The sequence below is a fragment of the Micrococcus sp. HOU01 genome, assembly GCF_035609305.1.
Classification (GTDB): domain Bacteria; phylum Actinomycetota; class Actinomycetes; order Actinomycetales; family Micrococcaceae; genus Micrococcus; species Micrococcus luteus.
In genome coordinates this window covers 171,165-227,932 of sequence record NZ_CP141211.1, presented here as the reverse complement: position 1 = coordinate 227,932, position 56,768 = coordinate 171,165, and the positions used below count along the sequence as shown (strand labels likewise).

Genomic DNA, 56,768 nt, shown 5'->3' with positions numbered 1-56,768 from the left:
CGCCGAGGAGAAGGCCGTCGCGCTGCAGGTGCGCGGCTTCGTGGACGAGCACATCCGCCCGCACATCGCCCGCTGGTACGACGACGCCGTGTTCCCGCGCGAGATCGTCCCCGAGCTGGGCCGTCTCGGCGTGCTCGGCATGCCCTACGAGGGCCACGGCATGCCCGGCCGCTCGGCGGTGGAGTACGGCCTCGCCGCGCAGGAGCTCGAGGCCGGCGACTCCGGCCTGCGCACCTTCGTCTCCGTGCAGGGCTCGCTCGCGATGGGCGCGATCCACAAGCACGGCTCCGAGGAGCAGAAGGCGCAGTGGCTGCCGCGCATGACCGCCGGCGAGGCGGTCGGCTGCTTCGGCCTCACCGAGCCGGGCGCCGGCTCGGACCCGGCCTCCATGACGACGACGGCCCGCCAGGAGCCCGGCGGCGACTGGGTGCTCGACGGGGTCAAGCGGTGGATCGGGCTGGCCACGCTGGCCGACGTCGCGATCATCTGGGCGCAGACCGGCGAGCCCGGCGACGGGCGCGGGGTGCGCGGCTTCGTGGTCCCCACGGACACCCCCGGCTTCCGCGCCGAGGCGATCCCCCAGAAGCTGTCCATGCGGGCGTCGGTGCAGTGCGAGATCCACCTCGACGGCGTGCGCGTGCCCGCCTCCGCGATGCTGCCGGCCGACTCCGCCGTCGGGCTCAAGGGCCCCTTCCAGTGCCTCAACGAGGCCCGCTACGGGATCATCTGGGGTGCGATGGGCGCCGCCCGCGACTCCTTCGACGCCGTCCTCGACTACGCGATGCAGCGGCAGCAGTTCGGGGTGCCGCTGGCCTCCCACCAGCTGACGCAGGCCAAGCTCGCGGACATGGCCGTGGCCATCGGGAAGGGCTACCTGCTGGCGCACCAGATCGGCCGCGCCAAGGACGCCGGCCCGCTCACCCCCGCCATGATCTCCGCCGGCAAGCTGGACAACTGCCGCGTGGCCATCGGCATCGCCCGGGAGGCCCGCGAGATGCTCGGCGGCAACGGCATCACCCTGGAGCACTCGCCGCTGCGGCACGCGAACAACCTCGAGTCCGTGCGCACCTACGAGGGCACGGACGAGGTCCACCAGCTCGCGCTCGGCCGGCACCTCACGGGCATCGGCGCGTTCGCCCCGGCCCGCTGAGCCCCGCCCCCGGGCTCAGGCGTCGTCGGCGGGCGCCTCGGGCGCCGGGGCCTCCTCGGCGACGGAGGCGAGGATCGGGGTGGCCGGCAGCTTCCGCACGCGCTTGGGGCGGCGGGCGCGGGCGGGGATGAGGGCGCGCATGTTCTCGGTCTTGCCGAAGCAGAGCAGCCGGTCGCCCTCCTCGAGGACCTTGGTGTCCGCGGGGTTGGGGAACACGCAGGTGCCGCGGTGCAGGGTGAGCACCTGCAGGTCCTTCGCCAGCAGCCCGGAGTCCTCGATGGACTGGCCCACCCAGCCGGAGCCGGCGTGCACGGTGATCTCACCGACCCCGTACCCGGTGGACACGGCCAGGCGCTGGCGCACGTCGATGTCCGGGAAGCCGGCCTGGTCCGCCACGTAGTCGATGATCGCGCCGGCCACGTCCAGGTCCGTGGCGGCCTCGATGCCCTGCAGCCCCGGCGAGGAGTTCACCTCCATGACCAGCGGACCGTGCTCGCCCTCGAGCATGTCCACGCCGGCCACCCGCAGGCCTATGATGTGGGCCGCCCGCACGGCGGTCTCCGCGTACTCGGGCGAGAGCTCGACGCGCTCCACGGTGCCGCCGCGGTGCACGTTGGAGCGGAACTCGTCCCCCTGGGCCCGGCGGCGCATCGCGGCCACCACGCGGTCCCCCACCACGAGCGCGCGGATGTCCGTGCCCTTGGACTCCTCCACGAACCGCTGGATGAGCACCTGCTGGTTGGTGCCGTGCAGCGTCTCGATGATCGCCTCGGCCACCTTCTTGGTCGGCGCCAGGATCACGCCGATGCCCTGGGTGCCCTCGAGCAGCTTGATCACCACGGGTGCCCCGCCCACCATGTCGATCGCCGTGGAGACCTCGCCGCGGTTGCGCACGAACACGGTGGCGGGCATGTCGATCTCGTGGCGGGAGAGGATCTGGGTGGCCCGCAGCTTGTCCCGCGAGTTCATGATGCCGGCGGCCGTGTTGGGCGTGTAGACGTCCATCTGCTCGAACTGGCGCACCACGGCGGTGCCGAAGTAGGTCACCGAGTTGCCGATGCGCGGCAGGACGGCGTCGTAGCCGGAGAGGGGGCGGCCGCGGAACATCAGATCGGGCTCGTCCGAGCTGAGGTCGATGCCGAAGCGCAGGGTGTCCAGGACCTTCACCTGGTGGCCGCGCTCGAGCGCCGCGGTCTTGAGTCGCTGCGTCGAGTAGGCGCGCAGGGAACGGGAGAGGATGGCGAGCTTCATGACCTCTTTCCTGGGAGGATGAGGGGCGTGTCTGAATCTAAGCACACGGCCCCGGCCTCCCACGGCGTGCCCCCCACCGACGACGGCGCCGCTCGCCCGGGTCTGGTGGGCTGGCGCGAATGGGTCGGCCTGCCCGCCGCCCACACCCCCTGGATCAAGGCCAAGATCGACACCGGTGCCCGCACCTCGGCGCTCCACGCCTTCGGCATCGAGCGGTTCACCCGCGACGGCGCCGCGTGGGTCCGGTTCGAGGTGCACCCGTGGCAGACCTCGGCCGCGGACGCGCGGACGGCCGAGCTGCCGGTGGCCGACCTGCGCACGGTCCGCTCCTCGAACGGCGAGGCGCAGGAGCGCGTCGTCGTCGTGATGCCGCTGACCCTGGCCGGCCGCACGATCGAGGCGGAGGTGACCCTGACCCACCGGGACGAGATGGGCTTCCGCATGCTCGTGGGGCGCACCGCGCTGGCCGCCGGCGGCCTCCTCGTGGACCCGGCCGCCTCGTACGTGGGCGGGCAGCCGCCGCGCGGCGTGCGCCGCCGGAACCGGGGACGCGCGTGAGCCGTCGCCCCGCCCGCGCCCCCTTCGCGTTCGGCGGGGTCGAGGTGCCGGCCGGCCGCCGCCACGAGCTGTCCCTGCCGATCTCCCAGCTCGTCACCGGCGCGGACGTCACCCTGCCCGTGCACGTGCTGCACGGCCGCGAGGACGGGCCCACCGTGTGGGTCTCCGCCGCGATCCACGGGGACGAGGTGGCCGGCGTCGAGATCGTCCGCCGCGTCCTGGAGCGCCTGCAGCCCACGCACCTGCGCGGCACCCTGCTGGCCGTGCCCATCGTCAACGTGCTCGGCGTGATGGCCGGGGACCGCTACCTGCCGGACCGCCGCGACCTGAACCGCTCCTTCCCCGGCTCCGCCCGGGGCTCGCTGGCCTCGCGCATCGCGCACCTGATGATGACCGAGGTGATCGGCCGCTGCACCGTGGGCATCGACCTGCACACCGGCGCGGACCGCCGCTCCAACCTGCCGCAGATCCGCTGCGACCTGGAGGACCCCCAGACCCGTGCGCTCGCCGAGGCGTTCGGCGCGCCCGTGCTCTTCCACGCCCGCCTGCGGGACGGCTCCCTGCGCGCCGCGGCCCGCGAGACCGGCGCGCGCGTGCTGCTCTACGAGGCCGGTGAGGCCTGGCGGTTCGACGAGTACGCGATCGCCCCCGGCGTGGACGGGGTCCTGCGCGTGCTCGCCGCCCTGGACATGGTGGACCCCACGGACGTCGGGCTCACCGAGCCCGGGCCGGACGCCGTCGTCGACGCCCCCGGTCCGCTGCCCGGCGAGGTCCCCGAGGAGCGGACCACGGACGTGCCCGAGGCGACCGACGCCACCGGCGAGGACACCGCCGCCGTGCACCCCGACGTCGTCGACGGCGAGCAGGACGCCCCCTACCTGGTGTGGCAGTCCACGTGGGTGCGCGCCCGCGCGGACGGCCTCGTGCACCTGGACGTCTCCCTCGGCGAACGCGTGAGCGCCGGGGACCGGATCGGCGCGCTCTACAACTCGTTCGGCCGCCGCCTCGCGCACGTGAAGGCCGAGCTGACCGGCGTGGTCATCGGCCGCACCGAGGCACCCCTGGTGCACCGCGGCGACGCCCTCGTGCACATCGGGGGATGGGACGCATGAGCAGCCGCGGGGCGTTGGCCGCGCGCCGGAGCCGCCCCGCTCAGGCCGGGGACGGGCGCCGGGCGATGGCCCGGCCGCCGTGCACGAGCCGGTAGTAGAGCAGCAGCGCCAGCACCGCGTAGGAGACCGCCATCCCCGCGAGGATCGGGTAGACGACGGCGTTGTCCCCGTGCCGGTCGTGCAGCACGCCCACGACGGCACGGCCCACGATGGTGCCCGCGGCGAAGAGCAGGAAGAACAGGCTCGGCACCATCGCCGGGTAGCCCTGCTGCTGCGCGAACGTGGCCATGAACGCGAGGATGCCGCCGTACATGAACCCGGAGGCCAGGGCCACGCCCGCCGCCGGCGCCACCTCCGCGGAGAACACGTCCGCCCGGTGCAGCCGGAACCGGCCCGCCAGCGGCGGCTCGGGCACGCGCAGGAACAGGGCGATCAGCAGGGCCATGCCCGTGAAGCCGATGCACGCCCAGAACAGGGCGTCGTAGCCGACGGCCGTGCTCAGCTGCAGGGCCACCATCGGCCCGACGGCGCCCGCGAGCGTCATCGACGTGGAGAACCAGCCGGTGCCCTCGGAGCGGCGCACGGGCGGGACGATCCGCTGCACGGCCGTGGCCAGCACGGTGCCGGCCGCGCCGAAGCACATGCCGTTGAGCAGCCGTACCACGGTCAGTGCGGCCAGGGAGTCCGCCCAGAGGTACGCCGCCGTCGTGAGGACGTAGCAGGCCAAGGCGACGAGCAGGACCCGCCGCCGCCCCCACGCGAAGGTGGCGGGCGTCGTCGTCATGCGGGTGAGGACCGCGCCCAGCACGAACGCCCCCACCACGACGCCGGCCTCCGCGTCCGACGCGCCGAAGGACGTGACGGCGTAGAGCGCCATGGCGGTCATGAGCGTGTAGAAGATCATCGCCACGAACAGGTAGGTCGCGCTGACGAGGATGAACGGGCGCGTCCACAGCGGCGGGCGCGGGACCGCCGCCGAGCCGGCGAGGTCGGAGGGCGGTGGGGCGGAGGGCATGACCTCCATGTTCCCCCACGGCACGAGGCCCCGGCCCGCTCGTGAAGAGCGGACCGGGGCCTCGGGTGCGCGTCGCGTACGCGACGGGCTCAGAAGCGGATGATCACTTCTTGGCCTTGGCGGCCACGACCTGCAGCTGGACGGTCGCGATGACGTCCTCGTGCAGGCGGACCTGGGCCTCGTGGTTGCCCACGGACTTGATGTGCGCCGGCAGGGTGATCGAGCGCTTGTCCACGGAGCCGAGGCCGGCGGCCTCGATCGCCTCGGCGACGTCGGCGGTCTGGACGGCGCCGAACAGGCGACCCTCCGCACCGGCGGTGCGCTCGAGCTTCACGGTGGCGGACTGGAGCTGCGCGGCCTGGGCCTGCGCGTCCTCCAGGTTCGCCACGGCGCGGGCCGCGCGTGCCTTCTGCAGGGACTCGACCTGCTTCTCCCCGCCCTTGGTCCACACGGTGGCGAAACCGCGCGGGAGCAGGTAGTTGCGGGCGTACCCGTTCTTGACCTCGACCACGTCACCGGAGGTGCCGAGACCGGCCACTTCCTGGGTCAGGATGAGCTTTGCCATCTGGGTGTTCCTTCCTTCGCTCGCTCGATCAGCCGCGGCCGGCGCCGGCGTAGGGCAGCAGGGCCACCTCGCGGGCGTTCTTGACGGCCTGGGCGATCTTGCGCTGCTCCTGGACGGTCACGCCGGTCACGCGACGGGCACGGATCTTCCCGCGGTCGGAGATGAACTTGCGCAGCAGGGCCACGTCCTTGTAGTCGATCTCGGTGATCTTGGCGGCCTTGAGCGGGTTGGACTTCGGTTTGGGCTTGCGGAGTTCAGCCTTCGCCATCGTGGTGCTCCTTCAGAGTTCTCTGGAGCCCGCAGAACGGTTCTGCGGGATGGGATCACGCGGCGTCCCGTGCCGGGCACGGGGCCGTGTGCAGTGCGGCCCGGCGGTGCCGGGTCGCGGGTGGGATGGGCCACCGGGGGGGCGGCCCTCCGGGCGAGGTGCGCCCGGACGGAGAGGTCCGTGGTGTTCCGTGTCCGTCGCGGCCGTGGGGGCCGCGCCCGGTCAGCGCAGGATCAGAACGGGGGCTCGTTGGAGGACGGGGTGTCCCATCCGCCGCCACCGCCGCCGGACCAGGGGTCCTGCGGTGCGGCCTGGCCGCCGCCCTGCTGCTGGCCGCCCCAGCCGCCGCCCTGCTGGGCGCCGCCGAAGCCGCCGTCGTTGTTCCCCCCGAAGCCGCCGCCGGCCGGGGCTCCGCCGAAGCCGCCCCCCTGCTGGCCGCCGCCGAAGCCACCGCCGCCGCCACCGCCGCGCTGGGCGCGGGTGACCTTGGCCGTGGCGAACCGCAGCGCCGGGCCGACCTCGTCCACGTCCAGCTCCCAGCTGGTGCGACGGTTGCCGTCCCGGTTGTCGTAGGAGCGCGCCCTGAGGCGGCCCTGCACGATCACGCGCATGCCTTTGGTCAGCGACTCCGCCACGTTCTCCGCGGCCTCGCGCCAGACCGAGCAGCGCAGGAACAGCGCTTCGCCGTCCTTCCACTCGTTGGTCTGGCGGTCGAACGTGCGGGGCGTGGACGCGACGGTGAAGTTCGCGACGGCCGCGCCGTTCGGGGTGAAGCGCAGCTCCGGGTCGGCGGTGAGGTTGCCGACCACGGTGATGACGGTCTCGCCTGCCATGGTCACTCCTGTCTTCGGGGGTTCTGCCGGTCAGTGACCGGATCCGGGGATCCGGGACTGCTCAGCGGGGTTCCGGTGGGGCGTCGGGGACTGATCCGATGCTCTCAGACCCTCCGGACACGGTACGAGGATCACTCAGCGGTGATCTTCTGCTCCTCCGGACGGATGATCTTGGTGCGCAGGATCGTCTCGTTGAGGTTCAGCAGACGGTCCAGCTCCTGGGTGGCGGCCGGCTCCGACTGGAAGTTGACGACCACGTAGATGGCCTCGGACTTCTTCTGGATCTCGTAGGCGGTCTTGCGGCGACCCCACACGTCGATGTTGTCGACGGTGCCGCCGGCGTTCGTGACGACCTCGAGGTACTTCTTCAGGGTCGGCTCCACGGTGCGCTCGTCGACCTCAGGGTCGATCAGCACCATCAGCTCATAAGCACGCATGCGAACCCACCTCCTCTGGGCTTGCGGCCGCGGTCTCTCCGCGGCAGGAGGTTCTGTGCTCGTCGTCCGTGTGATGCTCCGCGCTCTTCGGCGGCACACAGACAACCTGACCCATCCTAGCAGTTCGAGGGAGGGGCACTGGCGCGGCGCCCACGTACGCGGGCGCCTCCCGCGCCGACGCCTCCCGCGCGTCGAGTCCGCGAGCCAGACGATTCGGTCGTTTTCCGGCCGCTTTTACGACCGAAATCTCTGGCTCGCGGCCATCCAAGAGCAGAAATCTCTGGCTCGCGCCGCCCCCACGCGCAGCCTCACACCCCGCGGAAGAACTCCCGCACGGCCGCCGTCAGGTGCTCCACGTCCCGCACGCCGCACATCTCGCGCGCCGAGTGCATGGACAGCAGGCCCAGGCCCACGTCCACGGTCCGGATGCCCAGGCGGGTCGCCGAGATCGGGCCGATGGTCGAGCCGCAGGGGACGTCGTTGTTCGAGACGAACTCCTGGAACGGCACCCCCGCCACACCGCACCAGCGGGCGAACGCGGCCTCGCCCCCGGCATCGGTGGCGTAGCGCTGGTTGGCGTTGATCTTCAGCAGCGGCCCGTGGTTCACGCGCGGGTGGTTCACGGGGTCGTGCCGCTCGGCGTAGTTCGGGTGCACCAGGTGGCCGGCGTCCGCGGACAGCAGCCAGGACCCCGCGATCGCCCGCGCCCGGCCCTGCCCGGCCACGCCGAGCGCCTCGAGCACGCGCCCCATGACGTCCTCGAGCAGCGGCCCGGCCGCCCCGGACCGCGACGCCGACCCCAGCTCCTCGTGGTCGAACGCGGCGAGCAGCGGGATCACCGGGGCGCCGGCCGCCTCACCGGCCACCCCGCCCGCGACGGTCCCCTCGTACGCGATCGCCCCCTCGGCGCCGCCGTGCTCGCGCGCCAGCTCCTCGAGCGCCACGAGGCCCGCGTGCACCGAGCTCAGGTTGTCCAGCCGACCCGACGCGAAGAACTCGCCCGCCAGCCCGAAGAGTCCCGGCTCCTGGGCGTCGGCCACCACGACGTCGTGCCCACGCACCGCGGCCGGGTCCACACCGGCGGCGGCCGCGAGCGCGGTCAGCACGTCACCGGGCACGCGGGCGGCCAGACCGTCGACCTCCGCCTCGCCGGCGTCCTCGCCGCGCGGGGCGAGCGCCCCCACGACGGGGTTCGTGTGCCGCTGCCGCTTCAGCCTCAGCCCCTCGTTGACCTCGCGGTCCAGATGGATGGCCAGCTGCGGGATGCGCCCCACGGGCCCGGTCGCGGCGAGCACCTGCGTGCCGTCGTCGAGGGCGAGACGCCCGGCGAAGCGCAGCTCGCGGTCCAGCCACGAGTTCAGCAGCGGGTCGCCGTACACCTCGACGCCGGCCTGCACCCAGCCGTCGGCCGTCACGGTGGCCGGGTTCGGCTTGAGCTTGAACCCCGGCGAGTCCGTGTGTGCGCCGAGCACGCGGAACACCGGCACGACGCCGGCGCTCTGCCCCGCCTCGTCCGGCCCGGCCGCGCGCGCCTCAGCACCCTCGTGGCGGCCCAGCGCCCCGGCGCCCGTCGGCACGATCCAGGCCACCGCCGCGCCGTCGCGCACCACCACGTAGCCGCCCGGTGCCGCCGGGAAGTCGGCCGTCTCGTCGAGGCGGGTGAAGCCGACGGCCTCCAGGCGGCGTGCGACCTCCTCCGCGGCGTGGTAGCTGGAGGGCGAGGCGGTCACGAACTCGGCCAGGTCCCGCAGGTGGGCGGGCAGCTCGGCGGCGGTGTCACGGGTCACGGGGGTCATGCCCCGACCGTACCGCCCCCACCACCCCGTCCGACTACCCTGGCCCGCAAGCGGGCCCGCCGCATCGCCCGCCCCGTCAGCGCAGGAGGAGCCCGCCGTGGACATCATGATCGCCGTCGCCGTGGGGGTCTTCCTCCTGGTGGCGTGGACCGTGGGCGGCTGGGCCATCGTGCGGATGGGCTTCACCCGGGACGGGGACGCGGCCCGCGCCCCCGCCCACGACGACGGCGCCGCGCGTCCGGCGCACCCCGGCGCGGCCGCGGACCCGGCCACCGACCCCCACGTGATGTGGCGCGAACAGATGAAGGCGGCCACGGCCGCCTCCGGGGCGCAGTGCGTCTGCCCGCCACCCCGCGAGGGCGGCGCCGCCGAGGCGGGGACGAGCACGCCGCCGTCGTCCCCGGACTGCCCGATCCACCGCTGGGACTACGCCTGAACCGCGGCCGGTCGGCCTGAGCGCCCCCGGGCCGGTCCGGCGTACGCGCCGGCGAGCGGGTCGGTGTCCGGGTGGCCGCCGTGGTCGCGCTTCACGAGGTCCTCGGCCGGGTGCAGCATCTCCCACACGACGCGCCCGCACAGCCACAGCACCGCGAGCATGTGCGCGAGGATCGCGGCCACGTAGACGGAGTCGTCCATGGAGTGCTGCGGCGGGGTCTCGGCCACCCCCTTGGCCAAGTACATCCACACGGCGAAGAAGTGCAGCGCCTCCACCGTCTGCCACACCCAGAAGTCCCGCCACCGCGGCAGGGCGAGCGCCAGGAGCGGGATCAGCCAGACCACGAACTGCGGTGAGTACACCTTGTTGGTGAGCACGAACGCCGCCACCACCAGGAACGTCAGCTGGGCCAGCCGCGGGGTGTGCCGCACCCGCACGCCGAGCACGAAGATCCCGAGGCAGCACACCGCGAAGGTGCCGTAGGCCAGCAGGGTGAGGGAGTCCTCCGGCACGAACGCCCACCCGGCCTGCGCGGCGGTCACGTCCCACGCGTGCCACACGCTGGACAGGCCCGGCCCGCGCTCGCCGGAGAAGGTGAAGAACACGGACCACGCCTGGAAGTTCACCGCCATGAGCGGCACGTTGACCGCCGCCCACGCCGCCACCGTGCCCCCGGCCGCGAGCAGGAACGGCCGCCACCGCCGCGAGCGCACCGCCAGGATCAGCAGCGGCCCCAGGATCAGCAGCGGATACAGCTTCATGGCCGCGCCGAGGCCGAACAGCACCCCCGCCGTCAGGGACCGGCCGCGCGACCACGCGTACATGCCGCACGCCAGCAGGGCCACGGCCCACAGGTCCCAGTTGATGGTGCCGGCCAGCACGATCCCCGGGGCCACGGCCACCATGAGCCCGTCCGTCCACCGGCGCCCCGCCATCCGGACGGTCAGCACCGCGACGACGGCCCACAGCACCACCACGAACCCGAAGTTCACGAGCCAGAACACCACCGTGCCCTGCTCCGGCGAGAACGGCAGCGCCTGCGTGATCCAGGCCGCCACCGAGCCCACGACGGACATCAGCACGGGGTACTCGAACGTGGAGCCCGCCCGGAACGGCGCCCACGGGTCCGCCGCGAACCCGCGCCCGCCGTAGAGCGCGGCCCAGTCCGAATAGCAGCCCGCGTAGTAGACGTCCGGGGCGCCCCAGCCGTGCAGCAGGCACGGCGACTTCTGCAGCACGGTCACGACGGCGGCCAGAGCCACCAGCAGCCCCGTCAGCGCCACGGGCCCGGCCCAGGAGCCGGTCCCCCGTCCGGGGCCGTTCGCCGCGAGGCCGCCGGCGAGCTGGAAGCGTCCGCCGCGCTCGCCGGGGGCGGGCAGGGTCCCGGACGGTGCGCTGTCAGCGGAACGCCCGGCGGGGACACCCGGGGCGGTCACGGCGTCGCTCGGGGCGCCGTCCGCGGCGTGAGTGGGCGGCTCGCTGGGGGTCGCGGCGTGCGCGGGGGCCGGTCTCATGCCCCCATCCTAGGAAGCCGCCCGGACACCGGACGGGCGGGGCCGCCGTCGTCGGTCGTAGACTGGCGTGGTTGATCCCCGGGTGAGCGCTCCGCCGAACGGTGTGGGCCCCCTGTGCGCGCGCCGCGTGCCCGCACCCGTTCCGGACAGTCGAGGAGAGAACCAGACCGTGGCCACCAATCCCATCCGCGTCGCCATCGCCGGCGTGGGCAACTGCGCAACATCCCTCATCCAGGGTGTGGAGTACTACCGCGAGGCGAAGGCCACGGACACGGTCCCAGGCCTGATGCACGTGCAGTTCGGCGACTACCACGTGTCCGACCTCGAGTTCGTGGCCGCGTTCGACGTGGACGCGAAGAAGGTCGGCCTCGACCTGTCCGAGGCCATCACCGCCTCCGAGAACAACACCATCAAGATCGCGGACGTGCCCCACGCGGACGTCACCGTCCAGCGCGGCCCCACCCTGGACGGCCTCGGCAAGTACTACGCCGAGACCATCGAGGAGTCGGAGGCCGAGCCCGTGGACGTGGCCCAGGCCCTCCGCGACGCGGAGGTGGACGTGCTGGTCTGCTACCTGCCCGTCGGCTCGCAGCTGGCCACAGAGCACTACGCCCAGGCCGCGATCGACGCCGGCGTCGCGTTCGTGAACGCCCTGCCCGTGTTCATCGCCGGCACCCCGGAGTGGGCCGAGAAGTTCACCGCCGCGGGCGTGCCGATCGTGGGCGACGACATCAAGTCCCAGATCGGCGCCACCATCACCCACCGCGTGATGGCCAAGCTGTTCGAGGACCGCGGCGTCACCCTGGACCGCACCTACCAGCTCAACGTGGGCGGCAACATGGACTTCAAGAACATGCTCGAGCGCGAGCGCCTGGAGTCCAAGAAGATCTCCAAGACGCAGGCCGTCACCTCCAACACCTCCGCGCAGCTGGGCGAGAAGGACGTGCACATCGGCCCGTCCGACTACGTGGCCTGGCTCGACGACCGCAAGTGGGCGTTCGTGCGCCTCGAGGGCCGCAACTTCGGCGACGCCCCCGTCTCGCTCGAGTACAAGCTCGAGGTGTGGGACTCCCCCAACTCGGCCGGCGTGATCATCGACGCCGTGCGCGCCGCGAAGATCGCCCTGGACCGCGGCATCGGCGGGCCGATCCTCTCGGCCTCGTCCTACTTCATGAAGTCCCCGCCCGTGCAGCACAACGACGACGCGGCGCACGAGCTTGTGGAGGCCTTCATCCGCGGCGACATCGAGCGCTGACGAGCCCGGTCCCCGCGGACCGTGCACGACGCCGGCCCGTCACCTTCCCCGTGGAGGTGACGGGCCGGCGTTGTCGTGGGGGCGCGTGCCGCCCCGGCCACCGCGCTCAGCGCCGCGCGCCGAGCCGGTCCTCGATGGTGAGCCGGACGAGCTGGGCGTACATGGCCTGGCCGTCGGCGCGGGGGTGCACGCCGTCGGCGGAGAAGTCCGTGACGTGCTGCTTCGCCGCGGCGTCCCAGTCCGCCAGGACGATCCGGTCCGGGTGGGCCTTGGCCTGCGCCGCCATCTGCACCTGCACGTCCGCGATCCAGTCCATCGGGCCGTGCGGCACCACGAGCACGAGCAGCCGGTCCTCGCCGACGGCCGCCAGGATCTTCTCCCAGTCGCCCCGATGGGTGGTGCCGTTGGCGCCCAGGGCCACCACGACGACGTCGCTCAGCTGGCCGTCCGCCTTGAGCTTCTCGAGCTCGTCCGCGGCGTCCCAGATCTGGTAGCCCACCTCCGCCTCGAGCAGCATCCCCGGCAGCTCCTCCATGAGCGTGGGCGCGGCCGAGAGCGAGACGGAGTCGCCGATCAGGGTGACGTCCGTGCCGAGCTCGGACGGCGGCAGGGCCGCGGTGAGCTGCTCCTTGGAGTACGTGGGGCGCGTGACGGCCGGGTCGCCGAGCCCGAGCCCGGACGGCTCGGCGGACGACCCGGGCGAGGACGTCGCGCCGGCGGAGCCCTCCGCGTCCCCGGGGGCGGCCGAGCCGGGTGCCCCCGAGGCCGATGCCTCGGCCCGCTTCGACTGCTCCGCAGCCCGGGACTCGCGGGCCGCCTGCTGGGCCGCCTCGGCGGCCTTGAGGGACTCCTCCGCCTGGGCGATGTCCTGCTCGAGCTGGGTCTGCGCGGGCGAGTGCACCACGGCGGCCACGGCCGCCGCGGGGACGGCCACGAGCCCCAGCGCCGTGGCGGCGGCCGCGAGCCGGCCGATCGGCCCGGCCCCGCCCGTGAACGCCCGCCGAGCGGCTGCGCCCCAGCGACCGAAGGCACCCCTGAACCCCTCGTGGAGGATGGGCTCCTCGATCAGCCGGGTGCTCAGGTCGGCGATCAGGGCGGTCAGCAGCAGGATCGCGCCGGCGGCCACGGGCTCGACCCACCCGGGGGCGTCCACGGGCACCATCACGCGCATGATCACGAGCAGCGGCCAGTGCCACAGGTACGCGGCGTAGGAGCGGCGCCCCCACCAGCGCAGGAACCCGTTGCCCAGCGCGCGAGAGAGCGAGTCGCGCCGGTCGCCCTGCACCACGTGCCAGACGATGAACGCGACGACGGCGGACAGGCCCGCCAGCACTCCGCGGTACGTGCTCGCGTGGCCGCCGTCGACCAGGGCGAAGCCCGCCGCGAGCACCGCGACGGCGCCCCACGCGACGGCCACCCGCGTGGCCGAGGTCCGCGGCTCGGGGCCGCCGTGCTCGGGCCGGGGCACATGGGCCAGGCCGATCGCCACGCACGCGCCGAACAGCAGGCCGAAGGCGTGGGTGTCCGTGCCGAAGTAGAGGCGGGCCTGCTCGAACCCGTGCCACGAGCCCCAGGCCATCCACGCCGCGGAGGCCACGGCCGCGACCGCGACCGCGAGGATACGACGTCGGTCCGCCACCCGCCCCGAGTTCACCGTGCTGCGCGGCGGCCAGGTGAGCAGGAGCAGCCCCCAGAGGAGCAGGGGCCAGAGGATGTAGAACTGCTCCTCGATCGCCAGGGACCACAGGTGCTCGAACAGAGGTGGCGAGGCGCGGTTGAAGTAGTCCCCGCCCTCGAGGATCATCACCCAGTTGCTGGTGTAGGTCAGGGCGCCGAACCATTGGCGACCCAGGCCCGCGGGGAACTCGTCCACCGCCAGCCACGCGAGCGCGGTGGTGCCCACGAGCGCCATCAGCATGGCCGGGATGAGTCGTCGGACGCGCTTCATCCAGAAGGTGCCCAGCGCCACGCCCCGGCCCGCGTCCACACCACGGACCAGGCCGGTGGTGATGAGGAAGCCGGAGAGCACGAAGAACATGTCCACGCCCACGAACCCGCCGCGCAGGAAGGTGGGCCAGGCGTGGAAGACGAGCACGGCGAGCACCGCGATCCCCCGCAGCCCGTCGAGGGCGGTCACCCGGCCGGGGCCGCGACTGACCCGCGTGCCGACCTTGACGGCGGGCACGCCGTCCTGGGGCGACAGGGCATGGCGGGGCGCGGACGCGGTGCGCTGGTCGGAACTCACAGCGGTCGATCATCCCATCCGGACCTGGATGGGCCAAAGCCTCCGGCTATCCCCGCCCACCCACCGCGTTGGGGGCGGTTTCCGGCGGTATTCCAATCCCAAAGCACCGGATTCCGCCCCCGGAAGCGGGGGTGCGGGCGCCGGTCAGTGGTTGCGCAGCGCCTCGATGAGCTCGTCCTTGGTCATGGTGGAGCGGCCCTCGATGTCGAGTTCGCGGGCCCGCTTCGCGAGCTCGTCCTTGGTCCAGTCCTCGTAGGAGCCGGCCTCGCCCCCGCGCTCGGCGACCTCGTCCCGGCCGTCCCGGGCGGAGGCGTTGGCGATCCGCGCGGCCTTCTCCTCGCTCGCGCCCTCGCGGCGCAGCGCCTCGTAGACCTCGGGGTCCTTGATGGTGGAGGTGCCGGGGCCCATGGGGGCGCCGTTCTTCTCGGTCTTCTTCTCAGCCATGCGGCCAGTGTGGTCCCGGCCCGACGACGGGTGGAAGGCCCGCCGCGCCGCCTCAGTCCTGCTGGGCCTCCGGCTGCTCGGCCCACCAGCGACGCAGCTCGGCCTCGGCCTCCGCCTGCTCGTGCGGGCCCTCGTCCAGCCGCCATTCGAGCAGGTGCCGGTAGGCCCGGCCCACCACCGGGCCCGGGCGGATCCCCAGCAGCGCCATGATCTGCTGCCCGTCCAGGTCCGGCCGCACGGCGGCGAGCTCCTCGGCCTCGGCGATCTCGGCGATGCGCCGCTCGAGGTCGTCGTACGCGTGGGCCAGCCGCTCGGCCTTGCGCCGGTTGCGGGTGGTCACGTCCGAGCGGGTCAGCGCGTGCAGGCGGGGCAGCAGGTCGCCGGCGTCGTGGGCGTACCGGCGGACGGCGGAGTCGGTCCAGCCGGCGTCGCCGTAGCCGTAGAACCGCATGTGCAGCTCCACCAGGCGGGCCACCGCCTTGATCGTGTCGTTGTCGAACTTCAGGGCACGCAGCCGCCTGCGGACGAGCTTGGCGCCCACGGTCTCGTGGTGCCGGAAGGTGACGGCCCCGCCCTTCTCGAAGCGACGCGTGGCCGGCTTGCCGACGTCGTGCAGCAGCGCCGCCAGGCGCAGCACGGGGTCGGGGGTCGACGGCGCGTACTCGCCCTCCAGCTCCATGGCCTGCTCCAGCACGGTCAGGGAGTGGGCGTAGACGTCCTTGTGGCGGTGGTGCTCGTCCGACTCGAGCTGCAGGGCGGGCAGCTCGGGCAGGACGTAGTCGGCCAGGCCGGTGCGCACGAGCAGGTCGAGGCCGGCGCGCGGGTGCGCACCGCACACGAGCTTGACGAGCTCCTCGCGGACGCGTTCGGCGGAGATGATCGTGATCCGCTCGGCCATCGCGGTCATGGCCTGCTCCACCTCGGGGGCCACGGCGAAGCCGAGCTGGGAGGCGAAGCGGGCGGCGCGCATCATGCGCAGCGGGTCGTCGGAGAAGGAGTCCTCAGGGGTGCCGGGGGTGCGCAGCACGCCGGCGTGCAGGTCCCGCATGCCGCCGAAGGGGTCCACGAGCTCGAGGGCGGGCAGGCGCAGGGCCATGGCGTTGACGGTGAAGTCGCGGCGCAGCAGGTCGTCCTCGAGGCTGTCGCCGAAGGCCACCTGCGGCTTGCGGCTGGCCGGGTCGTACTGCTCGGCCCGGTAGGTGGTGACCTCGAGCTGCCAGCCGGCCTTGCGGAAGCCGATGGTCCCGAACCGCCGTCCCACGTCCCACGTGGCGTCCGCCCAGCCGGCGCCGACGGCCTCGGACGCGTCCGGGTCGGCGTCCGTGGTGAAGTCCAGGTCCGGCGACAACCGTCCCAGGAAGAGGTCGCGGACCGGGCCGCCCACCAGGGAGAGCTCGTGGCCGGCGGCCTCGAACCTCCGCCCCAGCTCCACGACGACGGCGGGCAGGGTGGCGTCCGCGGGGAAGCCGGGGGGCAGCGCGTGGGTGGCGGTGGTCAGATCCATGATGCCTACAAGGGTGCCAGACGGTCCCGGCACGGGCCCGCGCGGGCCGGGCTAGAGTTGACGGCATGACCCGCCCCGATCCCTCCGCGCACCGGGGCGCCCCCCTGCCCTCCGCGCTGGGGGCGTGGCGTCGCCGGCCGCAGCCGCCTCTGCGCCCCGTCACCTCGGCCCCCGCGGGACCCCGTTCCGCCGCAGCCGCCTCCCTGCCCACGGTGGAGGAGGTCTCCGCCGGCGGCGTCATCGTCCGCGAGCACGACGGCGGCCTCGAGGTGGCCGTGATCGCCCGCTACAACCGCGGTGGCCGGCTCGAGTGGTGCCTGCCCAAGGGCCATCCCGAGGGCGAGGAGGACCACCGGCAGGCGGCCGTGCGCGAGGTGGAGGAGGAGACCGGGATCGCCGGCCACATCCTCGAGCCGCTCGGCGCGATCGACTACTGGTTCACAGTCGCCCGGCACCGCGTCCACAAGACCGTGCACCACTTCCTGCTGCGCGCCACGGGCGGCGAGCTGACCACGGAGAACGACCCGGACCACGAGGCCGTGGACGTCGCATGGGTGCGCCTCGAGGACGTCGCGCGCCGCCTCTCCTTCGCCAACGAGCGCCGGATCGTCGACCTGGCCCGCCAGGTGGTCGACCAGCACTTCCCCCCGGGCGGTGCCCGGGGTCCCCGCCCCTGATCCACCGCCCCCGGCACGGGGCCTTCCGACCACGATTGGGTGACCCTTGAGCAGTAGACCCGCCCCGCGCCGAGCGCAGGACCCCGCCCACGCCGGCGTCGCCGACGAGGAGCCGACGACGACGGACCCCGCTCCCGCCACGGATCCGGCCGCCGTGGACCCCGCGGACGAGACCCCCGAGGGCGAGCGCCGCGCCGGCCGGTCCACCGCGATCATGGCCTCCGGCACGCTCCTCTCCCGCGTGCTGGGCCTCGTCCGTGCGACGCTGGTGACGGTGGCGATCGGCCTGTCCGCGGACATGGCCGACATCTTCGAGATCGCCAACTCCCTGCCGAACGTGATCTACCTGCTCCTGGTGGGCGGCGTGTTCAACGTCGTGCTCGTGCCGCAGCTGATCAAGCACGCCCGCGACGCCGACCGGGGCGCGGACTACACCTCCCGCCTGATGACGCTCGGCACGCTCGTGATGCTCGCCGGCACGGTGGTGGTCATGCTGGCGGCGGCCCCGCTCATGACGGCCCTGACCCGCGGCTGGTCGCCGGAGAAGCTCGAGATGGCCACCGTGTTCGCCCTGTGGTGTCTGCCCCAGGTGTTCTTCTACGGCATGTACGCGTTGGTGGGGCAGGTGCTCAACGCCAACGGGCGCTTCGGCGCCTACATGTGGGCGCCGGTGCTGAACAACGTCGTCGCGATCGGCGCGATCGTGCTGTACCTGGGCATGTTCGGGGCGTACCGGGCCGGGGACGACCTCGCCGGGTGGACGAGCGCACAGACGGTCGTGCTGGCCGGCGGCCACACCCTGGGCGTCGTGCTGCAGGCCGTGATCCTCTTCCTGCCGCTGCGCGGGCTCGGCCTGGGTCTGCGCCCGAGGTTCGGCTGGAAGGGCATCGGCCTGCGGGACACCGGCCGGATCGCCGGGTACACCCTGATCACGATGGTCGCCACGAACGTGGTGCTCCTGCTGTGCCAGCGGTACGTCACCTCCGCCACGGAGGCCCGCGACCGCGGCGAGCTGCGCATCCCCGGCACGGAGACCTGGAGCGCCGAGATGGCGCAGGCGGCCATCCCCGGTGTGGCCGCGTACAACATGGCGATGCTGATGGCCGTGCTGCCCCATTCGGTGTTCGTGCTCTCCCTGGCCACCGTGCTCTTCAACCGGTTGGCCCGCGCCATGGGCCGCCAGGACATGTCCGCGGTGCGGCGCACGACGGCGCAGGGTCTGCGCGCGTTCACCGTGCCGCTGATGTTCTGCCTCGCCGGCGTGGTGGTCCTGGCGGGCCCCCTGGGCCGCGTCTTCGGCTCGACGGCCGAGACGGCGATGGTGGCCGGCATCGCGGTGGGCTCGGTCCTGCTCGCGCTGGCGCTGTCCATCCCGTTCCGCTCGGGCTCCTTCTACCTGCTGCGCGTGTTCTACGCCGCCGAGGACGCCAAGGTGCCGATGGTGGTCCAGGTCAGCGGCTCGCTCCTGATGCTGCTGCTCTCGTGGGCGGGCGCGATGCTGCTGCCGCTGTGGTCCATGGCCCTGTGGGTCGCGGTCGCCTCGTCCGTCTCGTACGTGTACCAGTTCGTCCTGACCCATGTGCTCACCGTGCGCCGGTTCGGGGACTACGGCCTCGCATCCGTGCTGCGTGCCCACGTCCAGACCGGCCTGGCCGCGCTGGCCGCGGCGGCCGCGGGCGTCGTCGTCGTGTGGCTGCTGGGCGGGTACACCGGCGGGTTCGCGTGGAACTCCATCGGGACGGCGCTGCTCACGTGCGCGGTGGCGGCCGTGGCGATGGGTCCGGTGTACCTGATGGTGCTGCGGGCCATGCGGTTCCCCGAGCTGGACGACGCCCTCCGGCCGCTCGTCGCCCGCGTGCCCGCGCTGGGTCGTCTGCTGCGCGTCGGCTGATCTCTGGCCGCGACGGCCACGCCACGTATCATCGGATTCCGACCCCGTCGTCAGGAGAAGAGCCCGTGCCCCAGCCCATCGCCGTCGGCGCCGTCCTGGGCGGCCGCTATCGCATCACCCAGCACGTGGTGACGTCCGCGGACCAGGACATGGTGTTCCTGGGCACGGACCAGGTGCTCAACCGCCGCGTCACCGTGCTCGTGGCCTCACGTGAGAACGCCACGCAGGTGGCCTCGTCCGCGCGGGAGCTGGCCACGGGCGAGCGCACCGACGACGTGCAGGTGCTCGACCTGGGGCTGTCCGAGGGCCGCACGTACCTGATCGCCGGCGGGGACCCCGACCCGGACGTCCTGCTGGGTCTGGCGTACCCGCAGGAGCTGTACGTGGAGCCGTTCCAGACGGACAGCCTCGGCTCCGAGCTGTTCGGCGAGTCGCGGACCGGAGACCCCCACGCCTACGACGACGACGAGACGTACTACACCGACCTCGACCGGCGGCTCCGCGCGGACGAGGACGAGGCCCAGCGTCGTCCCGGGTTCCTGAACCGCCTCTCCGAGCGCCTCGCCGAGCGGGTCCGTCCCTCCGACGGCACCGCGGCGAAGGCGGCCGCCGGGGCGTCGGCCCTGGCCGCGGCGGACGCCGCCACCCGGAAGCAGCAGGAGGAGCGCGAGCGGGCGGAGCGGGAGGACGCCGAGCGCGCAGAACGCGAGCGCAAGGAGGCCGAGGAGAAGGCCCGCGCCGAACGGGAGGCCGCGGAGCGGGCCGAGCGGGAGCGCAAGGAAACCGCCGAACGCGCAGAACGCGAACGTCGGGAGGCGGAGGAGCGTGCCGAGGAGGAGCGCCGCGCCGAGGCCGAGCGCGCCCGTCGCCAGGCGGAGCAGGAGGCTGAGGAGCGGGCCGCGCGCGAGCGGGAGGCCGAGCAGGCCCGGCTGGCCGCGGAGCGGGAGGAGGCCGAGCGCCGCGAGCTCGAGCGCCGGGCCGAGGCCCGCCGTCGTGCCGAGGAGGAGCGGGCCCGGGAGGCCGAGCAGCGCGAGGCTGAGAAGCGCGAGGCCCAGGAACGCGAGGCCGCGGAGCGCGAGGCTGAGAAGCGCGAGGCCCAGGCGGGCACCGCCGCACTCCCGGCTGTCGCGGCGGGGGCCGCCGCCGCGCAGGCCCCCGACGCCGGTGCCGACGGTGCGGACGGGGCCACGCCGCCCACCGAGCCCGTCGAGCCCGTGGCGGCCGAGAAGACCGACGCGCCGGAGCCGGTCGCCCCGGACACCGAGGCGATCCCGGTGCGGCGCCAGCGCCCCGTCCCCCGCCGAGCGATCGTGGCCGAGTCCGCGCCCACCGTCCGTGAGGAGTCCCGCGGCACGGCCGCTCCGGTGGCCGCCGGGACCGGGGTCACAACGGCGGCGGGTGCCGCGGCTGCCGGTTCAACGGCCACCGCCGCGGCTCCGGATGCCCAGGCCGCCCCGGCCACCACCGGGGGCGGCGACGGCGCCACGGTGGCCGACCCGGGCGAGGGCGACGGCCGTAAGCGCGGCGGCGCTCCGCTGGCTCTGGTCCTCGTGCTCGGCCTGCTCGCCGCACTCGTCGTGGGCGGGGTGCTGCTGGCCCAGAACCTGCGCGGCGGACCGGCCCCGCAGGCCGCGTCGTCCGAGCCTGCGTCGTCCGAGCCTGCGTCGTCCGGGTCCGCATCGGACACGTCGTCGCCGTCGGAGAGCACCAGCCCCTCCCCCACCCCGACCAGCGAGAGCACCGCGGCCGCCCCGAAGCCCGTCCAGGCCCTGCGCATGGTGCCGGACCTGCCGGAGCACGAGGTCGAGCACGACGCGGACCTGCCCAACCTCATCGACGGCGACCCCACCACCGTGTGGCGCACCTTCGCCTACGCACGGCCGAACTTCGGCGGCTATGTGGAGAGCATGAACCTCGTGGTCCAGCTCGAGGACCGCACCGAGGTGAACGAGGTGACCCTGGAGAGCACGGGGGCCACCGGTGGCGCCTGGTTCGCCTACATCGCCGACTCCCCCGAGGGCGCGAACGCCCAGGAGATCGGCAACGGCACCTTCGACCAGGACACCGTCTCCATCCCCGTGCCCTTCGAGGGCGCCGAGGCCGAGGCCGAGTACGTGATCGTCAGCCTCACCTCGCTGCCCCAGCTGGAGGGCACGACGTCGGACCTCCCGTTCGGCCTGCGCCTCGGCGAGATCGCCGTCCGCTGACCTCGCGCCCGGGCGACGGCGCGCCGGACCTTCCGGCCGCCGTCGCCTGACGTCGACTGCACCGCGACCCCAACACCGCGGAATACCCGCCCGTGGCTCCGCCGTTGTCCTGGAGGAGCGCCCACCACCCCGATCCACTGGAGGAACCCGTGGCCCCCACCGCCCAGGACCAGAGCGTCCACAACGTCGTGATCGTCGGATCCGGCCCCGCCGGATACACCGCGGCGATCTACACCGCCCGCGCCGACCTCTCCCCCGTCCTCGTGGCCGGGGCGGTGACCGCGGGCGGCGAGCTGATGAACACCACCGAGGTGGAGAACTTCCCGGGCTTCCCGGAGGGTGTGCAGGGGCCCGAGCTGATGGCGAACCTCGAGGCCCAGGCCCGCCGGTTCAACACGGAGGTGGTCTACGACGACGTCGTGCAGGCCGACCTGACGTCGAACCCCAAGGTGCTCACGCTCGGAGACGGCACCCAGCTGCGCACCCACGCGGTCATCCTCGCGACCGGCTCCGCCTACCGCAAGCTCGGCGTGCCCGGTGAGGAGCGCCTCTCCGGCCACGGCGTCAGCTGGTGCGCCACGTGCGACGGCTTCTTCTTCCGAGAGCAGGAGATCGCGGTCGTGGGCGGCGGCGACTCCGCCATGGAGGAGGCCCTGTTCCTCACGAAGTTCGCGTCCAAGGTGACCGTGCTGGTCCGCAAGGACGAGCTGCGCGCCTCCAAGGTGATGGCCCACCGGGCCATGGAGAACGAGAAGATCGAGTTCCGCTGGAACACCGAGGTCACGGAGGTGAGCGGTGACGACAAGGTCAACACCCTCCACCTGCGGGACACCCGCACCGGCGAGGCGTCCACGCTGGACGTGACCGGCCTGTTCGTGGCCATCGGCCAGGACCCGCGCACGGACCTGGTGCAGGGCCAGGTGGAGCTCACGGAGCACCGCACGATCCGCATCGACCATCCGTCCTCGCGGACCTCCCAGCCGGGCGTCTTCGCCGCCGGCGACGTCACGGACCACACCTACCGCCAGGCCATCACCGCCGCCGGCTCGGGCTGCGTGGCCGCCCAGGACGTGGAGCACTACCTCGCGACCGTGGCCGACGTGGAGGAGGCCGCGCCGGCCGGCCCGGAGTCGGACGCGGTTCCGGCATGAGCCACTGACCCATGACCCCTGACAGAGCGTCATGAGTCATGTGGATAACACCCCTGTCCATCCTCGTCAGACACAGAACAACCCCCAGGAGGCTGCCATGAGCACCATCACCGTCACCGACGCCGACTTCGACCAGAAGGTCCTCCAGTCCGAGCTGCCCGTCCTCGTGGACTTCTGGGCCGAGTGGTGCGGCCCGTGCCGCATGCTCGGGCCCGTCCTGGAGGACATGGCCGTGGAGCACGAGGGCAAGGCCGTGATCGCCAAGCTCAACGTGGACGAGAACCCGGCCATCGCCGCGCGCTACGGCGTCACCTCCATCCCGCTCGTCGTGGGCTTCCAGAACGGCGAGAAGGTCGCCGAGTCCGTGGGCGCCAAGCCCAAGGCCGCGCTGGAGAAGGAGTTCTCGGCCCTGCTCGGCTGAGCCCCTCCCCCACTCACCACGACGGCCCCGTCACCCGAGAGGGTGACGGGGCCGTCGTGCGTCGATCTTCAGGACCAGCGGCGGGTGCCCGTGGACGCCGTCCGCGGGAAGTCCGGATCAGGACTTCTTGCCCTTCCCCTCGCTGTCCTTGCCGTCCTGGCCGCCCTGGATGAGGTCCATGATGCGGTTCAGGTCCTCCACGGTGGTGAAGTCGATGGCGATGCGGCCCTTGCGCGCGCCGAGGGTGATCTTCACGGCGGTGTCCAGGCGGCTGGTGAGCGCGGTGGCGTAGTGGTCCAGGCGCTCGTGGCGGGCGTCGTCCGCGCTGCGCCGCGGGGTGCGGCCCGGCCGGAGGCCGCCCTGCAGCTGTGCGACCGCCTCCTCCGTGGCCCGGACGGACAAGCCCTCCGACTGGATCCGCTGCGCCAGACGCTCCATGTCCGACGGGTCCGTGAGACCGAGCAGCGCGCGAGCATGGCCGGCCGAGAGCGTGCCGGCGGCCACGCGGCGCTGCACGAGGGGCGGCAGCTTGAGCAGCCGCAGCGTGTTGGAGATCTGCGGACGGGAGCGACCGATGCGCTGGGACAGCTCCTCCTGCGTGCAGGCGAAGTCCTCCATGAGCTGCTGGTAGGCGGCGGCCTCTTCGAGCGGGTTCAGCTGGGAGCGGTGCAGGTTCTCCAGCAGAGCATCCCGCAGGAGGTCCTGGTCCGGGGTCTGGCGGACGATCGCCGGGATGGTGTCCAGGCCGGCCTTCTGGGTGGCGCGCCACCGGCGCTCGCCCATGATCAGCTCATAGGGGGTGGGGCCGTCCACCTCGCGCACGACGATCGGCTGCAGGATGCCGACCTCGCGGATCGAGGTGACCAGTTCCGCCATGTGGTCCTCGTCGAACACCTCACGCGGCTGCCGCGGGTTGGGGTGGATGTCCCCCACCGGGATCTCCCGCAGGACCGCGATGTCCGCGGACACGGTCCCCTCGGTCGCGACGGGGTCCGCGGTCGAGTCCGCCGGTTCCTTCCTCGACGACGTCGCGGAGGTGGCACTCTTGCTGGGCGCCTTCACCGTCGGCATGGCCGGACGCCCCTTGGTCGGCCGCGCCGCGGGTGCATCCTCGGAGTCTGCGGAGAAGAACACGTCGACGGGACGCTGCGCGGGTCGCGAGGCACGCTTCGACGAGGTGGGCCCTGCCTTCGTGGCGGACGTGGCGTTCCGGCCAGTCGCAGCCGTTGATTTCCTGGCCTGTGTCGTTCGGCCCGCGGTCTTCCGCTGGGAGGCCGGCGGGGCAGGCTCGCTGGACTTCCCTGACGTCTCGGTCGTCGCGGTGCTCCGCGTCGATGTCGTGGTGGCCTCCGCTGCCTCGGCAGCCTTCTGGCCGCTCCTCACCGACACCGCAGAGTCCTTCGGGGAGGAGGCCTCGGCGTTCTCTTCCGGGGCTTCTACAGTGCTCTGGATCAGGGCGCCGAGGCCTCGCCCCAGGCCTCCTCGACGGCTCGTCTTCAACGGGTCCTCCTGCAGTGAGTGGGTCTGCGATCAGTGTAGGTGAGCGGCCTGGTCTCGATGGTCCCGGGCGGCGGGAAGACTCTTCTCAAGGTGCTCTGGCCCTGACCGCCGGGGGGCGCGCGAGGGCCTGACACGTGCAAGGGGCGCGGCGAGGTTCGGGCCTCGGTTCTGGGGTGAGACGTCCGTATTGGGCCCGGACGGCTGGATGTGGGCGCGCGGACAGCATCCTGCCGCGAGCGTGAGTGTTTCACGTGGAACACTCCGAGTGGGGGCGCTTCGGAAGGGTCCCGCTGCAATCCTCAAGACCTCCTCGTGTTCCCTCTCGAGGTTCACTCGTTTCACATGAAACGTGAGCCCGCGTCGACGAGCGGGCGGTATCAGAATCACGGTTGTTCAGTTTGTTTTTCATGTGCTCCCCGGCCGACCAGCCCTCCGTGCGGACGGTACTCAGATCGCTGGCTACCCGCATGATGATGTGCTTCATCGGACGCGCAATGGCGGACCAGCATCGAAGCACTCGTCCCACTTCCCCGCGGTGTGATGTGAACACTCGAATCGCCGAACGGATGAGCTCGACCTACTCGTCGCTTCGCCGTCAGTGCTTCCTCACACCCGCGCAGCTCACGAATTGAACGCTGCTTCACCATCCGCGTTTCACGTGAAACACGGACGAGTCTGTCATCCAAGTACGACATGAGTTCGGGTGGGCCACGTGCTCGCTCACCCGCGAGTCAGTGCCACACTCCTGCGCCATTCTCGCTCAGCTCGCTCCCGACACGGATCGTGTGCTCCCTGGATCGCCTGGGATTGTGACCTCGCGGCACGGCGCTTCCACCCGAAGCTCGTTTCACGTGAAACGTATCGTTCGAAGATTCGACCGCGCGTTCATCCATGGAAGCTCGCCCACCAACGGGTCGCACCCCGAGGCCGGCGTGCGCAGGGTCCTCTATATCTTGAAAGGTTCAGACTTGCCGCGTCGCTGATGGTACTGGCTCGATCTAGTGAGCCCCGATCACCGGTCGTTCAGTTTCACGTGAAACGGCCGGGAGGGAATGTCGGGTCGCGGGTCCCATGTCGGGGCAGCGTGCATCCACTTTCGCCGTTGACAGAAACTGCTCGATGTGGTCGCCGATGTCACGGGCGGCAGTACAGTGACGCGGCGGGCGCTCCACCCGACCCACTGACTCCATCCGTCCTGTCAGCTGAGGCCGCCCATCAAAGTTTCAGGACCGCCTCGTGTGGAAACTGGGTCTTCAATGCCTCCATCCGCGGACAGCTGCGGTCAGGGATCGACGCTAGGTGAGCGCGGAACCACCGTGTTTCACGTGAAACCCCCGGCGACCGGCCGATTACTCGACGCCCTGGTTCCCACGTCGCTGCAAGCGACAGAACCACACGGCCCGCCCCATCCCGCACGGAGCCGCCGCGGGCTCCCCGGGGGGCCTCCACCGAAGTCACCATTCACACGCCGTCCCCGTGCCCAGCCGTCAGACGCTACAGGAGACTGAGCAGGGCTCATCAACACCGCAGAGGCATCTACGGCCGCACACCTTAGACGTCCCCTGTCCACAGATGTTGTCCACATATCAACATCGACGTTCGCTGGTGACCACGTCAAGACGCCTGTTGGCCAGTTCAACCACTTGTCTCTGTATACATTGGGGGCACACGACCGCTCTTCCTCACCGGAGGCTCTCTTTCTCCGCACACAGGAATGCACAGCAGAACTGTCCTGCAGGCGCCGCCAATCGGCCCCTCCAACTCAGACGAATCACAGCAGACCCCCTCGCCGCTGACGTCTCCTCTCGCACACGCTGACTGACAGACCGGCCGCGCACCCCCGCGACGGCAGTCTGACTCGTGCTCCGCTCTGGCCCCCGATTTCCTGCACGTCACCGACGGCGAGGAGGTCTGACATGGGGGAGGGGGCACCCAGCCACGGCACCCGGCCTGCTCGACGGCTGCATTCTCGGGGCTGCCACGAGCCCGCCTGGGGGGCAGGGACGGGCCATGCCCTGCACGTCCGCACCCGCAGGCCAGGACGTTCCCCACAAACCGCGCAGCTCCCGAGGCGCACCTCAACGCACGGTGCGCCGCCGGCCGGCCATCACAGCCGCGGTCCCGCCCCAGGGCGAAACCGTCCTCCCCGTGACTTCGTGCGTCGTCGCCCCCGGCTGCCCCCCCTGGCGACAGATGCGCCCCGCCCACAACGGAGCGGCAGAGGGCTCGGCCCAGGGGAGGAGAGGGCGGCATGTCTGTCGGAAGCGGTCGACCACGGGCACCCGCCCCGTCATCCCGCTGCGGCGGCACCACACTCGCACCACGGAGACCGTTGTTTCACGTGAAACCCGAACTTTCGACAGGCCCAGTGATTCCGCTTGTCTTCCCACCCCTCATCTGTCGGGCCGCAACTCACTCACGACGAAACCCGCCGGGGGACTGCTCCCTCCGGCGGGCTTACGTCGTCGTCAGCGGCACCACCCGGCGATCACCGCAGCGGACCGCCTGGGCGTCAGCCCTTCAGGGCCGTCGGCGCACCACGGCCGGCGATCTCTGCGGCCGCCTCCCGGTACGCCACGGCGCCGGCCGAGGCCGGGTCGTAGGTCAGCACCGTCTGCTGATAGCTGGGGGCCTCGGAGATGCGGACGTTGCGGGGGATCGCGGTGTTCAGCAGCTGCTCCGGGAAGTGCGTCCGGACCTCCTCCGCCACCTGCACGGCGAGGTTGGTCCGCGCGTCGAACATCGTCAGCAGGATGGTGCTCACCTGGAGACGCGGGTTCAGGTGCTTCTGGATCATCTGCACGTTCTTGAGCAGCTGGGAGAGGCCCTCGAGGGCGTAGTACTCGGCCTGGATCGGGATGAGCACCTCCTCGGCCGCCACGAACGCGTTGACCGTCAGCAGGCCCAGGGACGGCGGGCAGTCGATGAACACGTAGTCCAGCCGCTCCTGGCCGTCCTCCTCGCGCCAGGCGGTGTACGCCTCGAGCGCCCGCGACAGTCGCTGCTCGCGGGCCACCAGAGAGACCAGCTCGATCTCGGCACCGGCCAGGTCGATCGTCGCGGGCACCACCTGCAGGCCGTCCACGTCCGGGGCGTCCTGCACGACGTCCTGGATCTCCATCTCGCCCAGGAGCACGTCATACACGGAGGCGACGTCTCCGGTGTGGGGGATGTTCAGCGCGGTGGACGCATTGCCCTGCGGGTCGATGTCCACCACCATCACCCGCATGCCCGCGCGGGCGAGGGCCGCGGCCAGGTTGACCGTCGTCGTCGTCTTGCCGACGCCGCCCTTCTGGTTGGACGTCGTGAACACGCGGGTGCGGTCGGGGCGCGTCAGACGGCGACGCTGGAGCCGCGCGGGCTCCTCGGCGTCCGCGCCGCCCTTCTCGGCGGTCCGGCCGGTCCACTTCTGGCGCAGGGCCCTCCAGGCCCCACCCCGGCTCTCCTGCTCCTGCGCCATGCGGCTCTACCTCCTGGGTCGCGGGTGTGCGGATCTGCTGCCGCCCGGCCCGTCCCGTCCCGGTGGGGGAGGGGTCAGCGGGGACGCGCGCTGACGCGCACGACGGTGGTGGTCTCGGGCAGCAGGCCCTCGCCCACCGTGAGGATCTCGGGCTCGGCACCACCATACTTGCGCAGGACCTTGCGGGCGGCGGCGATCTCGTCGGCCGCGGAGCGGCCCTTGATGGCCAGCAGCTCCCCGGCGCCCTGCAGCATCGGCATGGTCAGCGGCACGAGGGTCTTCAGCGCGGACACGGCGCGGGCGGTCACGACGTCGACGTCGAGGTTCCCGGAGACCTGCTCGGCGCGGCCGCGGATCACGTCCACGTTCTCCAGGCCGAGGTCGGCGACCACCATGTCCAGCCACTCCACGCGCCGCTCGAGCGGCTCGATGAGCAGGAACTGGCAGTCGGGGCGCGCGAGCGCGAGGCACAGGCCGGGCAGGCCCGCACCGGAGCCGACGTCGGCCACGAGCGCACCCTGCGGGAGGAGCTCCTCGACCACGGCGCAGTTCAGGACGTGGCGCTCCCAGAGACGGGGCGCCTCGCGCGGACCGATCAGGCCCCACTCGATGCCGGTGTCCGCCAGGTGGGCCACGTACGCCTCGGCCCGGGGGAGGGCCTCGCCGAACAGCTCGACGGCGGCCGGCCGCAGCGCATTGGTCAGCGGCGGTGCCGGCTGTCCCACGGGTGCGGGACGGTCGCCCCGGTCCCGCGGATCCAGCCCGGGGCGCCGCTCGTAGGCCGAGCCCCGCTCAGTCATCGGCGGAGATGACCACGTGCCGGCGGGCGCCCTCGCCCTCCGACTCGGAGGTCAGGCCGGCGTCCGCGACGACGTCGTGGACGATCTTGCGCTCGTACGCGCCCATGGGCTCGAGGTGCACGGGACCCTCGCCGGCGCGGACGCGCTCGACGGCCGCCTGGGCGGCGGTGCGCAGGGCGACGTTGCGGCGCTCCCGGTGCCCGCAGACGTCCAGGATCAGCCGGGAGCGGTGCCCCGTGGCGGCGAGCACGGCCAGCCGGACGAGCTCCTGCAGGGCCTCCAGGGTGCGGCCGTCGGGGCCGACGAGGCCGTCCAGGCGCTCGTCGTGGTCCTCGGAGACGACGGACACGTACGTGCGCCCGTCGCGGACCTCGATGTCGATGTCCCCGTCCAGGTCCGCGATGTCGAGCAGCTCCTCGACGTAGTCCGCGGCGACGTCGCCCTCCTCCTCGAGGCGGCGTACCGTCTCCGAGACGGCGGCATCGTCCTGCTCCGCGACGCGAGAGCCCTGGCCCGCGGGGGTCTCGACGACGGCGTCCTCGGCCTCGGGGGCCGGGGTCACGTTCTCGGCGGACATGCTCACTTCCTCCTGCGGTTCTTGCGCTGGGGCTGGACGCGCTGACCCGACTGGCGGACGACCTCACCGTTCAGCACGGCACCGCCGCCGGCGGCCTGGGTGTGGGCGGAGGAGGGCTCCGCCTTGGAGTCGGTGACCTTCTGGCCGACCGGGGGCAGGCCCTTGGCGGCGCGGCGCTCGTTGAGCTCCTTCTCGGCGAGGGAGCCCGGGGTGGGGTTGTTGCGGATGATCCACCACTGCTGGCCGACGGCCCAGAAGTTGGAGTAGGTCCAGTACAGGAGCACGCCGATGGGGAAGTTGATGCCGCCGATGCCGAAGATCAGGGGCATGGCGTAGAGCATGATCTGCTGCGTCTGCATCATGGGCCCGGAGAGGGCCTGCTGCGTCATGTTCTTCGTCATGAGCATCTTCTGCATGTAGAACATCGAGCCCGACATCAGCACGATCAGCACGATCGCCGTGATGATCACGGGCGCGCTGCCCGGATCGCCGAAGGAGTTCAGGAAGGTGTCCGACATGCGGGCGCCGAAGATCGTGGAGCCCTCGAAGGAGCGGATCTGGTCCGCGGACAGGGCGTCCATGGCCTCGCCGCGCTCGGACGCGCCGCGCGCGCCGAGCAGCACCTGGTACAGGGCGAAGAAGAACGGCATCTGGATCAGCAGCGGCAGGCAGGCGGCGAACGGGTTCGCCTTGTGCTCCTTCATGAGCGCCTGCTGCTCCATGGCCATGGCCTGGCGGGAGAGCTGGTCCTTCTTGCCCTTGTACTTGGCCTGCAGCTTCTGCAGCTCCGGCTGGATGGCCTGCATGGCGCGCTGCGCCTTGATCTGCTTGACGAACAGCGGGATCAGCAGGGTGCGGATGAGCACCACCAGCAGGAGGATGGACAGGGCCCACGTCCAACCGGAGTCCGCGGGCAGGCCCGCGAAGTCCAGGACGCTGTGGAACGCCCCGAGCAGCCAGGACATCAGCCAGCGGAACGGGGCGAGGATGGCTTCGAACATGAGGGTCAGTCCTCCTGCGGAAGATCAGGTGGGATGGGAGGGTGGTTCAGGGCGAGGATCCGCGGCTGCCGGCCCGGCGGCCAGCGCCGGTGCCCGGGCGGGACCGGGTCCACGCCGCCGTCGTTCCAGGGGTGGCAGCGGCCGATGCGCCGCGCCGCGAGCCACGAGCCCTTCACCGCGCCGTGCACGTGCACGGCCTCCAGCCCGTAGGCGGAGCAGCTGGGGAAGAACCGGCAGACCTGCCCGTACAGCGGGGAGACGACCGCCCGGTAGACGGTCAGCAGCCCGGCCAGCAGGGCGGAGGGCAGCGCGCGCACCGGGCCCCACTCGCGGGAGGGCTCGAGCACGGTGAACGGCGAGGGCGTGACGGCCATCTAGGCCTCGTCCCGGGGGACGGCGGGCAGGTGCGGCCTGAGCGCCTTGGCCAGCGCGCCGACGGTCTCGCGGCGCAGCAGCGCGTAGTCCGCCTCGGCGGCGGCCGGCAGCGCGCGGACCTGCACCAAAACCGGCAGGTCGCGCAGCGGGGGCAGGCGCATCTGATCCGCGACGACGGCGCGCAGCCGCCGCCTCACCCGGTTGCGGGTCACCGCGTTCCCCACGGCCTTGGACACGACGAACCCGGCCCGCGGCCGAGGGGCGCTCGGCGGCGTGGACCGGGTCTGGTCGGGGTCCGTGGCGACGCTCACCACCACGGTGCGCCGACCCGCGCGGGTGCCGGTGCGACCGAGGTGACGGAACTCCGCGGGCGTGCGGACGCGACGGTCACGGGGCAGCACGGGGCGCGCCGTCCCTGGACCGACGTCCTCAGGCGGACAGCTCGGCGCGGTTCTTGCCGCGGCGAGCGGACAGGATGGCGCGGCCGGCGCGGGTGCGCATGCGGGCACGGAAGCCGTGCTTGCGGGCACGACGGCGGTTGTTGGGCTGGAACGTGCGCTTGGTCACTATGATCTCTCCACGACGTGTTGTGTGCCTTCGACCGTCGACCTGAGCAGGTGGACCAGGGAGAAGGACCGGTGAGGCTCTGACATGAAATCCCCGGCGGGCACGATCAACCGACACCCGGGGGACCAGACAACTCTAGTGGCCGGGGTGCGCGGGGGTCAAACGGGTGCGCGCGGAGCCCGGACGCACACGGGCGCCCGGGACGGTCGTCCACAGGATGATAGGGGTTGTCCACCGTCTGTGCACAACCCTGTGGACAACCGTTAGACTCCGAGCACCGTCGTCCGTCTCGCGCAGCCGCCCCCGTCCTCGGGGACGTCTGCCCCAGGAAAGGAAGCCTCCGTGGTGGCAGACCAGGCCGTGCTCAGCTCGTGGCGCTCCGTCGTGGGCTCCCTCGAGGACGACGCGCGGGTCAGCGCCCGCCTCATGGGCTTCGTCTACCTGGCCCAGCCGCAGGGCCTCATCGGCAACACGCTCCTGCTGGCCGTGCCGAACGAGACCACCCGCGAGACGCTCCAGGGCACCCAGGTGGCCGACGCCCTCACGGACGCCCTGACCAAGGAGTTCCGCGAGGAAATCCTGCTGGCCATCTCGATCGACGCGAACCTGCAGCCGCCGCGGACCCCCTCCTCGGAGGCCCGCCGCTCCTCCCTCGCCGGCGGGCCGTCCGCCGCCGCGGCGCCTGACGTCGAGCTGCCCCCGGCCGCGACCGCCGCCACCTCCCGCCGCGCCGTCGCCGAGGAGCTGCCGGGCTTCCGCATCGAGCCGCCGGCCGACGTCGCGCCTGCCGCGCCCGCGGCCCCGAACGGGAACGGCAAGCCGACCCCCGCGCCGCCGTCGACGTCCGCGGAGACCAGCCGCCTCAACGACCGCTACCACTTCGAGACGTTCGTGATCGGCTCGTCCAACCGGTTCGCGCACGCCGCCGCGAACGCGGTGGCCGAGGCGCCGGCGAAGGCGTACAACCCGCTGTTCATCTACGGCGAGTCCGGCCTGGGCAAGACGCACCTGCTGCACGCGATCGGGCACTACGCCCGTCGCCTCTACCCGGGCCTGCGGGTGCGGTACGTGAACTCGGAGGAGTTCACCAACGACTTCATCAACTCCATCCGCCACGACGAGGGCGCCTCGTTCAAGCAGGTCTACCGCAACGTGGACATCCTGCTGATCGACGACATCCAGTTCCTGGCGGACAAGGAGGCGACGGTCGAGGAGTTCTTTCACACCTTCAACACGCTCTACAACAACAACAAGCAGGTGGTCATCACCTCGGACCTGCCGCCCAAGCAGCTCTCCGGGTTCGAGGACCGGCTGCGCTCCCGCTTCGAGTGGGGCCTGATCACGGACATCCAGCCGCCGGACCTCGAGACGCGCATCGCGATCCTCCGGAAGAAGGCGGAGGCCGAGGGGCTCGTGGCCCCGCCGGAGGCGCTGGAGTACATCGCCTCGCGCATCTCCACGAACATCCGCGAGCTCGAGGGCGCGCTGATCCGCGTGACCGCGTTCGCCTCGCTCAACCGGCAGACCGTGGACATCGAGCTGGCCGAGCATGTGCTCAAGGACCTGATCACGGACGAGACGGCGCACGAGATCACGCCGGAGCTGATCCTGCACGCCACGGGGGAGTACTTCAATCTCACCCTCGAGGAGCTGACCAGCAAGTCCCGCACCCGCACGCTGGTGACGGCGCGGCAGATCGCCATGTACCTGCTGCGCGAGCTGACCGAGATGTCCCTGCCCAAGATCGGTCAGGTCCTGGGCGGCCGCGACCACACCACCGTCATCCACGCGGACCGCAAGATCCGCGAGCTGATGGCCGAGCGGCGAACGATCTACAACCAGGTCACCGAGCTCACCAACGAGATCAAGCGCAAGCAGCGCGGCGCCTGAGCCACCCGCCGTCCCACCCTCAAGTCCCGGTTCGAACCTTCGACCGGGACTCGAGCCTTCCTCCACATTGTCCACCGGTGTGGACAACTCTGTGGAGAACCCCCGCCGCTGTGGACAACCGCCGCCCCTGTGGATGGCGGAATCAGGCCGCTCACGCCGCGTCCACACCCCTGGGGACGACCACGGTGCACAGGCTGGTGAATCACACCGGCGTCATTCAGTAGTCCACGCGTCTCCACATATCTCCACAGCCGAAAACCGCATGATCTCGCGGTTTTCGACGGGTGTGGACGCGCCCTGTGGACAGGAATGTGGACAACTGGGGGGTGGATCCGGGGATGAGTCTGGACAACTCCGGACGAGCCTGTGCAGAGCGGGGGAGGGGCTCCGAGGATCGTCCACACCGGATGCACACCCCGAACGAGCGGGCGTCCACACGGTTCCCCCAACCGGATCCGCGTGGTGGCGCGGCAGAACCGCGTTCTCCACAGGATCCACACCCGCTACCACTCCTTCTGATCCCTCTGGAGAGATCCCGCCAAGCAACATCATCTCCACCGCCCCGCACCGAGCTGAGCGCCTCGACGGCCCAGGCTGCGCCCGGGCGCTCGAGATCCGTGGAATCACACCGCTGTCATTCGTCGGCGACCTGACACCCGCCGCGCGGACCGCCTATGCTGAGGCCCGCGTGTCGCCGTTCCCCCCTGGCCGGCAACCCCCGTCATCACCCCCCCCCAGAGAGGCAGTGCAGCTCGTGAAGTTCACCGTCGAACGCGACATCCTCACCGACGCCGTCTCCTGGGCCGCCCGCTCCCTGTCCCCGCGCCCGCCGGTGCCGGTGCTCTCGGGCCTGCTGATCACGGCCGAGGCCGGCGTCGTGTCCATCGCGAGCTTCGACTACGAGACCTCCGCGCGCCTGGAGATCGAGGCGGACGTCGAGACCGCGGGCCAGGTGCTCGTCTCCGGCCGTCTGCTGAACGACATCGTCCGCTCCCTGCCGCAGGCCCAGGTCACGGTGGAGCTCGACGGCGGCAAGGTGCTCGTCACCTGCCGCTCCTCTCGCTTCGCCCTGGCCACGATGCCCGTGGGCGACTACCCGGCGCTGCCCGAGCTGCCGGCCCCCGCGGGCACCGTGGACGGCGCCGCGTTCGCCCACGCCGTCGCCCAGGTCACCGTCGCCGCGTCCAAGGACGACACCCTGCCGATCCTCACCGCCGTGAAGGTGGAGATCGAGGGCGACACCATGACCTTCCTGGCCACGGACCGCTACCGGCTGGCCATGAAGGAGATCCGCTGGACCCCGGCGGACCCGTCCCTCTCAACGTCGCTGCTCATCAAGGCGCGCACGCTCACCGAGGTCGCCAAGTCCCTCGGCTCCGGCGGCGACCTGGAGATCCTGCTCGGTCAGACCGCCGACCTCGTGGGCTTCGCCTCCGGCGGCCGCCGCACCACCTCCGTGCTCGTGGACGGCGAGTACCCCAAGATCCGCTCGCTCTTCCCCGAGTCCAGCCCCATCCAGGCCGTGGTGGACACCGCCGCCCTGGTCGAGGCGTCCCGCCGCGTGGCCCTCGTGGCCGAGCGCAACACCGCACTGCGCATGGTGTTCACGGACGGCCAGGTCACCCTGGACGCCGGCAGCGGCGACGACGCGAGCGCCAACGAGTCCGTGCCGTGCACGCTCGAGGGCGAGGACATCACCGTGGCGTTCAACCCGTCCTACCTCTCCGAGGGCCTGGCCGTGGTGGACCAGCCGCAGGTGCGCTTCGCGTTCACGTCCGCGCCCAAGCCCGCCCTGCTCACCGGCGTGAACCAGGAGGACGGCGTCGTCTCCGACTACCGCTACCTCGTGATGCCGGTGCGCATCGCCTGACGCTGGGGGCTGGACGCTCCCGTGTACCTGTCCCACCTCACCGTCGCGGACTTCCGGTCCTACCGCTGGGCCGACCTGGAGCTGACGCCGGGGTCCACGGTGCTGCTCGGGGCCAACGGGGTGGGCAAGACCAACCTCGTGGAGGCGATCGGCTACCTCGGCGCCCAGCAGTCCCACCGGGTCAGCTCGGACGCTCAGCTCGTGCGCTTCGGCCGGGACCGGGCCCGGATCGCCGGACGCGTGCACCGCGGTTCCCGCACCGTCGCCCTCGAGCTGGAGATCCTGCCGGGCCGGTCCAACCGGGTGGCCATCAACCGTGGTGCCCCCGCGCGGGCGAAGGAGGGCCTCGGGATCCTGCGCACCGTGGTCTTCGCCCCGGAGGACCTGGGCCTCGTGACGGGGGAGCCGGGCGGCCGCCGTCGTCTCCTCGACCAGCTCATGGTGCAGCTGCGTCCGGCCCTCGGCGAGGCCGCCGCCGACTACGAACGCGTGCTGCGCCAGCGCAACGCCCTGCTCAAGTCGAGCCGCGGCTCTCGCCGCTGGGGCCCCGAGGAGGACGCGACCCTCGCCGTCTGGGACGAGCACCTCTGCGCCGCCGGCGCCCGCCTGCTCCACGGCCGCCTGCACGTGCTGCGCCTGCTGGCCCGCCCCCTCCAGGAGATGTATGCGGCGCTGACCAACGGCTCCAAGGCGGCGGCCTACGCCTACGAGTCCACCGTCCCGCTGGCCCGCGGCACCCACGCGGAGGTCCCGGCCGTGGCGGACCTGGCCGCGGACATGCGCCGGACGCTCGAGGCCCAGCGGGAGGAGGAGCGGGCGCGGGCGCTCACCCTGGTGGGCCCCCACCGGGACGAGCTCGCCCTCTTCCTGGGCCCGGCGCCCGCGCGCGGCTACGCCTCCCACGGGGAGACGTGGTCGCTGGCGCTGGCCCTGCGCATGGCGGCCTACGACGTGCTCGTGGCCGACGACCCGGACCCCGACGCCCGCCCCGTCCTGATCCTGGACGACGTGTTCGCGGAGCTCGACTCCGCCCGTCGTCGCCGCCTCGCCGCGCTCGTCCACCGGGCCGAGCAGGTGATCGTCACGGCCGCCGCGCTCGAGGACGTCCCCGAGGAGCTCACGGCCCACCGCGTGCTCATCCGCCAGGACGCGGAGGGCTCCGAGGCCGTGGCCGCCGCGGCCCCCGTGGAGGGCGACATCCGCGAGCCCCGGCGCGAGGGCGGCGCCGATGGCTGAGACTCCCGCCCCGTTCGAGCCGGACCGGCCGGACCTGGCGCTCGTGCAACTGCGTCGGGTCCGCGAGGCCGTCCGGGAGCGGGGCGAGGCACCGCTGCGGGCGCGGGGGACGGGCGCGGGCCTGGCCGGGGCCATGGCGGGCACTCCGTCGGCCGGCCGGGAGCGGCAGGACCGTCGGCGCCCGTTCGGGGGTGCGGACCGGGACCCGGCCACGGTGTCCACCGTGTTCGGCCGGCTCATCCGCGACCGCGGCTGGTCCACCCCCGTGGCGGTCGGCTCCGTGCTCACCCGCTGGGCCGAGCTGGTGGGGCCGGAGATCGCGCTGCACTGCCGCCCGGAGAGCTTCGAGGACTCCGTGGTGCGGGTCCGGACGAGCTCCACCGCGTGGGCCACGCAGCTGCGCCTGATGAGCCCCGTGCTCCTGCAGCGCTTCGACGAGGCGCTCGGGCCCGGCGTCGTGACCCGCATCGAGGTGACGGGCCCGCAGGCCCCGAGCTGGCGCAAGGGGCCGCGCACCGTGCGCGGCGGCCGCGGGCCGCGCGACACCTACGGCTGAGTCCGGGGCCGCCCCCCGCGCCGCCCGACGACGTCCCGGACGCGGCGAGGCCATGGGCGCCGCTCTAGCGCGCTCACAGGGTCGGTGACGGCCCGGGAGGCATGGGCGGTCTCCTGCGCACGTCCTGAGCCGTGTCCCTGGCCGCTGAGCGGGTGTTCTCCCGCGGCGGACCCCCGTCGATGCGGGCCCTCGGGGTGTCAGGCGGTACACTGGGACCAGTGAAAGGGGGCCGGTTGTCGTCCGTCCCCCGCCCCCGTGGATCTGCGGGAGCGTGTCGCGTGCCGGTTATGTCCGGGCGGCGTCGCGCGCCTGCGCGCGGGTCGACCCTGCCGCCGACGTCCGAGGAAGTGAGCCACCCGTGGTTGACGCCATGCCCGAGAACCCCGCGGAGGAGCCGACCGCCGCGTCGGCCGCGCCGAACCCGGAGGCCGTGCCGGACGCCGTCGGGCAGCCCGAGGCCCCGGTGAAGGACCGGAAGGTGCCCGGTGAGTACGGCGCCAGCGCCATCACCGTGCTCGAGGGCCTCGAGGCCGTCCGCAAGCGCCCCGGCATGTACATCGGCTCCACCGGGCCGCGGGGCCTGCATCACCTCGTGTACGAGGTCGTGGACAACTCCGTGGACGAGGCGCTGGCCGGCTACGCCACCGGCATCGACGTCACGCTGCAGGCCGACGGCGGCGTGCGCGTGGCGGACGACGGCCGCGGCATCCCCGTGGACCTGCACCCCACCGAGGGGAGGCCGACCGTCGAGGTCGTCATGACGATCCTGCACGCCGGCGGCAAGTTCGGCGGCGGCGGCTACGCCGTCTCGGGCGGCCTGCACGGCGTGGGCATCTCCGTGGTCAACGCGCTCTCCCGCCGCGTGGACACCGAGGTCCGCCGTCAGGGGCACGTGTGGCGCATGTCCTTCGCGGACGGCGGCGTGCCCCAGGGCGAGCTGGTGAAGGGTGAGGCCACGGACGCCACGGGCACCGTGCAGACGTTCTACCCGGACCCGGAGATCTTCGACTCGATCGAGTTCGACTACGAGACCCTGCGTGCCCGCTTCCAGCAGATGGCCTTCCTCAACAGGGGCCTGCGCATCACCCTCACGGACGAGCGCGTCCAGGAGTCCAACGAGGTCGTCGACGACGAGATCGTGGGCGAGGGCGCCGCCGGTGAGGACGTCGCGGGGAACGGCCTGGCGGAGGACGCGGAGCAGGAGCCCCAGCGCCGCTCCGTCACCTACCTGTACGAGAACGGCCTGCTCGACTACGTCCAGCACCTCAACTCCGCCAAGAAGGTCGAGTACGTCCACGACAACGTCATCGCCTTCGAGGCCGAGGACGTCTCGGACGGCCGCTCCATGGCCGTCGAGGTGGCCATGCAGTGGACCTCCGCCTACTCGGAGTCCGTGCACACCTACGCGAACACGATCAACACCCACGAGGGCGGCACCCACGAGGAGGGCTTCCGCGCCGCGCTGACCTCCCTGGTCAACCGGTACGCGCGGGAGAAGGAGATCCTCAAGCCCAAGGAGGACAACCTCACGGGCGAGGACATCCGCGAGGGCCTGACCGCCGTGATCTCCGTGAAGCTCTCCGAGCCGCAGTTCGAGGGCCAGACCAAGACCAAGCTCGGCAACTCCGAGGCCCGCGGGTTCGTGTCCAAGGCGGTCACGGACCACCTCGGCGACTGGTTCGAGCGCAATCCGGGCCCGGCCAAGGAGATCATCCGCAAGGCCATCATGGCCTCGCACGCCCGCCTGGCCGCCCGCAAGGCCCGGGACAACGCGCGCCGCAAGTCCCCGCTGGAGTCCTTCGGCATGCCCGGCAAGCTGGCCGACTGCTCCTCGAAGGACCCCGAACGCTGCGAGGTGTACATCGTGGAGGGCGACTCCGCCGGCGGCTCGGCCAAGCAGGGCCGCAACCCGGAGACGCAGGCCATCCTGCCGCTGCGCGGCAAGATCCTGAACGTGGAGCGCGCCCGCCTGGACAAGGCCCTCGGCAACGCCGAGATCCAGTCGATGATCACGGCGTTCGGCACCAACATCGGCGAGGAGTTCGACATCTCCAAGCTGCGGTACCACAAGATCGTGCTCATGGCGGACGCGGACGTGGACGGCCAGCACATCACCACGCTGCTGCTGACCGTGCTGTTCCGGTACATGCGCCCGCTCATCGAGGCCGGCCACGTGTTCCTCGCGCAGCCGCCGCTGTACCGCATCAAGTGGTCCAACGCCCCGCACGACTACGTGTTCTCCGACGAGGAGCGCGACGCCGCCGTCGAGGCCGGCCTGGCCAAGGGCTGGCGCTACCCCAAGGACAACGGCGTGCAGCGCTACAAGGGCCTGGGCGAGATGAACTACCAGGAGCTCTGGGACACCACCATGGACCCGGAGCACCGCACCCTGCTGCAGGTGACCATGGAGGACGCCGCCGCCGCGGACGCCGTCTTCTCCATGCTCATGGGCGAGGACGTGGAGTCCCGCCGCACCTTCATCCAGCAGAACGCCAAGGACATCCGCTTCCTGGACGTCTGAGCCGGACCCGCAGACCTGCCTGAGCCGACCCCCCTCCCCGCCGTCGCGGGGAGCACGAGAGGACCCGCGTGAGCGACGAGACCACCCCCCAGACCCCGGACGAGCCCGTCGAGGGCGCCCCGACCCCGCAGCCCCCGCAGACCGGCCTGGACATCGAGGTGGAGCACTACGTGCTCCCCGAGGGCGCCGCCGACAAGGTCGAGCCCGTCGACCTCGAGTCGGAGATGAAGCGCTCGTACCTGGACTACGCGATGGCCGTGATCGTCGGCCGCGCGCTGCCGGACGTGCGCGACGGCCTCAAGCCCGTGCACCGTCGCGTGCTCTACGCGATGTACGACGGCGGCTACCGCCCGGACCGTGCGTTCAACAAGTCCGCCCGCGTGGTGGGCGACGTGATGGGCAACTACCACCCGCACGGCGACACCGCGATCTACGACGCCCTCGTGCGCCTCATCCAGGACTGGGTCCAGCGCTACCCGCTGGCGCTCGGCCAGGGCAACTTCGGCTCCCCGGGCAACGACGGCGCGGCCGCCCAGCGCTACACCGAGACCAAGATGGCCCCGCTGGCCATGGAGATGGTCCGGGACATCGACGAGGACACCGTCGACATGCAGGACAACTACGACGGCAAGCAGCAGGAGCCCGTCGTCCTGCCCGCCCGGTACCCGAACCTGCTGGTCAACGGCTCCTCGGGCATCGCCGTCGGCATGGCCACGAACATCCCGCCGCACAACATGCGCGAGGTGGCCGCGGGCGTGCAGTGGTACCTCGAGCACCCCGAGGCCACCCGCGAGGAGCTGCTCGAGGCGCTCCTGGCCCGCGTGCACGGCCCCGACTTCCCCACGGGCGCCCAGATCCTGGGCCGCAAGGGCATCGAGGAGGTCTACCGGACCGGCCGCGGCCCCATCACCATGCGCGCCGTGGTCAACGTGGAGGAGATCCAGGGCCGCACGTGCCTTGTGGTCACCGAGCTGCCCTACATGACCAACCCGGACAACCTCGCCGCGAAGATCGCGGAGATGGTGCGGGACGGCAAGATCAGCGGCATCGCGGACATGCGCGACGAGACCTCCGGCCGCACCGGCCAGCGCCTGGTGATCGTGCTCAAGCGCGACGCCGTCGCCAAGGTGGTGCTGAACAACCTCTACAAGCACACCGAGCTGCAGTCGAACTTCTCGGCCAACATGCTCGCGCTCGTGGACGGCGTGCCGCGCACCCTGTCCCTGGACGGCTTCGTGCACCACTGGGTGAAGCACCAGATCGACGTGATCGTGCGCCGCACCGCGTTCCGCAAGCGCAAGGCCGAGGAGCGCGCGCACATCCTGCGCGGCCTGCTCAAGGCCCTGGACATGCTGGACGAGGTCATCGCGACCATCCGCCGTTCGGCCTCGGCGGACGTGGCCCGCGAGGCCCTCAAGGAGCTCCTGGACATCGACGACGTCCAGGCCCAGGCCATCCTGCAGATGCAGCTGCGCCAGCTCGCCGCCCTGGAGTCCCAGAAGATCCAGGACGAGTACGACGACCTCATGGCGAAGATCGCCGAGTACAACCGGATCCTGGAGTCCCCGCAGCGTCAGCGCGAGGTCATCTCCGAGGAGCTCGCCGAGATCGTGGCCAAGCACGGCGATGACCGCCGCACCGAGATCATGGCCGGCTTCGACGGCGACATGTCCATCGAGGACCTGATCCCCGAGGAGGAGATGGTCGTCTCCATCACCCGCGGCGGCTACGTCAAGCGCACCCGGATCGACCAGTACCGGTCCCAGGCGCGCGGTGGCAAGGGCGTGCGCGGGGCGATGCTGCGCGGCGACGACGTCGTCGAGCACTTCCTCACCGTGTCCACGCACCACTGGCTGCTGTTCTTCACGAACTTCGGCCGCGTGTACCGGATCAAGACGTACGAGCTGCTCAAGGCCGGCCGCGACGCGAAGGGCCAGCACGTGGCCAACCTGCTCGCGTTCCAGCCGGACGAGCGGATCGCCCAGATCCAGCCGCTCGTGGACTACGGCCGGGCCCCGTACCTCGTGCTCGCCACGCGCGGCGGCCTCGTGAAGAAGACGCCGCTGCTGGACTACGACACGAACCGCACCGCCGGCCTGATCGCCATCAAGCTGCGCGAGGGGGACGAGCTGGTCTCGGCCCGCGTGGTCTCGCCCGACGACGACCTCATCCTGATCTCGCACAAGGGCCAGTCCCTGCGGTTCACCGCCACGGACGAGGCGCTGCGTCCCATGGGCCGCGCGACCTCGGGCGTGACGGGCATGAAGTTCCGCGACGACGACTCCCTGCTGACGATGGACGTGGTGGAGGAGGACGGCTACGTCTTCACCGTCACGGACGGCGGCTTCGCCAAGCGCACCCACGTGGACGAGTACCGCCTGCAGAACCGCGGCGGCCTCGGTATCAAGGTCGCCAAGCTCGTGGACGACCGCGGCGAGCTCGCCGGCGGTCTCGTGGTGCGCGAGGACCAGGAGGTCCTCGTGGTGATGGCCTCGGGCAAGGTGGTGCGCTCCGCCGTCGCCGGTGTGCCGGCCAAGGGCCGCGACACGATGGGCGTGATCTTCGCCAAGCCGGACAAGCGGGACCGGATCGTCGCCGTCACCCTGAATAACGAGCAGGAGATGGAGGCGAAGGCGGACGCCGAGGCCGAGGCGGGGCCGGATGTACCCTTGGACGCAGACATCGACCCGACCGACCCCGTAGCCGCACCGGAGGACGCCCTGACGCAGGACGCCGGTGAGGGTGCAGACGGAGGAGAGCAGTGAGCACGTCCGCGTCGTCGCGTCCCGGCCAGGGGCGGAGCACCGGGAAGGCCGCCGAGCCGCGGTCCGGCCGCCCGGTGCGCAAGGCCAGCGGGTCCTCGCAGGAGGACCTGGTCCGCGCCGTCCCGAAGGCCAAGGTGCGCCGCGCCCGCCTGGTCCTGACCCGGGTGGACCCGTGGTCCGTGCTGAAGCTGGCGTTCCTGCTCTCGGTGGCGCTGGGCATCCTCACGGTGGTGGCGGCGGTGGCGCTGTACTCGCTGTCCGACGTCCTCGGGATCTTCGACAGGGTCAACGACGTGATCGGCACCGTGCTCGGCTCCGAGGCCGGGCGCTACACCGTGGCGTCCCTGGCCCCGCTGAGCACCGTGACCTCGCTGGCCACCGTGCTGGCCGTGGTCAACGTCATCCTGCTGACCGCCCTGGCCACCGTGGCCGCGCTGCTCTACAACCTCTGCGCGAGCCTCGTGGGCGGCCTCGGCGTCACGCTGACGGACGACTGAGCAGACCCTCGACGACGCCCCGCGCGGATTTGCGCGGGGCGTCGGCGTTCCTGTACAGTCATCTCCTGTTGTGAACGGCGTCAGCCGTGAGCGACGGTGAGGGCGTATAGCTCAGGCGGTTAGAGCGCTTCGCTGATAACGAAGAGGTCCCAAGTTCAAGTCTTGGTACGCCCACTCCCACCACACAGAGCCCCGGTCCGCTGGGGCTCCGTTCGTCTCCGGAGGTCTTCCCATGGGTCGACTGGCACGCGTGGCCCTCGTGGTCAGCGCCGCGGCAGCTGCCTATGGGGCGCGTCTCTGGCGGGAGAACAGTGCGGGGAAGGACGTCTGGGCCACGGCCACGGACGACCTGCCGGAGGACGCCGACGGCGTCGAGCCGGCACCGGAGGACTGACCGGTCCTCACGGGGGCATGGCGCAATTGGTAGCGCACCTGCTTTGCAAGCAGGGGGTTAGGGGTTCGAGTCCCCTTGCCTCCACCGAAGAAGGGCCCGGGAGTCGTGAGACTCCCGGGCCCTTTCGTATGCCCAGGGTGGCCGCCGGCGCCGGCACCGTGGGCAGAAACCGGCGACCCGGGGGCTCCTGGGGCACAAACCGCAGGACTTCGGGCCCCGTGGGCAGAAGAGAGGGCGTTTCTGCCCACGGAGGGACGGGGATAGCCTGCCCCGAACCCCCGCCGCCGGACCCGCCCACCGCTCCCGTCGCCGTCGTGCGTGGTGTTGGATGGTCCGGTGAACACCACCATCGACACCCCGTCCCCCGACCGACCCGCCCCTGGGCAGGGCACTCCGGCCTACGCCCGGGTGCCCGCGAGCTACTACGACATCTTCGTGGGCGTCTTCATCGCCCTCCTCATCCTCTCCGGCGTCACCGCGGCCAAGCTCTTCTACGGCCCCACCGTCCCGATCGTCTCCGACCTCTTCTACGACGGCGGCCCCCTCATCTTCGACGGCGGCGCCTTCCTGTTCCCGTTCGCGTACATCGTCGGCGACATCCTCGCCGAGGTGTACGGCTGGCGCCGGGCCCGCCGGGCCATCGTCCTGGGCTTCACGATGCTCGTGCTCGCCGCCCTCACCTACACGGTGGTCTCCTGGACCACGCCCGTCGAGGGCTTCGAGGTCTGGGACCAGGCCCTCGCGCCCATGCTGCGGATCACCGTGGCCGGCTTCGTCGCGTTCCTCGTGGGCTCCCTGCTCAACGCGTCCATCGTGGTCCGCCTCAAGGAGCGCATGAAGGAACGGCACGTGGCCTTCCGGCTCATCCTCTCCACCGTGGTCGGCCAGTTCTTCGACACCCTGATCTTCTGCACCATCGCCTACGCCGGCACCATCTCGCTGCTGGAACTGGCGAACTACACGGTGACCGGCTTCGGCTACAAGACGCTCGTGGAGATCCTCATCGTGCCGGTGACCCTGCTCGTCATCCGCGCCCTCAAGCGCCGGGAGCCCACCTACCGGGCACCCGGCTTCGAGATCCACCGCGACGAGAACCCCGCCGTCGCCCCGGCCGCGTCCCGCTGACCCGCACGGGCCCCGGCGTCGGCCGCGCCGGGGCCCGTCCGTCGCGCGCACCCCGCCCACCGACTACCGTCGGTGCCATGGGCAAGGACCTCTTCGAGCACGAGCAGCAGCAGACCCTCAGCCGCGAGCAGGCCGCCGCACGCCTGCGCGACCTCGCCGACCAGCTCTCCCGGCAGAACGAGGTGCGGATCGAGCACGGCGACCGCGACGTGGTCGTCACCGTCCCGGACCGCGTGGGCCTCGAGGTGGAGCTCGAGGTCGAGGATGGCGGCGGCGCCGAACTGGAGATCACCCTCAGCTGGTGACCGGCCCCGGGTCGGCCGCCGTCGCCTCCCCGTGCCTCAGAACGTCCAGGGCTCCCCGGGGGCCAGACGCCGGTAGTCGGTCACGCCCTCGGCGAGCCCCGAGAGCACCCCGTCCACCACGCCCTTGCCGTCCTCGCTGAGGATGCCGTCGTGGATGGGGCGGGTGTGCGTCGCCGCGATGGCCCGCATCTGGTCCACCACGTCCGCGATGCGCAGCCACGGCGCCGCGACGGGCAGCAGGAGCACCTCGACGTCGGCGTCCGGCACCGTGAACGAATCGCCGGGGTGCAGCACGGCCCCGTCCACGAGGTAGGACACGTTCACCGGGCGCGGCACCTCGGCGTGGATCACCGCGTGCTCCCCGCCGAGCACCTCCACCCGGAAGCCGGCGGCCTCGAACGTCTCCCCGGGCACGGCCGTATGCACGCGCCCGGCGTCGAGCCCCGCCTCCGCCAGCGGCCCCGTGAGGTCCCGTGGCGCCCACACGTGCGCCTCCGTGCCGGCCACGGCCCTGGCCAGCTGCTCGGGGACCACGTGGTCCGGGTGGCCGTGTGTCACGAGGACGGCATCCGCGCCGTCCAGGACCGCCGCGTCGCTGAACGCGCCGGGGTCGAACGCGAGGCGTCGGCCGGCCTTCTCGAGGCGGACGGCCGAGTGGCCGAAGAGGGTCAGGGTCGTGCTCATGCGGATCACTCCTCCGCCCGGCGTCGGGATCCCGGGCGCTTCCAGCCTCCCGCGTGCTCCCGGCGGCGGACAAGGCCCGCGCCCCGTTCGATGGCCGCCCACCGGGCCCCGCCCCGACCGGCGTCCGGACGCGCGACGGCCCGCGCCCCTCGGTCCTGCCGAGGATGCGCGGGCCGGGCGTCGTCCGCTGCGCGCTCAGGGCACGGGGGGGAGCGGGTCAGCGCTGCTGCCCGGGCTGGACGCCCAGCACCTTCGCGTTGGCGGCGGCCACCGGGTCCGGGGTGGCGGTGTCCACCCGCACGCCCTGGCCCGCCGCGGCCGAGCCGGCCTCGGCCACGACCTTCTGCTGCTGGGCGTAGGGGTTGTTCGCCTCCACCACCGGGATGTTCGCGGTGATCGGGCCCGGCACCGGGGCGGTCCACGGATCCTGCACCGGCTTGGTCAGGCGCCACAGGGCGAAGCCGGCGCTGGCGGCGGCGGCCGCCATGCCCGCGACGATCCAGGAGCGGCCGCCCGAGCGGGAGGCCCGGCGACCGGCGGCACGGTTCAGGTCCTTCTCGGCCGCGCCGGCGTACTGCTCGGCACCCTTGCGCAGGCGCTTCACGATCGCCTTGTCCCCGGTGAGCTTGATCAGGGCCTGCTCCAGGGCGTCCGGGACCTCGACGTCGTGGGCGGTCTTGCGGGCGTGCGCGGCGCCGTCGGCCAGGCGGGCGGCGGCCACGGGGAGGACCTCCTCCTTGCGGCGCTGGGCGTAGTCGCCGGCGTCGGCCAGGCGGGCCTGCACCTGCGGGGCTACCTTCCCGCCCTGCTCCTGCAGCGCGGACAGACCCGTGGCGAGGAGACCGGCGAGGGTCAGGCCGCCCGCCGCGGCGGCGTCCTTGGCCTGACCGGCACGGTCGCTGAACAGGGCGGCGGACCGCTGCGCGTCCTTACGGGCGCCCTTGGCGGCCTTCTTCGCGTCCTTGCGCAGGCCCTTGGCGGCCTGGCGGCCGTCCCGGCGCAGCTGCGTGGCCTTGCGGCCCCCACGACGGCGGCCCTTCTTCGCGGCCTTCTCAGCGTCCTTGCGCGCCGCGGCGAACTGCTGCTGCACCTCGTGGCCGGCGTCCTGCGCCTGGGCCTGCAGGTGCTCGAGGAAGTCCTGGACGGTGTCCACGCCCTTGGCGACGGCGGGGGCCAGCAGCCCGTACTGGTGCGCGACGGCCTCGCCGGCCTTCCGCGCCCCGCGCTCGACCACGGGGCCGTACTCCTTCTTGGCGTCCTGGGCCTTGCGGCGGCCCTCCTCGGCCGCGGCGGAGCCGCCGATCAGCCCGTAGGCCGCGGCCACCTCGCTCCAGGCGCGGGTGGACTCCACCTTCGGGGCGGCCCAGTGGCGCAGGTTCTCCGCCTGGCGTGCGACGAACGCGTTCGCGTCGCCGTCGTGCTGGATCTCGTCGTGCAGGGTCTTGCGAGCCATGTGATGCCTCCCGTGAGTTCTGGATGGTCGTTGAACGCGGTGGTCCTCGAGGCCCAGCCTAGTGGCCGACCCCCGCCGTGGCACGGGTCCCGGCACGCCGGGAGTGCGTACGCCGATCGCGGAAGACCCGCCCCCGGACGGCGGGATCCGGACGGCCCGCCGCCGCGGATGGAACAATGGGGCGCATGGCGAACAAGACGCACACCGCGACCATCCACACGAACCACGGCGACATCGTCGTCGAGCTGTTCGGCAACCACGCCCCGAAGACCGTGAAGAACTTCGTGGGTCTCGCCACCGGCGAGCAGGAGTGGACCCACCCGCAGACCGGTGAGAAGAACAACGGCGCCCCGCTGTACTCCGGCACCGTGTTCCACCGCATCATCAAGGACTTCATGATCCAGGGCGGCGACCCGCTCGGCATGGGCATCGGCGGCCCCGGCTACCAGTTCGGCGACGAGATCCACCCCGAGCTGCAGTTCGACCGTCCCTACCTGCTGGCCATGGCCAACGCCGGCCCCGGCACCAACGGCTCGCAGTTCTTCATCACCTCCGTGCCCACCGGCTGGCTCAACGGCAAGCACACCATCTTCGGCGAGGTGAAGGACGAGGCCTCCCAGAAGGTCGTGGACGAGCTCAACGCCGTCGCCACCGATCCCCGTGACCGCCCGCTCGAGGACGTCGTCATCGAGTCCATCGACATCGACGAGGCCTGAGCAGCCCCTCGGTGAGCACCACCCCCTCTGACCCGCACGGCCCGGACTCCGCGGACGGCACACCCCCGGTGTGCCCGCGGCATCCGGGCCGTGCCGCGTATGTGCGCTGCGCCGTGTGCCGGCGCCCCGCGTGCCTCGACTGCCAGCGTCCCGGCTCCGCGGCCGGGCCGGTCTGCGTGGACTGTGCGTCCGGCGTCGTGGCCGGCCCCGCTCCGACGGCGGCCCCCGCCGCCGGCGCCGCCGCGACGGTCCCGGTCCGACGGCGGACGGGCTTCGCCGCCTCGCCCGTCACCTGGATCCTGCTGGCGGTCACGGTGGTGGTCTACGCGGCGCAGTGGATGACCCGGGATCAGGCGTCCGGCGTGACCGAAGCGCTCTGGTACGCCGGGCTCTACACGTCCCCGTACGGCATGGAGCCGTGGCGGATGGCCTCCTACGCGCTCGTGCACGACGTCACCGGCCCCACGCACCTGCTGCTGAACATGCTCGCGCTGTGGGTGATCGGGCGCGTGCTCGAGCCCGCGCTGGGCTGGTGGCGGTTCCTCGCCCTCTACGTGCTCTCCGCCGTGGGCGGTGCGGTGTTCGCACTGTGGGTCTCGGACCCGCTGCAGCCCGTCGTCGGGGCGTCCGGTGCCGTGTACGGCATGTTCGCGACCCTGTTCCTGTTCACCCGGGTGCGGGGCGGGCAGGTGCGCTCGATCGCCGTGCTGATCGGCCTGAACCTCGTGTTCTCGTTCCTGCTGCCCGGGGTGGCCTGGCAGGTGCACGTGGGCGGGCTGCTGACGGGCGCCGTCGTCGCCGTCGTGTTCTCCCTGGCCGGCGGGCTGCGCCCCGGGCGGGCGCGTGTGCCGTCCGTGGGCGCCCAGGCGGCCGGCCTCGTGGTCGTGGCGGCGGCGCTGGCGGCGCTCACGGTGCTCGGCGCCGCCCGGGTCACGGTGGCCGGCCTGCTCGGCTAGGCCGTCGTCCCCGACCGTCCCCGGAGTTCTCCACAGCGGGGTGTGCACTTCTTCCCACAGGGGTGTCCACACCTGTGGACAACTCCGGGGACAACTCGTCTCCGGGCGGGATCGTGCGGATCGGCCATCCACAGGGTTGTCCACCGCTGTGGAGAACTACACGTGTGTCATTCGCTCCAGCGGGACATCATGAGGAACCCGACGAGCGCGATGCCGAAGCCCACGAGGATGTTCCAGCCGCCGATCTGCACGATCGGGAAGAGGCCCTGGGTCAGGTAGTAGACGATGATCCAGAGCAGGCCGAGGATCAGCAGGCCGAACATCACGGCCTTGTACACGGGGGAGAGGGGCTTCGGACCCGGGTCCACGTCCCCGAGGTCCGTCCGCACGGCGGAGCGGCTGCGGCGCGCGGCCTCGAGCTCCTCGCGCTTCCGACGGGCCGAGTCCTTGCGCTTGCCGGCGGGTGCTGCCACGGGTCTTCTCCTCGGGTGGGGGGGTGGTGGGCGCCCCCACCGGCGGGGACCGGGGCGGGGACGGTATCCTGCTGACCTGCCCAGGACCGGGGTCAGCGACGTGCCCGGCCAGTCTATGCACCCCGCTCCCACGCGGCGGGGAGGAAAGAGCGCCCCCGTGCAGAGCCCCGAGGTCTCCGTCCTCGTCGTCGACAACTACGACAGCTTCGTCTACACCCTGGTGGGCTACCTCGAGCAGCTCGGGGCCCGCACCACCGTGATCCGCAACGACGAGGTCACCCCCGGCCGCGCCCTCGAGCTCGCGGCCGAGCACACGGCGGTGCTCATCTCGCCCGGGCCGGGCGCGCCCGCCGACGCCGGTGTTTCCCTCGACCTCATCCGCTCCGCCGCCGACGGCGGCCGTCCGCTCTTCGGGGTGTGCCTGGGGCACCAGGCCATCGCGGAGGCGTTCGGCGCCACCGTGACGCACGCGGAGTCCCTCATGCACGGCAAGACGTCCCTGGTCCGCCACGGCGAGCACCCCATGTTCGAGGGCGTCCCCTCGCCGTTCACCGCCACCCGCTACCACTCGCTGGCCGCCGTGCGGCCCACCGTGGACGAGGCGGTCCTGGAGATCACCGCCGAGACCGAGGACGGCGTCGTGATGGGACTGGCCCACCGCACCGCGCCCCTGTGGGGCGTGCAGTTCCACCCCGAGTCCGTGCTCACCGAGGGCGGCTACCGGATGCTCGGCAACTGGCTCGAGTCCGTGGGGCTCTCCGGGGCCGCCGAGCGCGGCGGCCGGCTCTCGCCCCTCGTCCGCCAGGACTGACCGGTCCCGGGGCCCGGTTCGCGGGTCGGACGGCGCCCCGTCCGCTCAGGTGGACGGCGGCGGATCGATCGAGGGCTCGGGGTCCGGCGTCAGCGTCGGCAGCGGGTCCACCGGCGTCCCGGTGGGCGAGGTGCTCGGTGACTGCTCGGTCGGCCCCGGCGAGGTCGACGGGGCCGCCGACGTCGACGACGGGCTCTGCGTCGGCGACGGCGTCGCGGTCGCCGTCGGCTCGGGGGTGGGCGTGGCCGAGGCGGACGGCGAGGGCGACGGCTCCGCGCTCTCGGAGGGCTCCGCGCTCTCCGACGGCGGGGGGCTCGGTGACGCGGACGCCGACGGCGTGGGCTCGGGCGCCTCGCTGGACGGCGGCGCCGGCTCGGAGGGCTCGGCCGTGGGCGCGATCCACGAGGACGCCGTCAGGGTCAGGGAGGAACGGTTGTCCACGCGGACGCCGGCGGGCGGATCCTGGGCCACGACCGTGCCGGTGTCGGTGGTCGCGCCGTCCTCGTCCTGGATCCGCACGCGCAGCTCGGGGGCGCTCAGCGCCAGCTGACGCCGCGCGTCCGGAGCGCTCATCCCCACCACGTCCGGCACGGCGACCATGCCGCTGGACAGGTGCAGCACCACGGAGGAGCCGGGCGGCACGTGGGTGCCCATCGCGGGGTCGGTGCGGGCGAGCAGCCCGCGCTCGAGTCGGCCGTCGTCCTGGTACAGCACGGAGGAGACGCGCAGGCCCAGCCGTTCCAGCTCGCGGCGGGCCGCGTCCTCGGACAGCCCGTGCAGGGAGTCGGACAGCGCGATACCCTCCTCGCCGCGGGACACCCGGACCCGCACCTCGGCCCCGCGGGGCACCTCCGTGCCCGTCTGCGGGTCGCTCTGGGTAACGGTCCCGTCCGGGGCGTCGGCCATGTACGCGGACGAGACGACGGCCACCAGGCCCGCGTCCTCGAGCGCCGCGACCGCCTCGTCCTGCTGCAGCCCCACCACCGCGGGCACCTCCACGGTGTTGCGCAGGGCCGCCGCGAGCCACGGCGCCAGGACCAGGGCCAGCACGACCAGGACCACGCCGGCCGCCAGGAGCGTGCGCCGGCGGACGCGGCGTCGGACGCGACGGGGTGTGGCCGTCGCCGGTGCCGGCGTGTCTCGGGGCGGCGGTTCGGGCCGGGGCGTCGCGGCTGCACCGGGCGTCGCGGCTGCACCGGGCGTCACCGGCTGGCCGCCGGTCACCGGGCGGGGGCCGTCCATGGCGGCGGCGGCGGCCAGCTGCGCGGCGGAGGCGGCGCCGGGCAGTCCCGCACCCGCGACGGCGTGGTTCGCCGCCTGGGGTTGTGCGACGTCCGGCTCGGCCGGGGCGGAGGGCGTCGGCCGGGTCAGCGGGACCGTGGCCGTCGGCACGTCGGCGTCGTCGGCCCCGTGCTCCGCGGGCGTGGCGCGCGGCACCGCGCCGCCCGCGCCGACTGGGGCGGGATGGCCGGCACCGAGCGGCGGGGTGTGACGGCCGGGGGCGGCGTGCGGATCCGCCGCGGCCTCCTCGAGGGCCGCGAGGAACGCGGCGCCGGTGGGGAACCGGTCCTGCGGATCCTTGCGCAGGGCGCGCAGCACCACGGGGTCGAACGCGGGCGGCAGGTCGGGGTCGACGTCGGAGGGCGCCGGCGGCTCCTCGCGCACGTGCTGGTAGGCCACGGCCAGCGGCGTGTCGCCCGTGAAGGGGGGCCGGCCTGTGAGCAGCTCGAACAGCAGGCAGCCGGCCGCGTAGAGGTCGGCGCGGCCGTCCACGGTGCGGCCCGTCGCCTGCTCCGGGGCCAGGTACAGGGCGGTGCCCACCACGGCCTGGGTCTGCGACGTGGTGGCGGAGGTGTCTGCCAGCGCGTGGGCGATCCCGAAGTCCATCACCTTCACGGTGCCCGTGTCCGTGACCATGACGTTCGCGGGCTTCACGTCGCGGTGGACGATGCCCTCCTCGTGCGCGTGCTCGAGCGCTTCCAGCACGCCCCGGGTCCAGGCCACGGCGCGGTCCGGGCCCACGGCGCCCTCGGCGTGCAGGATCTCCCGCAGCGTCCGGCCGGAGACGAGCTCCATCACCAGGAACGGGCAGTCCACCGGATGGAGGCCGTCCTCGAGGGAGACCTCGCCCGTGTCGTACACGGAGACGATCGAGGGGTGGTTCAGGGAGGCCGCCGAGCGCGCCTCCTTGCGGAAGCGCGCCTGGAAGTGCGGGTCGCGCGCCAGATCCCGGCGCATCAGCTTCACCGCCACCGGGCGGTGCAGCCGCAGGTCCTCGCCGCGGAAGACGTCCGCCATGCCGCCGCGCCCGATCAGCTCACCGATCCGGTACCGCCCGTTCAGGGTCCTCTGCTCGTCCACAGACACGTCCGCGTGGTCGTCCCGCCCGCCGCTCAGGCGGAGGGCGTGGCGTCGGCGGACGAGGCCTGCGCGCCACGCGCGTCGGCGGAGGAGGCCTCCGCGCCGCGCGCGTCAGCGGACGGGTCGGTGGTGGGCTGGCCCGTCGGCGCCGTGGACTCCCCGGAGGACTCCGTCGTCGGATCCGCCGTGGGCGTCGTCGGCTCCTCGGACGGCTCCGGCGTGGGCTCCGGGTCGGCGGTGGCCGTCGGGGATTCGGCGGTGGGGGACGGGCTGGGCTCGTCCGAGGCCGACGGGCTCGGCCCGGTGCTCGGCTCCTCCGACGCGCTGGGCTCCGGCTCCGAGGCGGGCTGGGAGGCCTCGCGGGTCGGCGCGGCGTCGGACCCGCCGGTGGCCACGATCAGCTGCACGTGCGTGTCGTAGCGGTGACGCTCGCCCTCGCCGGGCACCACGCGCACCACCTCGCCGTCGGCGCCGTCGGCGGACGGGTCGTCCACCCGGTCCACGGTGAAGCCGCGGTCGCGCAGCGTCTGGATCGCGCTCTCCACGGGCTGGCCCACGAGTCCCTCCGGGATGACGCCCTCACCGGTGGAGACGGCCAGCGTGACGGTCTCACCGCGCCGCAGCGCCCCCACGGGGTTGATCTCCTCGACGGTGCCCTGCGGGCTCTGCGCGTCGCGGTCCTCCTCGCGCACCGCCAGGCCGAGTCCCTCGAGCTCGGTGCGCACCTCGCTCACGGGGCGACCCCTGTACGCCTCCGGGTCCACGTTCACGGACGACTCCTCCTGCGAGGTCGCCGGCGCCGAGCCGCCGTTGCCGCGGCCACCCGTGAGCAGCGGCCACAGCAGCGCCCCCAGGAGGGCGAACACCACGAGCCCGAGCAGTGCCCACAGCGGCCAGGGGTTGGCGCGTCGCCGGCGGGCGGGCGCGGAGCCGCCCCCGGCGGGCGGGCCAGGGTCCACGACGTCGCCCGGGCGGGTCTGCTGGTCGCGCACGGCGGCGATCTCGTGGTCGCGCGTGCTCGCGCTCGCGGCGGCGCCGGCCGCACCGGCCGCGCCCACGGCCGCCGCACCGGCGGCGCCGGGGCCGCGGGCGTCGTCGTCGGTGCGGGGCTGGGCCGCGGTCACCGGCAGCGCCGCGGTGGCGGGGGAGCCGTCTGTCCGGGTGCCCTCGGCGCGGGGATGGGTGGTGCGCATGCCGTCGTAGTCCAGGGGAGCGGTCTCGGCGCCCGAGGGGTCGGCCACGCCCTGCTCCTCGAGGAAGACGGCCAGGCCGGGCACGGCCTCCACGGCGCCGCGGGTGTCCTTGCGACGCAGCGCGTCGGCGGCCTCCGAGAGCGCGGTCGCGTCCGAGGGCCGCTCCTTGGGGTCCTTCGAGAGCATGCACATGATCAGGGCGCGCACCGGGGCCGGGACGGTGTCCGGCAGGGGCGGCGGGGTGTCGTTGACCTGGGCGAGGGCGATCGCGATCTGGGACTCGCCCGTGAACGGGCGATGCCCGGCGAGGGCCTCGTAGCCGATGATGCCCAGCGAGTAGAGGTCGGAGGAGCCGGTGGCCTGCTGCCCCGTGGCCTGTTCGGGCGCGAGGTACTGGGCGGTGCCCATCACCTGGCCGGTGGCCGTGAGCGGGACCTGGTCCGCCAGGCGCGCGATGCCGAAGTCCGTCACCTTCACCCGGCCGGTGGGCGTGATCATGAGGTTGCCGGGCTTGACGTCGCGGTGCACGAGCCCCTGGGCGTGGGCAGCCGAGAGCGCGGCCGCCGTCTGCGCGATGATCCGCAGGGTCCGCTCGGGGGAGAGCACCTTCTCCTTCTCGAGGATGGAGGACAGTGGCTGGCCCGGCACGAGCTCCATGACGAGGTAGGCGGAGCCCTTCTCCTCGCCGTAGTCGTAGACGTTGGCGACGCCGGGGTGGTTCAGCAGCGCCGTGTGCTGGGCCTCCGCCCGGAAGCGGCGCAGGAAGTTGGGGTCACCTGTGTACTCCTCCTTGAGGATCTTCACGGCGGTGATCCGGCCCAGGACCTTGTCCCGCGCCTTCCACACCTCGCCCATGCCGCCGATCGCGATGCGATCGGTCAACTGGTACCTGCCGCCGAGGGTGATGCCCGATGTCGGCCTCATTCCGTGACCACCGCTTCCATGATTGCCTTCATGCCACTGACGACTGTCTGATGTCCAACCCCCGGCGGCTCGTCCTCCACCACGATCGTCACGGCCGCCCGGGGGTTCTCGCTCGCGTCGAAGCCGGTGATCCAGGAGTGCACGTTGCCCGTGTCCCCGACCTCGGCCGTGCCCGACTTCGCCGCGATCCGCACCGTGTCCGACTGCACGGATCCCAGGATGCCGTCCTCCACCGCCGAGACCATCATGTCCGAGACCTGCCCGGCCACCTCGGGGGTCGTGGCCCGGCCGCGCTCACGGGGGCTGAACTCCTGCACCGTGGTGAGGTCCGAACGGCGGACCGCCTTGATCAGCTGCGGCTCCATGACCACGCCGTCGTTCGCGATGCCGGCGGCCACCATGGCCATCTGCAGCGCGGTGGCCTGCACGTCCCGCTGGCCGATCGAGGACTGCGCCAGCGCGGCGTCGTCCAGGTCGGAGGGGAACACGGAGCCGGTCACGGGCAGCGGGTAGTCGAAGGAGTCGTTGAAGCCGAACCGCTCGGCGACCTCCCGGATCCGGTCCTGGCCCAGCTCGACGGCGGCCATGGCGAACGGCGTGTTGCAGGACTGCGCCAGCGCCCACGTGAGGGTCTGACGCCCCACGGTGTTGCACGGTGAGCCGTCGTAATTGGGCAGCTCCGTGGTCGTGCCGGGCAGCGTCCACGCGGCGGGGATGTCCACCGTCCCGTCCGGGGTGTAGTCACCGGACTCGAGCATGGCCACCGCGTCGATCAGCTTGAACGTGGAGCCGGGGGACACGAGCTGCTCCGCGGCGCGGTTGCGGTACGCGCTGGCACCGGGGATCTGGTCGATCGCGGCCATGGCCGCCTGCGCCTCGGCCGGGCTGTGCGAGGAGAGCGCGTTGGAGTCGAAGCTCGGCTTCGACACCATGGCCAGGATCTCGCCTGTCGTCGGGTCCGTGACCACGGCGGAGGCGCGCACGCCGTCCGGGAGCGCGTCGTACGCCAGGCGCTGCAGCTCGGGGTCGATCGTCAGCTCCACCTGGTCGCCCTCAGGCGTGGCACCCGTGATGATCTCCATGGCGCGGTCCACGAACTGGGACGTGGGGGTGCCGGAGAGCTGCTCGTTCATGGCCGCCTCCAGCCCGTCGGTGCCGTAGGTGAGCGAATAGAAGCCTGTGAGCGGGGCGTACAGCTCGGGCTCGTGGTAGACGCGCTGGTAGTGGTACGCGTCGTCGGAGGGGACGGACTCGGCGATCGGCTCGCCGTCCACGAGGATCGGCCCGCGCGGGGCGCCGAACTCCAGGAACATCTGCCGCGAGTTCAGGGCGTGCGTCTTGAGCTGGTCCGCGGCCAGCACCTGGATGACGGACGCGGCCAGCGCGAGCACCAGGATCATGGCCGCCATGACGGTCCACGTGCGTCGGATCGCCTCGTTCACCGCTCCTCACCTCCTCCCGGGGGCACGGCCGCCGCCGGGAGCGCCGTGCCGGGGTCGAGGTGGCCGGCGCCGGGCCCGGACGCGTTGACCATCCCGTCCACGACCACGGGACGGCGGGCGGCGTTCGAGATGCGCAGCACGAGCCCCACGATGATCCAGTTGGCCAGCAGCGACGAGCCGCCGGCGGCGAGGAACGGCGTCGTGAGGCCGGTGAGCGGCAGCACGAGGGTCACGCCGCCCATCACCACGAACACCTGCCACGCCATGGTGAAGGCCAGGCCGGAGGCGAGCACCTTGCCGAACGCGTCGCGCACGCCGAGGGCGGCGCGCATCATGCGGGTGACGAGCAGGAGGTACAGGACGAGCACGGCGGCCAGGCCCACGAAGCCGAGCTCCTCGCCGATGGCCGTGAGGATCATGTCCGAGAAGGACAGCGGCACCTGGGTGGGGTTGCCCGCGCCCAGGCCGGTGCCCATCAGCCCGCCCGAGGCCATCGCGAACAGGCCCTGGACGACCTGGTAGGAGCCGCCGAAGTCGCGATGGTAGATCTCGGGGTCGAAGGCCCTCAGCCAGATCTCGAACCGGGCGGTCACGTGCGGCATGAACAGGAACGCCAGCGCCGCGCCGAAGGCGATCAGGCCCAGGCCGAGGAGGATCCAGGAGGCGCGGGACGTGGCGATGTAGAGCATCGCCATGAACATGCCGAAGAACAGCAGGGCCGAGCCCAGGTCGCGCTGGAACACGAGCACGCCGAGCGCCAGGAGCCAGCCGGCCAGCAACGGGCCGAGGTCCCGGGCGCGGGGGAAGGTCACCGGGCCCACGCGGCGGCCGGCCAGCAGGATCAGGTCGCGGTTCGCGGAGAGGTAGCCGGCGAAGAAGACGGCCAGCGTGATCTTGGCGATCTCACCGGGCTGGAAGGTGCCGAATCCGACGTCGATCCAGATCCGCGCCCCGTACATGCTCAGGCCCAGCCCGGGCACGAGCGGCAGGAGCAGCAGCACGCCGGACGCGGCGAGGAACAGGTACGGCCAGCGCCGCAGCACCCGGTGGTCGCGCACCAGGAACACCAGGGCGGAGGCCACCAGGACGGCCAGGACGGACCACACGAGCTGCGAGGTGGGGTTGGCCATCGCGGCGTCCTGGCTCAGCCGGTGGATCATGGCCAGGCCCAGCCCGTTGAGCAGGGCGGTGATCGGCAGCATGAACGGGTCCGCGTAGGGGGCCCGCAGCCGCAGGACCACGTGCAGCACGAGGGTGGCCGCGCCGAAGATGCCCAGCGGCACCCAGGCGGTGGAGTCCAGCGGGGCGTCCGTGCCGATCATGCCCAGCAGGTCCGCCCCCAGGGCGATGGCCAGGGCGGCCAGCAGTAGGACCAGTTCGATGTTCCGGCGCGGGCGTGCGGGGGAGATCACCTCGGTCACGGGGCCTCACCTCCCGTCGCGCTCGGGGACGATGCCGGGCTCGTCGGCGCGGCGGAGCCGGACGCGTCCGAGGGGCGGGCGGAGGACGACGACGGCGTCGCGCTCGGCCGGGCCCGCTCGGAGGGCTCACCGGCGGGGGCGGGGGCGTTCGGGTGCAGCGAGTCG

50 protein-coding genes and 2 tRNA genes (2 of these 52 cut by a window edge) are annotated in these 56,768 nt (G+C 72.6%); 25 read left to right on the top strand and 27 right to left on the bottom strand.

Annotated elements, in window-relative coordinates:
- Positions 1-1,150: the 3' portion of an acyl-CoA dehydrogenase family protein gene (locus SOY78_RS01065; RefSeq protein WP_141842961.1), read on the top strand. It extends 77 nt beyond the left edge of the window; 1,150 of the gene's 1,227 nt are visible here — the last part of the coding sequence; its start codon lies beyond the left edge, outside the window; it ends in the stop codon at positions 1,148-1,150.
- Between the two features lie 15 nt (positions 1,151-1,165).
- Here the strand turns inward: SOY78_RS01065 and rimK are convergent, their stop codons facing one another.
- Complete coding sequence (gene rimK / locus SOY78_RS01060; RefSeq protein WP_141842962.1) at positions 1,166-2,401, bottom strand: 30S ribosomal protein S6--L-glutamate ligase; 1,236 nt, start codon at positions 2,399-2,401, stop codon at positions 1,166-1,168.
- A 27-nt stretch (positions 2,402-2,428) separates the two neighbouring features.
- On the opposite strand from rimK, the gene SOY78_RS01055 reads away from it, so the two are divergent.
- Together SOY78_RS01055 and SOY78_RS01050 are read left to right on the top strand one after the other, a co-directional pair.
- Complete coding sequence (locus tag SOY78_RS01055) at positions 2,429-2,959, top strand: ATP-dependent zinc protease (RefSeq protein ID WP_141842964.1); 531 nt, start codon at positions 2,429-2,431, stop codon at positions 2,957-2,959.
- Positions 2,956-4,071 (top strand): succinylglutamate desuccinylase/aspartoacylase family protein, encoded by a 1,116-nt coding sequence (locus SOY78_RS01050; protein WP_095353504.1) that lies wholly within the window; start codon positions 2,956-2,958, stop codon positions 4,069-4,071. The genes SOY78_RS01055 and SOY78_RS01050 overlap by 4 nt, the downstream gene beginning before the upstream one ends.
- A gap of 40 nt (positions 4,072-4,111) precedes the next feature.
- Here the strand turns inward: SOY78_RS01050 and SOY78_RS01045 are convergent, their stop codons facing one another.
- The 6 genes from SOY78_RS01045 to SOY78_RS01020 all read right to left on the bottom strand — a co-directional run bounded on the left by SOY78_RS01045 (position 4,112) and on the right by SOY78_RS01020 (position 8,985).
- Complete coding sequence (locus SOY78_RS01045; RefSeq protein WP_237069393.1) at positions 4,112-5,086, bottom strand: MFS transporter; 975 nt, start codon at positions 5,084-5,086, stop codon at positions 4,112-4,114.
- A gap of 103 nt (positions 5,087-5,189) precedes the next feature.
- Complete coding sequence (rplI, locus tag SOY78_RS01040; protein WP_002857787.1) at positions 5,190-5,651, bottom strand: 50S ribosomal protein L9; 462 nt, start codon at positions 5,649-5,651, stop codon at positions 5,190-5,192.
- 28 nt (positions 5,652-5,679) lie between these two features.
- Positions 5,680-5,919, bottom strand: coding sequence for a 30S ribosomal protein S18 (gene rpsR, locus SOY78_RS01035; RefSeq protein WP_002857788.1), 240 nt, complete (start codon positions 5,917-5,919; stop codon positions 5,680-5,682).
- A gap of 233 nt (positions 5,920-6,152) precedes the next feature.
- Positions 6,153-6,752 carry a single-stranded DNA-binding protein gene (locus tag SOY78_RS01030; RefSeq protein ID WP_324701663.1) on the bottom strand — a complete coding sequence of 200 codons (600 nt, stop codon included), beginning with the start codon at positions 6,750-6,752 and terminating at the stop codon, positions 6,153-6,155.
- Positions 6,753-6,883: 131 nt separating this feature from the next.
- Positions 6,884-7,189 carry a 30S ribosomal protein S6 gene (gene rpsF, locus SOY78_RS01025; protein WP_002857790.1) on the bottom strand — a complete coding sequence of 102 codons (306 nt, stop codon included), beginning with the start codon at positions 7,187-7,189 and terminating at the stop codon, positions 6,884-6,886.
- A gap of 308 nt (positions 7,190-7,497) precedes the next feature.
- On the bottom strand, positions 7,498-8,985 hold the full coding sequence (locus tag SOY78_RS01020) for a M18 family aminopeptidase (protein WP_324701662.1): 1,488 nt from the start codon (positions 8,983-8,985) through the stop codon (positions 7,498-7,500).
- Between the two features lie 106 nt (positions 8,986-9,091).
- Between SOY78_RS01020 and SOY78_RS01015 the strand changes: the two genes are divergently transcribed.
- Positions 9,092-9,421, top strand: a complete 330-nt coding sequence (locus SOY78_RS01015) for a hypothetical protein (RefSeq protein ID WP_235186532.1) — start codon at positions 9,092-9,094, stop codon at positions 9,419-9,421.
- On the opposite strand, the gene SOY78_RS01010 is transcribed toward SOY78_RS01015, so the two are convergent.
- A complete protein-coding gene (locus tag SOY78_RS01010) occupies positions 9,412-10,935 on the bottom strand; it encodes a glycosyltransferase family 87 protein (RefSeq protein WP_141842974.1) in 1,524 nt (507 codons plus the stop codon). The genes SOY78_RS01015 and SOY78_RS01010 overlap by 10 nt on opposite strands.
- Before the next feature lie 169 nt (positions 10,936-11,104).
- On the opposite strand from SOY78_RS01010, the gene SOY78_RS01005 reads away from it, so the two are divergent.
- Complete coding sequence (locus SOY78_RS01005; RefSeq protein ID WP_002857798.1) at positions 11,105-12,190, top strand: inositol-3-phosphate synthase; 1,086 nt, start codon at positions 11,105-11,107, stop codon at positions 12,188-12,190.
- A gap of 106 nt (positions 12,191-12,296) precedes the next feature.
- Here the strand turns inward: SOY78_RS01005 and SOY78_RS01000 are convergent, their stop codons facing one another.
- The 3 genes from SOY78_RS01000 to SOY78_RS00990 form a co-directional block, all read right to left on the bottom strand.
- The gene (locus SOY78_RS01000; protein WP_324701661.1) at positions 12,297-14,435 is read right to left on the bottom strand and encodes an acyltransferase family protein; all 2,139 of its coding nucleotides are present in this window, start codon (positions 14,433-14,435) and stop codon (positions 12,297-12,299) included.
- Between the two features lie 144 nt (positions 14,436-14,579).
- The gene (locus SOY78_RS00995) at positions 14,580-14,879 is read right to left on the bottom strand and encodes a DUF7218 family protein (protein ID WP_036384463.1); all 300 of its coding nucleotides are present in this window, start codon (positions 14,877-14,879) and stop codon (positions 14,580-14,582) included.
- Positions 14,880-14,931: 52 nt separating this feature from the next.
- A complete protein-coding gene (locus tag SOY78_RS00990; protein ID WP_324701660.1) occupies positions 14,932-16,383 on the bottom strand; it encodes a CCA tRNA nucleotidyltransferase in 1,452 nt (483 codons plus the stop codon).
- Positions 16,384-16,448: 65 nt separating this feature from the next.
- On the opposite strand from SOY78_RS00990, the gene SOY78_RS00985 reads away from it, so the two are divergent.
- The 5 genes from SOY78_RS00985 to trxA all read left to right on the top strand — a co-directional run bounded on the left by SOY78_RS00985 (position 16,449) and on the right by trxA (position 22,730).
- Positions 16,449-17,060, top strand: a complete 612-nt coding sequence (locus tag SOY78_RS00985; RefSeq protein WP_010079786.1) for an NUDIX hydrolase — start codon at positions 16,449-16,451, stop codon at positions 17,058-17,060.
- Between the two features lie 46 nt (positions 17,061-17,106).
- Positions 17,107-18,951 carry a murein biosynthesis integral membrane protein MurJ gene (murJ, locus tag SOY78_RS00980; protein ID WP_036384459.1) on the top strand — a complete coding sequence of 615 codons (1,845 nt, stop codon included), beginning with the start codon at positions 17,107-17,109 and terminating at the stop codon, positions 18,949-18,951.
- A 65-nt stretch (positions 18,952-19,016) separates the two neighbouring features.
- The gene (locus tag SOY78_RS00975; protein ID WP_324701659.1) at positions 19,017-21,158 is read left to right on the top strand and encodes a hypothetical protein; all 2,142 of its coding nucleotides are present in this window, start codon (positions 19,017-19,019) and stop codon (positions 21,156-21,158) included.
- A gap of 149 nt (positions 21,159-21,307) precedes the next feature.
- Positions 21,308-22,309, top strand: a complete 1,002-nt coding sequence (trxB, locus tag SOY78_RS00970) for a thioredoxin-disulfide reductase (protein ID WP_324701658.1) — start codon at positions 21,308-21,310, stop codon at positions 22,307-22,309.
- A 97-nt stretch (positions 22,310-22,406) separates the two neighbouring features.
- On the top strand, positions 22,407-22,730 hold the full coding sequence (gene trxA, locus SOY78_RS00965) for a thioredoxin (protein ID WP_010079782.1): 324 nt from the start codon (positions 22,407-22,409) through the stop codon (positions 22,728-22,730).
- 117 nt (positions 22,731-22,847) lie between these two features.
- On the opposite strand, the gene SOY78_RS00960 is transcribed toward trxA, so the two are convergent.
- From SOY78_RS00960 to rpmH, 8 genes are all read right to left on the bottom strand, one after another.
- Positions 22,848-24,230 (bottom strand): ParB/RepB/Spo0J family partition protein, encoded by a 1,383-nt coding sequence (locus tag SOY78_RS00960; protein ID WP_324701657.1) that lies wholly within the window; start codon positions 24,228-24,230, stop codon positions 22,848-22,850.
- Positions 24,231-26,742: 2,512 nt separating this feature from the next.
- The gene (locus SOY78_RS00955) at positions 26,743-27,690 is read right to left on the bottom strand and encodes a ParA family protein (protein ID WP_002856435.1); all 948 of its coding nucleotides are present in this window, start codon (positions 27,688-27,690) and stop codon (positions 26,743-26,745) included.
- 74 nt (positions 27,691-27,764) lie between these two features.
- Positions 27,765-28,490: a 16S rRNA (guanine(527)-N(7))-methyltransferase RsmG gene (gene rsmG / locus SOY78_RS00950; protein ID WP_080696025.1), complete on the bottom strand. Its 726-nt coding sequence runs from the start codon at positions 28,488-28,490 to the stop codon at positions 27,765-27,767.
- Positions 28,483-29,067, bottom strand: a complete 585-nt coding sequence (locus tag SOY78_RS00945) for a protein jag (RefSeq protein ID WP_036384448.1) — start codon at positions 29,065-29,067, stop codon at positions 28,483-28,485. Before SOY78_RS00945 ends, rsmG begins: the two co-directional genes overlap by 8 nt.
- A gap of 2 nt (positions 29,068-29,069) precedes the next feature.
- Positions 29,070-30,068, bottom strand: coding sequence for a membrane protein insertase YidC (gene yidC, locus SOY78_RS00940; RefSeq protein WP_036384446.1), 999 nt, complete (start codon positions 30,066-30,068; stop codon positions 29,070-29,072).
- A 5-nt stretch (positions 30,069-30,073) separates the two neighbouring features.
- Positions 30,074-30,442, bottom strand: a complete 369-nt coding sequence (yidD, locus tag SOY78_RS00935; RefSeq protein WP_036384444.1) for a membrane protein insertion efficiency factor YidD — start codon at positions 30,440-30,442, stop codon at positions 30,074-30,076.
- Entirely contained in the window at positions 30,443-30,844 is a 402-nt protein-coding gene (rnpA, locus tag SOY78_RS00930) for a ribonuclease P protein component (protein WP_036384442.1), read from the bottom strand.
- Between the two features lie 28 nt (positions 30,845-30,872).
- A complete protein-coding gene (gene rpmH / locus SOY78_RS00925) occupies positions 30,873-31,010 on the bottom strand; it encodes a 50S ribosomal protein L34 (RefSeq protein WP_002856443.1) in 138 nt (45 codons plus the stop codon).
- Between the two features lie 342 nt (positions 31,011-31,352).
- On the opposite strand from rpmH, the gene dnaA reads away from it, so the two are divergent.
- The 12 genes from dnaA (at position 31,353) to SOY78_RS00865 (ending at position 44,169) form a co-directional block, all read left to right on the top strand.
- Positions 31,353-32,900 carry a chromosomal replication initiator protein DnaA gene (dnaA, locus tag SOY78_RS00920; protein WP_036384440.1) on the top strand — a complete coding sequence of 516 codons (1,548 nt, stop codon included), beginning with the start codon at positions 31,353-31,355 and terminating at the stop codon, positions 32,898-32,900.
- A 754-nt stretch (positions 32,901-33,654) separates the two neighbouring features.
- Positions 33,655-34,770, top strand: coding sequence for a DNA polymerase III subunit beta (dnaN, locus tag SOY78_RS00915; RefSeq protein WP_036384517.1), 1,116 nt, complete (start codon positions 33,655-33,657; stop codon positions 34,768-34,770).
- A gap of 21 nt (positions 34,771-34,791) precedes the next feature.
- Positions 34,792-36,006, top strand: coding sequence for a DNA replication/repair protein RecF (gene recF, locus SOY78_RS00910; RefSeq protein WP_324701656.1), 1,215 nt, complete (start codon positions 34,792-34,794; stop codon positions 36,004-36,006).
- Complete coding sequence (locus SOY78_RS00905) at positions 35,999-36,562, top strand: DUF721 domain-containing protein (protein ID WP_036384437.1); 564 nt, start codon at positions 35,999-36,001, stop codon at positions 36,560-36,562. The genes recF and SOY78_RS00905 overlap by 8 nt, the downstream gene beginning before the upstream one ends.
- A gap of 370 nt (positions 36,563-36,932) precedes the next feature.
- A complete protein-coding gene (gene gyrB, locus SOY78_RS00900; protein WP_181743470.1) occupies positions 36,933-39,083 on the top strand; it encodes a DNA topoisomerase (ATP-hydrolyzing) subunit B in 2,151 nt (716 codons plus the stop codon).
- A gap of 68 nt (positions 39,084-39,151) precedes the next feature.
- On the top strand, positions 39,152-41,848 hold the full coding sequence (gene gyrA / locus SOY78_RS00895) for a DNA gyrase subunit A (RefSeq protein WP_324701655.1): 2,697 nt from the start codon (positions 39,152-39,154) through the stop codon (positions 41,846-41,848).
- On the top strand, positions 41,845-42,345 hold the full coding sequence (locus SOY78_RS00890) for a DUF3566 domain-containing protein (protein WP_010079768.1): 501 nt from the start codon (positions 41,845-41,847) through the stop codon (positions 42,343-42,345). The genes gyrA and SOY78_RS00890 overlap by 4 nt, the downstream gene beginning before the upstream one ends.
- A 100-nt stretch (positions 42,346-42,445) precedes the next feature.
- A tRNA-Ile gene (locus SOY78_RS00885) sits at positions 42,446-42,519 on the top strand.
- 58 nt (positions 42,520-42,577) lie between these two features.
- Entirely contained in the window at positions 42,578-42,739 is a 162-nt protein-coding gene (locus SOY78_RS00880; protein ID WP_020624432.1) for a hypothetical protein, read from the top strand.
- A gap of 11 nt (positions 42,740-42,750) precedes the next feature.
- Positions 42,751-42,823, top strand: a tRNA-Ala gene (locus SOY78_RS00875).
- A gap of 252 nt (positions 42,824-43,075) precedes the next feature.
- Positions 43,076-43,864 carry a queuosine precursor transporter gene (locus tag SOY78_RS00870; protein ID WP_036384431.1) on the top strand — a complete coding sequence of 263 codons (789 nt, stop codon included), beginning with the start codon at positions 43,076-43,078 and terminating at the stop codon, positions 43,862-43,864.
- Positions 43,865-43,941: 77 nt separating this feature from the next.
- Positions 43,942-44,169, top strand: coding sequence for an amphi-Trp domain-containing protein (locus tag SOY78_RS00865; RefSeq protein ID WP_036384429.1), 228 nt, complete (start codon positions 43,942-43,944; stop codon positions 44,167-44,169).
- A gap of 36 nt (positions 44,170-44,205) precedes the next feature.
- On the opposite strand, the gene SOY78_RS00860 is transcribed toward SOY78_RS00865, so the two are convergent.
- Both SOY78_RS00860 and SOY78_RS00855 read right to left on the bottom strand, forming a co-directional pair.
- Positions 44,206-44,853, bottom strand: a complete 648-nt coding sequence (locus SOY78_RS00860; protein WP_036384426.1) for an MBL fold metallo-hydrolase — start codon at positions 44,851-44,853, stop codon at positions 44,206-44,208.
- Positions 44,854-45,070: 217 nt separating this feature from the next.
- Complete coding sequence (locus SOY78_RS00855) at positions 45,071-46,306, bottom strand: hypothetical protein (protein ID WP_324701654.1); 1,236 nt, start codon at positions 46,304-46,306, stop codon at positions 45,071-45,073.
- 185 nt (positions 46,307-46,491) lie between these two features.
- Between SOY78_RS00855 and SOY78_RS00850 the strand changes: the two genes are divergently transcribed.
- Both SOY78_RS00850 and SOY78_RS00845 read left to right on the top strand, forming a co-directional pair.
- Positions 46,492-47,022, top strand: coding sequence for a peptidylprolyl isomerase (locus tag SOY78_RS00850; RefSeq protein WP_010079725.1), 531 nt, complete (start codon positions 46,492-46,494; stop codon positions 47,020-47,022).
- 11 nt (positions 47,023-47,033) lie between these two features.
- Positions 47,034-47,978: a rhomboid family intramembrane serine protease gene (locus tag SOY78_RS00845; protein ID WP_324701653.1), complete on the top strand. Its 945-nt coding sequence runs from the start codon at positions 47,034-47,036 to the stop codon at positions 47,976-47,978.
- Between the two features lie 167 nt (positions 47,979-48,145).
- Here SOY78_RS00845 and SOY78_RS00840 read toward each other — a convergent pair whose 3' ends face one another.
- Complete coding sequence (locus SOY78_RS00840) at positions 48,146-48,451, bottom strand: cell division protein CrgA (protein ID WP_036337280.1); 306 nt, start codon at positions 48,449-48,451, stop codon at positions 48,146-48,148.
- A gap of 157 nt (positions 48,452-48,608) precedes the next feature.
- On the opposite strand from SOY78_RS00840, the gene SOY78_RS00835 reads away from it, so the two are divergent.
- Positions 48,609-49,262, top strand: a complete 654-nt coding sequence (locus SOY78_RS00835; RefSeq protein ID WP_036384630.1) for an anthranilate synthase component II — start codon at positions 48,609-48,611, stop codon at positions 49,260-49,262.
- 45 nt (positions 49,263-49,307) lie between these two features.
- On the opposite strand, the gene SOY78_RS00830 is transcribed toward SOY78_RS00835, so the two are convergent.
- The 5 genes in view from SOY78_RS00830 to SOY78_RS00810 are tightly spaced (at most 32 nt apart) and all read right to left on the bottom strand, a layout consistent with a single transcriptional unit that may run on beyond the window.
- Complete coding sequence (locus tag SOY78_RS00830) at positions 49,308-51,623, bottom strand: protein kinase domain-containing protein (protein ID WP_036384634.1); 2,316 nt, start codon at positions 51,621-51,623, stop codon at positions 49,308-49,310.
- A 32-nt stretch (positions 51,624-51,655) separates the two neighbouring features.
- Entirely contained in the window at positions 51,656-53,740 is a 2,085-nt protein-coding gene (locus SOY78_RS00825) for a protein kinase domain-containing protein (RefSeq protein WP_036384635.1), read from the bottom strand.
- Positions 53,737-55,182: a peptidoglycan D,D-transpeptidase FtsI family protein gene (locus SOY78_RS00820; protein WP_036384638.1), complete on the bottom strand. Its 1,446-nt coding sequence runs from the start codon at positions 55,180-55,182 to the stop codon at positions 53,737-53,739. Before SOY78_RS00820 ends, SOY78_RS00825 begins: the two co-directional genes overlap by 4 nt.
- Positions 55,179-56,603, bottom strand: coding sequence for an FtsW/RodA/SpoVE family cell cycle protein (locus SOY78_RS00815; RefSeq protein WP_324701652.1), 1,425 nt, complete (start codon positions 56,601-56,603; stop codon positions 55,179-55,181). The genes SOY78_RS00820 and SOY78_RS00815 overlap by 4 nt, the downstream gene beginning before the upstream one ends.
- Positions 56,600-56,768, bottom strand: partial view of a PP2C family protein-serine/threonine phosphatase gene (locus SOY78_RS00810; protein WP_012750687.1) — the 3' portion only. Its footprint extends 1,547 nt past the window's final position; the window shows 169 of its 1,716 coding nt (coding positions 1,548-1,716); the start codon falls outside the window, past its right edge; it ends in the stop codon at positions 56,600-56,602. The genes SOY78_RS00815 and SOY78_RS00810 overlap by 4 nt, the downstream gene beginning before the upstream one ends.

What these genes read in the sequence shown, in the direction of transcription:
- rpsF (WP_002857790.1), bottom strand. Translation starts at nt 7,189, where the DNA reads ATGCGTGCTTATGAGCTGATGGTGCTGATCGACCCTGAGGTCGACGAG.
- SOY78_RS01020 (WP_324701662.1), bottom strand. Translation starts at nt 8,985, where the DNA reads ATGACCCCCGTGACCCGTGACACCGCCGCCGAGCTGCCCGCCCACCTG.
- trxA (WP_010079782.1), top strand. Translation starts at nt 22,407, where the DNA reads ATGAGCACCATCACCGTCACCGACGCCGACTTCGACCAGAAGGTCCTC.
- rimK (WP_141842962.1), bottom strand. Translation starts at nt 2,401, where the DNA reads ATGAAGCTCGCCATCCTCTCCCGTTCCCTGCGCGCCTACTCGACGCAG.
- SOY78_RS00990 (WP_324701660.1), bottom strand. Translation starts at nt 16,383, where the DNA reads ATGGATCTGACCACCGCCACCCACGCGCTGCCCCCCGGCTTCCCCGCG.
- yidD (WP_036384444.1), bottom strand. Translation starts at nt 30,442, where the DNA reads ATGGCCGTCACGCCCTCGCCGTTCACCGTGCTCGAGCCCTCCCGCGAG.
- SOY78_RS00825 (WP_036384635.1), bottom strand. Translation starts at nt 53,740, where the DNA reads ATGAGGCCGACATCGGGCATCACCCTCGGCGGCAGGTACCAGTTGACC.
- rpsR (WP_002857788.1), bottom strand. Translation starts at nt 5,919, where the DNA reads ATGGCGAAGGCTGAACTCCGCAAGCCCAAACCGAAGTCCAACCCGCTC.
- SOY78_RS00985 (WP_010079786.1), top strand. Translation starts at nt 16,449, where the DNA reads ATGACCCGCCCCGATCCCTCCGCGCACCGGGGCGCCCCCCTGCCCTCC.
- yidC (WP_036384446.1), bottom strand. Translation starts at nt 30,068, where the DNA reads ATGTTCGAAGCCATCCTCGCCCCGTTCCGCTGGCTGATGTCCTGGCTG.
- SOY78_RS01010 (WP_141842974.1), bottom strand. Translation starts at nt 10,935, where the DNA reads ATGAGACCGGCCCCCGCGCACGCCGCGACCCCCAGCGAGCCGCCCACT.
- SOY78_RS01045 (WP_237069393.1), bottom strand. Translation starts at nt 5,086, where the DNA reads ATGCCCTCCGCCCCACCGCCCTCCGACCTCGCCGGCTCGGCGGCGGTC.
- SOY78_RS00945 (WP_036384448.1), bottom strand. Translation starts at nt 29,067, where the DNA reads ATGTCCGCCGAGAACGTGACCCCGGCCCCCGAGGCCGAGGACGCCGTC.
- gyrB (WP_181743470.1), top strand. Translation starts at nt 36,933, where the DNA reads ATGCCCGAGAACCCCGCGGAGGAGCCGACCGCCGCGTCGGCCGCGCCG.
- SOY78_RS00865 (WP_036384429.1), top strand. Translation starts at nt 43,942, where the DNA reads ATGGGCAAGGACCTCTTCGAGCACGAGCAGCAGCAGACCCTCAGCCGC.
- rplI (WP_002857787.1), bottom strand. Translation starts at nt 5,651, where the DNA reads ATGGCAAAGCTCATCCTGACCCAGGAAGTGGCCGGTCTCGGCACCTCC.
- SOY78_RS00995 (WP_036384463.1), bottom strand. Translation starts at nt 14,879, where the DNA reads ATGGCTGAGAAGAAGACCGAGAAGAACGGCGCCCCCATGGGCCCCGGC.
- SOY78_RS00955 (WP_002856435.1), bottom strand. Translation starts at nt 27,690, where the DNA reads ATGGCGCAGGAGCAGGAGAGCCGGGGTGGGGCCTGGAGGGCCCTGCGC.
- SOY78_RS00855 (WP_324701654.1), bottom strand. Translation starts at nt 46,306, where the DNA reads ATGGCTCGCAAGACCCTGCACGACGAGATCCAGCACGACGGCGACGCG.
- SOY78_RS01030 (WP_324701663.1), bottom strand. Translation starts at nt 6,752, where the DNA reads ATGGCAGGCGAGACCGTCATCACCGTGGTCGGCAACCTCACCGCCGAC.
- SOY78_RS00860 (WP_036384426.1), bottom strand. Translation starts at nt 44,853, where the DNA reads ATGAGCACGACCCTGACCCTCTTCGGCCACTCGGCCGTCCGCCTCGAG.
- SOY78_RS00880 (WP_020624432.1), top strand. Translation starts at nt 42,578, where the DNA reads ATGGGTCGACTGGCACGCGTGGCCCTCGTGGTCAGCGCCGCGGCAGCT.
- SOY78_RS01015 (WP_235186532.1), top strand. Translation starts at nt 9,092, where the DNA reads ATGATCGCCGTCGCCGTGGGGGTCTTCCTCCTGGTGGCGTGGACCGTG.
- rsmG (WP_080696025.1), bottom strand. Translation starts at nt 28,490, where the DNA reads ATGACTGAGCGGGGCTCGGCCTACGAGCGGCGCCCCGGGCTGGATCCG.
- SOY78_RS00850 (WP_010079725.1), top strand. Translation starts at nt 46,492, where the DNA reads ATGGCGAACAAGACGCACACCGCGACCATCCACACGAACCACGGCGAC.
- SOY78_RS00905 (WP_036384437.1), top strand. Translation starts at nt 35,999, where the DNA reads ATGGCTGAGACTCCCGCCCCGTTCGAGCCGGACCGGCCGGACCTGGCG.